The following is a 57,671-nucleotide window of genomic DNA, read 5'->3' on the forward strand; positions in this document are numbered from 1 at the left end:
CACAGGCATCTTGCCTGTGTGTGGCACAGGCATCTTGCCTGTGTGTGGCACAGGCATCTTGCCTGTGTGTGGCACAGGCATCTTGCCTGTGTGTGGCACAGTATGTGGAACAGGCATCTTGCCTGTATGTGGAACAGGCATCTTGCCTGTTAACCTAAAATGCCGCACTGGGGTTAATTAATACCGACCTAATTAATTGACAAAAATATAGGAAAATTTAGATAAGAGTTAAGTTAATTGGGAGAGTAAATCGTGATTATTTGGGTAAACGAGCAAATCGATCCGTCGGGCATTCTTTATTCTTGTATTGCTTGTTGCGATGAGACTCAAGCGAAGGATTGCCACGAATCTTTTGAGAAGAATTTGACGGCCGAGCAAAAACAGCAGGGCTGGGTTGCTACCTTGCGGACTGTTAGTTCTTGGGATGAGGTGCCTGTTAATGCTTTGAAATTGAATTAATGAGTGCAAGTCATCAGCAGCTTTAGTCTCGCCCTGTTTCCGTTCGCTTGAAACGGCAGGAAAACGTGGGCAATCTGTTCGTCCAAGGCAAGATAGCTCGATCGCACATTGGTCAAAATAACAGAAGTTTTGTGAATCTGAAGGCAAAAACCTGCCATCATTTGGCGCGGAGAATCTGAGGATTGTGCCCTGGAAGCTGCGGGAATTTGGGCGGAAATTTTCGGGCTGGCACTGCTGCGAACACGCTAGGACGAAAAAGCGTGCCAGTGCGATCCTTTTCGAGGGCTCCGCTAACGACAATTTGCATTTTTTAAACTGATTTTAGCATTACTATTAATAGATAGAGGCATTTCCAATTGTCTAGTTAAATTTTTATGATTGAAACCTTATTTCACGCTTATACGCCTCTAGTTATCTGGACGGGCTTGGGACTGCTGCTGTTTCGGTACATCCCAGTTAATTTTCCCAAGCTGCTGAGCTACTTTCTTTTCTGGATTGGGATACCGCTGCAAATTCTAGTTTTAGCCCGTCACAGCGAATTTTCGGGTGCTGTGGGATTCACGCCGGCGATCGCCATATTCGTGTTATTTCTGAGTACGAGTTTTGCTTGGCTGACTTGGGTATTATTGCGTAGGCTGAGTGCGGCCCACATCCAAAAGCCCTATTTTCAGGGCAAAAATTCTCTAGTAAATTTATTTTTAGTAAATTTTAATTCCCTGAAGCGATCGAGCGAAGGAAGTTTTATCCTAGCTGCGATGTTAGGGAATACGGGCTTTGTTGGATTAGCAATCACCCCGTCTATCATCAGCACCGATAACAACAACTGGGCTGTCTTGTACAGCGTCACTAACAACGTTATTGGCACTTATTGTTTCGGTGTATTTATTGCTAGCTATTTTGGGAACTCCGAGCAAAAAAATCACTGGTGGACTCAGATCCGGGACGTGCTGACAGTTCCCGCCCTGTGGGCATTTTTAATTGGTTTTTATACTAGAAACATCCCCCTGCCCGAAATAGTGGAATCGGGATTGCAGACGGCTGTTTGGGTGGTAATTGCCAGTGCTTTGCTGCTGGTTGGCATCCGGCTGAGGTCTATTAAGAAATGGGAAAGTTTTGAACTGGCCTTAATCCCGTCGCTGTTAAAAGTGGTAATTGTGCCGGTGCTAATCGGATTGGGTGCTAGTTATTTCGGATTGAGCGGCGATCCGAGGTTCGTGTTGGTGTTGATGTCGGGAACGCCCACAGCTCTTTCCGTGTTGATTTTAGCAGAAGTCTACGAGCTCGATCGCGATTTGTTAGCTAGCAGCATCGCCATCACTTCTGTCGGGTTGCTGTTGATGCTTCCGCTGTGGTTAGCTGGGTTTAGTTAATATTAGCTGGAGTCTACAATCGGCTGGAGCTAAAATTTCGCAGTACAATCAAACATAACTGCACGGAAAAGGCTATGAATGAGACAATAACTGCTACAGGTCTGCCTCCTGCATTCCCCGACCACACGCAATTGCCAGACGAAGACGGTACATTTGTGAAAAATTTTCACGAGCATCCCCAGAGCATCATTCTGGCAGATTGGATGTTTTGGGATTTGCTAGCCGTAATGGAAAGCAAGAGCGCGATTGTACTCCGTTGGCTGTAGTTAGCGACTGTGAGCAATGGAAATAGATCCCCATGCTGAGGATTGATATCAAATTCCCCAAACTCTCTCTGTAGCGCGAGCATCCCGCACCAGATATTTTACAATCACAAAAAACAAAGCTGATGGAAACTAAACCACCTCTACCGCCCTTTACGTTGGAAACGGCTAAAGCCAAAGTTCAAGCTGCTGAAGATGCCTGGAATACCCGCGATCCCGAACGAGTAGCCTTAGCTTATACGGAAGATTCTCAGTGGCGAAACCGTGCCGAATTCTTCAGCGGACGGGAAGAAATCAAGGCTTTTTTAAGACGAAAATGGGCAAAGGAATTAGATTACCGTTTAAAGAAAGAACTGTGGAGTTTTACAGACAATCGGATTTCTGTTCGCTTTGAGTATGAGTGGCACGATGATTCTGGCTACTGGTATCGCGCCTATGGTAATGAACAGTGGGAATTTGCCGAAAATGGGTTAATGCGAAGACGTGAAGCTAGCATTAATGATGTTCCCATTCAAGAGTCTGAACGGAAGTTTCGATAAGATTTATCTGTGAGTTGTTAGACGCATAAACCGGGTTTATTAGGAAAATATGCAGGTTGGTAAGCTGTCGCGCATTTAAATTATATATTCAGGGCGGGCGGGACACCCCACAAGACTGTAATTTTTTTTGACAGACAATTTATATCATGTCCAATCGATTGACCGCGATTAAAAGCCGGGGCGGGTTTACAGATTTTCCCGTTTCTATTTAATATATTGGCGAACCCGCCCCTACAGGAATCATGGTTAATTGACCGGACATGATATTAAATGTCGCAACAGCTTAGTAAGGACTTTAGTCATGATTGACTAAACGCCAGAAAGACAAATAAAGTCCTCACTACGAACGAAAGGTTTGCAGTAAGGACTTTAGTCATGATTGAATAAACGCCAGAGAGAGGAGTAAAGCCCTCACTACGAACGAAAGACGCGCAATTGCTCAACTCTCCTCAATCGGTAAGCAAACTCGGAGAAGTCAGCACAAAGACATCCCTGGTTCCCACTCCTTCAGATTCCGGTTTAATCGGTGTAGTAAAGTGGAAAAACTCGTGGTCGTTAACTAACAGCAATTCCCCTGGCTGCAGAATTTTATTAAAAACAGGCTTCTCTTTTTTAGCCAAGTACAAATGCGTTTCCCCGCCTACAATATTAGTTCTGTCAACCGAGAAAATCCCGATAAAGTCAGTACCGTCTTGGTGAATGCCTTCCGGTGCGGGGTTGCCGAAATTGTTTGGCGAACAAGTTGTCCTGATTTGATGGATGCCGATTTCAGCTTCGGGGTGAATTTTGCAGGAATCGAAAAAAGCAAAAATCATCTGTTTGAAATTATCGAGGGCGATTAGTCGATCGTCCAATTCGGCAAATTCCCGCCTGATATCACCCACTAGCGGATTGTATGTTTTGCTTTGATACAAATAGCCGTGAGGTAACTTAACTAACTCATTTCCGTTGACCGCAAACCGCGATAATCTTCTCGAACGATACTTACCTTTCACATACGGATCGACAGGCATATCGTCAAAAAAATCCTTGAAACCTTCTAGCTTAATCGAGTTTACTTTTTTGAAAGTAAACATGAAGGCATAATCCAAATGAATGGATTCTAATACGGTTTTCATAGATTTTACTCCCTGAAGCCTTGCTCCCCTCCCTAATTTTGCCTGTAGGAGGTGTATGCTTCTACTCTAGCGCAGGTTTTTTGTATGTGTCGTAAAAGGCACTACAAAAATTGCAAAGATATCGTAAAGCTTGCAAGATGAATCCGGGGGCTGGTTCTTCTTTTAATCCAAAATCCCCAATCTAAAATCCAAAATCCAAAATCTAAAATCGATTGACTGCTTTCACCAGCGACTGACAGGCGCGCAGGAAAACGGCAACATCGACCCCAAGTGCAACGTACTGAACGCCAGCATCAATCCACTGCTGGGCGATTTCGGGGTTTTCGGCAAAAGTACCGGCGGCTTTGCCTGCTTTGCGGATGGTTTGCACTGCCTCCTGCATCATGTCGATGACTCGGGGATCGCGGACTTGGCCGGGAATGCCGATCGACTGTGACAAATCGTAAGGCCCTAGAAAAATCACGTCAACCTCTGGCACAGTAACAATTTCTGCCAGGTTGTCGATGCCACCTTTGCCTTCGACATGAATCACAACTAAGGATTCTTCGTTGAGTTTGTCGGTGATATTTGTACCTGCGGCGGTGTACAGTCCGGCCCGCGTAGCGAAGGAAAGGCCTCGCGTGCCCAGAGGACTGTATTTAGCACTTTTGACAGCGGTTTCGGCATCGATTTTGCCTTCAATTTGAGGTACTTGAACCCCTGCACTGCCGATGTCGAGAGCTCGTTGAATTTGCGGCCCGTCGTTTTTGCTGACGCGAACGATCGGTGCAATTCCACTACAGTCGGCGGCGCGACACAAATCTTCAGCAGCAAGCGGGTGCAGGGGGCCGTGTTCCATGTCGATAACGGCAAAGTCGAATCCAGCGTGACCGCAGATTTCTATGAATGCGGGATAAGGGCAGTTCATAAATAAACCGAGGACTGTTTCGCCTTGTTTAATTTTTTGTTTCAGTTGGTTTTGACGCATGGGTAATCCCGGAAAGTTAATTTTTTTTAGCCGCAGATGAAGCCAGATTGTTTTTAACAATACAGCTAAAATATTGTCGCGGTCGATTACTTTATGTTAACAAAATAGACAAAAATTTTATAGCTGCTTTTGCTTCTATCTTAAAGGGAATCAAGCACAAAAGCCAGCCAAAAAGAAACATTCCTAAAATTGGTAAAAATATGGCTCCCACGGATGGTTCGACTAACCAAGCAAATAAAGAAAACATTCCAATACTGCCCGTTGTCCACAGCCAAAGAATCAGAAATCCTAGAACTATTTTATGTAAAGTCATCCTAATTTTTATATAACAACCAAACTTTTGAGTATGTATATCTCCTTCTATAATTGGGATCAATGACTTGCGACCGATGATGATGCGATTGATTTTGAATTTTTTGCCAGAGATTGTTCCTTCATAGGGTTTTGCAGGTGGCGGGCCAAAGGGTAGTGTTACTCTAAAAAGTTTGGGAGGAGTGACAACTTCCTCCAACCGGGACACAACTTCCGAAAAAGTTAAACTGGTAGTAATTGTTAAACTCTCAAACGGAATAAATAACCTAAAAAATTTGACTATTTTGAGCATAATGTTCATCCGGCTGTTCAATAGTTGTTGCTGGTATTAATGCCTCTTATCTAAAAAAGTTTTCCCTGACAACAGCGCGAAATACCAGTATACTGCAAAATAAACATTTAGATGGGATGAGTGTTTTTCGCGCTATGTCAAAATTAATTCCACAATCTCCGATGAAACTTCGACAGTATCTATTTGTGCTCAAAGGTCGATCGATCCTTAGCCTCACCCTCGGCATAATTTCCGCGATAGGGAGCATTTCGCCAGTATTTGCCGCACCGGGCAGCAATCCAGACAATGCAGAAACTTGCGACATTCTAGTAGCAGGCGGCGGGCTCGCAGGCGCTGCTACCGCTTACGAAGGTTTGCTGGCGGGGCGCACAGTTTGCCTCACTGAAATTACTGACTGGGTAGGCGGTCAAATTTCCTCCCAGGGAACTTCCGCACTCGATGAAAGAGATACTCAGCGATCGCTCTTATTTTACCCCCGTGGCTACCTAGAATTGCGGCGGCGGATCGAGCAACATTACGGCCGGCTAAATCCCGGAGGCTGTTGGGTTAGCTATTCGTGTTTCATGCCCTACGACGGTCACAAAATTCTCTTTAACATCTTGCAGGATGCCGCTAGAAAAGGCAAAGGCACGCTGAAATGGTTTCCCAATACAGTTATTAAAGAACTAGCAATTACTCCGGCTGTGGCGGGGAATACGGTTGGGGGTCAACAAATTAAAAGTGCGATCGCCATTCAACACAAACCAGCCGCCAACACCGGGCCAATCAACACCGAAACTCTTTCTCAGACTATCGAAGATGCCTATCGCTACGAAAATTCTCCGCGCTTTAACAAAACTATTATTCGGTTTATTCCTAAAGCATCTGGAACCCCCCCTAACCCCCCCTTGCCAAGGGGGGGGAATTCCACCAGTTCCCCCCCTTTACAAGGGGGGAATTCCACCAGTTCCCCCCCTTTACAAGGGGGGAATTCCACCAGTTCCCCCCCTTTACAAGGGGGAAATTCCACCAGTTCCCCCCCTTTACAAGGGGGGAATTCCACCAGTTCCCCCCCTTTACAAGGGGGGGCTAGGGGGGGTGCTGATTGGTATGTTGTAGATGCCACTGAAACAGGAGAATTGATCGGACTTGCCGATGTTCCCTACCGCCTCGGAATTGACCCGCGTTCCCCTCTGGAACCTTCCTCCGCCAGCCCCACCGGCGACCCTTACTGCACTCAAGGTTTTACCTACACCTTTGCGATGGAGGCAACGAAGGAACCGCAGCAGCATCAAGTGCCGTCTTTTTATCAACAATACGCTCCTTACTACAGCTACGAATTGCAGAGATTGGCTAGCTTTCCTTTAGTTTTCAGCTACCGCCAAATCAGGAGTATGAGACCAGATGAAAAGCGACCTTCAGACCCGAAGCAATTCCCAATTTATCCTGGGGATATATCGATGCAAAACTGGACTTGGGGCAATGACTATCGTCCCGGCAATTCTCAAGATAATTTAATTTACACTCGCGAGCAGTTGTCAGCATCAGGTCAACTGCAACCGGGGGGATGGATGGGCGGTTTGCGAACGGAAACTTTGCGAAAAGGAGAGGAAAATGCCAAAGGATTTTTCTACTGGTTGGTAACAGGAACTACTGACTCGCAGCTAGGAGATGGAGTGAAAAAGCCTTATCCAAACAATCGTTTTTTGAGCGGGTTGGATTCGCCGATGGGGACGGTGCACGGACTTTCTAAATATCCTTATATGCGGGAGGGCCGGCGCATTATTGGGCGGCCGAGTTTCAATCAGGCTCAAGGTTTTACGGTGTGGGAAGTTGATATGTCTCGCACTGACTTTAGGGCTGATTTTTACCGCCAGAATTTGTCGGAGGAAGAGTATCGGAATTTGTGGTTAGCTGTGGGTGGTTTGAATGCGCCGGCTTTGGCTGTGGGAAGTCAATCTGTTGAGGATACAAAATCGCGATCGCGCGCTACGATTTATCCTGATTCTGTGGGTATTGGTCATTATGCGATCGACTTTCACCCCTGCATGACCAACAGTCCGCCGGAAGCACCGGGAAATACCGAACGCGAAGGCACTCGCAAAGGTCAAGGGCAAGCTTATCCCTTCCAAATTCCGCTGCGGGCAATGATTCCTCAGAAAATTGACAATATGTTAGTGGCAGGTAAAAGTATTGCTGTTAGCCACACAGCGGCCGCTGCTTATCGAGTGCATTCTTTTGAATGGTCTGCCGGTGTGGCGGCGGGAGTTACGGCTGCTTTTTCCCTAGAAAAGGGGATTCTCCCTTATGAATTAGTGGACGAATTGCCATCCCGCGAACCGAACTTGGAAGTTTTGCAGTTGCGGTTGCAACAAAATGCTAATCCCATCGCCTTTCCGGGTACTTCTATTTTCAATAGTTCGTGGCAAAATTGGAAATAATCGCAGTTGGTAATCTGTAGGGAGGGCATCCGGCCCGCCCCACAAGAAAATTCACTCTTTGTGGAACAGGGTGGAACAGGCTTTCGAGCCTGTTCCTGACACCCCACAATTAACTCGTTACCAAGAAGAGCCTGCTAACCAGTATAAAATAACCAATAACTCAATATCCGATCAACAGCAATTTGTCATCTATCTTTCGATATAAGCAGTCAGACACTGCTTTAGTCCGATAATATCAATAATCTCAAAAATTGTCCCCCCTTCCCCTTCAAACTCCCCAAAGGTAACGGTCATGTCAACTGCACAGATAACAAGCCCTAATTCCAATAATGCTTATGCCAAACAGTTACTCAGAACCTTAGTAGCTGTCAAAAAAGGGGACTTTTCAGTTCGGATGCCCATAGATCAGACTGGTCTAGCGGGAAAAATTGCTGACGAACTTAACGACATTATCGATCTCAATGAGAGAATGGCGGCCGAACTCGATCGCATCGGCACAGTTGTCGGTAAAGAAGGCAAAATCGCCCAGCGGGCCACCATCGGCAACGCCGAGGGGTCATGGGCAGCTAGCGTAAATTCTGTCAATACCCTAATTACAGATTTAGTGCAACCAACCTCTGAAACCGCCAGAGTAATTCGGGCCGTAGCAAAAGGAGATTTATCGCAAACCATCGCCCTAGAAATAGAAGACAGACCCCTCAAAGGAGAATTCCTCCAAACAGCGCAAATTGTTAACACAATGGTAGACCAGTTGAGCTCCTTTGCGTCGGAAGTAACGCGGGTGGCTAGGGAAGTAGGAACCGAAGGGAAATTAGGCGTACAAGCAGAAGTTAAAGGAGTTGCCGGAACCTGGAAAGATTTAACGGATTCAGTTAACTCAATGGCAGGAAATCTTACCGCCCAAGTGCGGAACATTGCGGAAGTGACAACGGCTGTAGCAAATGGCGATTTGTCGAAGAAAATTACAGTAGATGTAAAAGGGGAAATTCTCGAACTGAAAAACACGATTAACATCATGGTGGATCAGTTGAGTTCCTTCGCATCTGAAGTAACCAGAGTTGCTAGGGAAGTAGGAACCGAAGGCAAATTAGGCGTGCAAGCTGAAGTGCGGGGAGTTGCCGGAACCTGGAAAGATTTAACGGATTCAGTTAACTCGATGGCTGGTAATCTTACCGCACAGGTGCGGAACATTGCCGACGTGACGACTGCTGTGGCAAATGGCGACTTATCCAAGAAAATTACAGTAGATGTTAAAGGTGAAATTCTGGAGTTAAAAAACACGATTAACATCATGGTGGATCAGTTAAATTCCTTCGCATCTGAAGTAACGCGGGTGGCGAGAGAAGTGGGTTCCGAAGGCAAACTCGGCGGTCAAGCAGAAGTTAAAGGAGTTGCGGGAACTTGGAAGGATTTAACTGATAGTGTTAACTTCATGGCAGGCAGTTTGACATCACAAGTCCGCAACATCGCTGAAGTGACAACCGCTGTGGCAAAGGGCGATTTATCCAAGAAAATTACCGTCGATGTGAAAGGGGAAATTCTTGAACTCAAAAACACCGTCAACACGATGGTTGACCAGTTAAATTCCTTCGCATCTGAAGTCACCAGGGTGGCTAGGGAAGTGGGAACCGAAGGGAAATTAGGCGTCCAAGCTGAAGTGCAAGAAGTAGCAGGAACTTGGAAAGATTTAACGGATTCTGTTAACTCAATGGCCGGGAATTTAACAGCCCAAGTTCGCAACATTGCTGAGGTGACGACGGCGGTTGCTAACGGTGACTTATCTAAAAAAATTACGGTACAGGTTAAAGGCGAAATTTTAGAACTGAAAAATACCATTAACGTGATGGTGGATCAGCTTAATTCCTTTGCATCTGAAGTAACCAGGGTTGCTAGAGAAGTGGGTTCCGAAGGTAAACTGGGCGGTCAAGCGGATGTCCGAGGCGTAGCAGGAACTTGGAAGGATTTAACGGATTCAGTTAATTTTATGGCGGGTAGTTTGACAGAGCAAGTACGGAATATTGCGGCTGTTACTACTGCTGTGGCAAATGGCGACTTATCTAAGAAAATTACTGTCGATGTGAAAGGTGAAATTCTGGAGTTAAAAAACACCGTCAACACGATGGTGGATCAATTGAATTCCTTTGCTTCGGAAGTAACCAGGGTGGCTAGGGAAGTGGGAACCGAAGGGAAATTAGGCGTGCAAGCTGAAGTTAAAGGAGTTGCCGGAACCTGGAAAGATTTAACGGATTCAGTTAACTCGATGGCGGGAAATCTTACCGCCCAAGTGCGGAACATTGCGGAAGTGACAACGGCTGTAGCAAATGGCGATTTGTCGAAGAAAATTACAGTAGATGTTAAAGGTGAAATTCTCGAACTGAAAAACACGATTAACATCATGGTGGATCAGTTGAGTTCCTTCGCATCTGAAGTAACCAGAGTTGCTAGGGAAGTAGGAACCGAAGGCAAATTAGGTGTGCAAGCTTACGTGCGGGGTGTAGGGGGAACTTGGAAAGATTTAACTGATAATGTTAACTTGATGGCGGGGAATTTGACGGCGCAGGTGCGGAATATTGCGGAAGTGACGAAAGCGGTGGCAAATGGCGATTTGTCTAAGAAAATTACCGTGGATGTCAAAGGCGAAATTCTTGAACTGAAAGACACTATTAACGTGATGGTGGATCAGCTTAATTCCTTCGCTTCTGAGGTGACGCGGGTGGCGCGGGAGGTGGGAACTGAGGGTAAATTGGGCGGCCAAGCTGAGGTGAAAGGAGTTGCGGGCACTTGGAAAGATTTAACCGACAATGTAAACTCGATGGCGGGGAATTTGACAGCGCAAGTGCGGGGTATTGCTAAGGTTGTGACGGCGGTGGCGAATGGCGATTTGAAGCGCAAATTAATGCTGGAAGCTAAGGGAGAAATTGCGACTCTGGCAGATACGATTAACGAGATGATTGATACGCTGGCGACGTTTGCAGATCAAGTTACTACGGTGGCGCGGGAGGTGGGAATTGAAGGAAAATTGGGTGGCCAAGCGAAGGTTCCGGGCGCGGCGGGGACGTGGCGAGATTTGACGGATAATGTGAATGAGTTGGCGGCGAATTTGACTACTCAACTGCGGGCGATCGCCGAAGTAGCAATTGCTGTTACCAGAGGCGATTTAACGAGGTCAATTTCCGTCGCCACTGAAGGAGAAGTTGCCATTGTTAAGGACAACATTAACCAGATGATCGCCAATCTCCGGGAGACGACGCAGAAGAATACTGAGCAAGATTGGCTGAAAACAAACCTTGCTAAGTTCACTCGAATGCTACAAGGTCAGCGGGATTTAGAAACTGTTTCTAAACTAATTCTCTCAGAATTGACGCCGCTGGTTTCGGCTCAGCATGGCGTCTTCTTTATGATGGAATCTGTCGAACACGATCCGTTTCTCAAACTGTTAAGTACCTACGCCTACCGGGAACGCAAACAGTTAGGAAATAGATTCCATTTAGGAGAAGGTTTGGTAGGACAGTGCGCCCTGGAAAAGGAACGAATACTGTTGACTGAAGTGCCGGAAAACTACGTTAAGATTGGATCGGGACTGGGAGAATCTACGCCGTTGAATGTGGTGGTTTTACCCGTACTATTTGAGGGACAAGTGACGGCAGTAATTGAGTTAGCTTCGTTCCGCCGCTTCAGTGAAATACACTTGACATTTCTAGATCAACTTACAGAAAGTATCGCCATTGTTTTAAATACAATTGCGGCGAGTATGCGGACGGAAGAGTTGCTAAAACAGTCACAGTCTTTGGCAGAAGAGTTGCAAACTCAGCAAAAGGAACTAACGGAAACTAACAAGCGTCTCGAACAACAAGCGCAGTCGCTCCGTGCATCGGAGGAACTGTTGAAGAGTCAGCAGGAAGAGTTGCAACAAACGAATGAAGAACTAGAAGAACAAGCTGAATTGCTAGCGCTGCAAAATAAGGAAGTTGAGCGGAAAAATCGAGATATCGAACAGGCGAGGGGGTTGTTGGAAGAAAGAGCCGAACAGTTGGCTCTAACTTCTAAGTATAAGTCGGAGTTTCTGGCAAATATGTCTCACGAGTTGCGAACTCCGCTGAATTCGCTGTTGATTCTGGCTCGATTGCTTTCTGACAATACTGAGGGTAATTTGACTCAGAAGCAAGTTGAATACACGCGCACAATTTACTCGGCGGGAAATGATTTGCTGGGGCTGATTAATGACATCTTGGATCTCGCTAAGATTGAATCAGGCACGATGTCGGTGGAAATTGAGCAAGTGTTGTTTGCGGATTTGCGAGATCATTTGGATCGGACTTTCCGCCAAATCGCCCAGGATAAGAAGTTGAATTTTCAAATAGAGCTTGAGGGTGGGTTGCCAAAAGGTCTTTATACAGATGCTAAACGCCTGCAACAAGTTTTGAAGAATCTTCTCTCTAATGCGTTTAAGTTTACAGAACGGGGTGAGGTGAAATTGCGTGTCGAAGTAGCGCGGGAAGGGTGGAGTTTAGAGATAGAAAGTTTAAGGAGTTCCCCTACTGTTTTGGCTTTCTCAGTTAGCGATACGGGGATTGGGATTTCTGCTGAAAAACACAGGGTTATTTTTGAGGCTTTCCAACAAGCTGATGGTAGCACTAGCCGCAAATACGGGGGCACGGGTTTGGGTTTGTCAATTAGTAGAGAAATCGCTAATCTGTTAGGCGGAGAAATTAAATTGACAAGTCGCCCTGGTGAGGGTAGTAGGTTCACGCTTTATCTGCCGCAAACTTACCAAGAATCGCGAATAATGAACGATCGGGAATCGGGAACGGGCAAGCAAGTGGCTCAATTGCCTGCTGCTATTTCTTCTGCTGTTCCTTCGCCGAATTTCAACTTGCCGATCGCTCCTTATCCATCACCGGTTATCGCTGACGATCGGGAAAATGTCGAACTCGACGATCGCGTGCTGTTGATTGTCGAGGATGATGTAAACTTCGCTCGGATTCTGTTGGATATGGCGCAGGAACAGGGTTTTAAAGGTTTGGTGGCTTTGCGGAGCGATATCGGTTTGGCGATGGCGCGAGAGTTCAAGCCAACGGCGATTATGCTGGATCTAAATTTGCCTGTGATGGATGGCTGGACAGTGCTCGATCGCTTGAAGCACGATCCAAGTACGCGCCACATTCCGGTTCACATTGTATCAGTTGAAGAAGGGCGGCAGCGCAGTTTGCAGTTAGGGGCGATCGCGTATCTACAAAAGCCTGTCAGTCGCGAAGCTTTGAGCAAAGCTTTGACTGATATTAAGGGGTTTGTGGAGCGGCCCGTGAAGAATTTGCTAGTCGTGGAAGACGACGAAACACAGCGTCTCAGTATTGTGGATTTAATTGGCAATCACGATGTTTCTACAACGGCTGTGGGGAGCGGTGCAGAGGCGCTAGCAACTTTGAAATTAGGGCATTTTGACTGCATCGTACTCGATTTGGGACTGCCAGATATGACGGGTTTTGAACTGATTGAGCAGATCAAGCAAGAGGCAAGTTTGAAAAGTCTGCCGATTATTATTTATACGGGCAAAGAGTTGACGAGAACCGAAGAAACTCAACTGAAGCGGATGGCGGAAACAATCATTGTTAAAGATGTGCGATCGCCAGAACGTTTGTTAGATGAAACAGCTTTGTTTTTGCACCGAGTTCAAGCAAATTTGCCGGAACCAAAGCGCCAAATGCTAGAGCAATTGTATCAAACAGATTCGACGCTGGCGGGCAAAACAGTCTTGATTGTTGACGATGATATGCGGAATATTTTCGCCCTCACAAGTATGCTGGAGCGCCATAAAATGGAAGTTGTGTATGCTGAGAATGGCAGAGAGGGCATTGCTAAATTGCAAAGTACGCCTGAGATAAATATTGTGTTGATGGACGTGATGATGCCAGAGATGGACGGTTACGAAACCATGCAAGCAATTCGTAATATGCCTCAATTTGCGTCCTTGCCAATGATTGCTCTGACTGCGAAAGCTATGAAGGGCGATCGGGAAAAATGTATCGAAGCTGGTGCGTCTGACTACATTACCAAACCTGTGGATACGGAACAGTTGCTCTCGCTGCTGCGTGTCTGGCTTTATCGATAGTCATTAGTCATTAGTCATTAGTCATTAGTAAGCAGTGAACAGTTGTAGGGTGCGTCGCTACCAACCATCCCAAACAAAAATCGACCATCGATGAGCGACGCACCTTACAGTTGACCTGTGACATTAACCAATTCCCAAGTCCCAATGCCCAATTCCCAATAACTAATTAAAAATGCCCGAAAGCCATGAACTTGAAACAATCGAAATTCAACTCCTACTAGAGGGAATGTTTCGCTATTACGGATTTGATTTTCGCAATTATGCTCTTGCCTCTCTCAAGCGCCGTATTTGGAACACTATTCGCTCGGAACGGCTCACCACTGTGTCTGCACTTCAGGAAAAGGTACTCCACAATCCTGCTTACCTAGACCGTTTACTGCTGGACATTTCTGTCAATGTAACGGCGATGTTTCGCGATCCCAGCTTTTACATTAGTTTCAGAAAAAAAGTTGTACCGCTGCTGCGTACTTATCCTTTTATTCGGATTTGGCACGCGGGATGTTCAACGGGAGAAGAAGTCTATTCTATGGCAATTTTGCTGCAAGAAGAAGGACTTTATGACCGTTGTCGGATTTACGCTACGGACATGAATGAATTAGTTTTGAAAACCGCAAAAAGTGGGATATTCCCGCTGAAACAGATGCAAGAATATACGCAACTTTACCACCAAGCGGGGGGCAAGAGAGCGTTTTCTGAGTATTACACTGCGGCCTATGAAAATGCAATTTTTCGCTCTTCACTTAAAGATAATATTGTCTTTGCTCACCACAACCTAGCAACGGATAATTCTTTTAATGAGTTTAATGTTATTTTATGCCGTAATGTGCTGATTTATTTCAATTCACACCTCCAAGAGCGGGTACACAAGCTTTTTTATGAGAGCCTGGTAATGTTTGGGGTTTTAGGCCTGGGTCATCAGGAGTCTCTGATTTTTACACCTTATGAAAAATATTATGAAGCACTTGAAAGTAGTGATAAACTCTACCGAAGAGTTAAATAAAAAAAATTTTGAAATAGTGGTTGTGGGCACGTCTTTGGGAGGGCTAGAGGCTCTGACTGTGCTGCTGGCAGATTTGCCAAAAAGCTTTCCTTTGCCTGTAGTTATTGTCCAACACCGCCATAAGAGTTCTCAGAATAGGCTGACAGATTTTTTACAACAGCACAGCTCTCTCCCAATCACAGAGGCCCAAGACAAAGAGCCGATCGCACCTGGACGAGTTTACTTGGCTCCTGCTGACTATCACTTGCTAATAGAATCGCCCTGTGAGGAGGAGTTTAGCCTGTATGAAAACAACTTGACAGAATGGGGGAGCGTGGCAGTGGAGTCAATCCATAATTCAAAATCCCCAATTCCCAATCGCGTTTCTCCTACATTTGCACTATCAACTGAGGCTCCTGTCTGCTATGCGCGGCCCTCAATCGATGTGCTGTTTGAGTCTGCTGCGGATGCCTTTGGGGAGAAAGTTATCGGCATAATTTTAACGGGAGCTAATTCGGATGGTAGTAAAGGGCTGGCAAAAATTAAAGCTGAGGGAGGATTGACATTCGTGGAGGAACCGGCTTCAGCTCTATGCCCAACCATGCCAGCATCGGCGATCGCAAATGTTGAAGTAGACTGGATTTTACCCCTCTCTAAAATTGCTCCCTGTTTAGTCAATTTGCTAAGAATTAAAGATTAAAAAAATTATGAATCAGCAGTCGCCCCATCGAGTAAATGTCCTTTTAGTTGACGATCGCCCAGAAAATTTGATAGCTCTAGAAGCTATCCTCAACAGCCCCTCTTATCATCTAGTACAAGCTAATTCGGGCGCGGAGGCTCTGAGATGTCTGCTTAATGAAGATTTTGCGGTAATTTTGCTTGATGTGCAGATGCCGGGAATGGATGGATTTGAGACAGCAACATTGATTCGCTCTAGAGATCGATCGCGATCGACTCCGATTATTTTTATCACAGCATTCAGCAGTAATGACACCCACGTGTTTAAAGGTTATTCTCTGGGTGCGGTGGATTACCTGTTCAAACCCTTGGAACCGGAAATATTGACCTCGAAGGTGGGGGTATTTGTGGAATTGTTCCAGAAAACAGTGGAGGTGAAACAGCAAGCAACACAGTTAGCTGCTGTTAATAGTGAACTAAGTAAAAGTGAAGAGCGGTTTCGCACTTTGTGTGCTTGTTCGCCGCTGGGAATTTACTTAGCTGACGTTGAAGGGCGCTGTACATACATTAATCCCCGTTGTCAAGCAATTTGCGGGTTAACACTGGAGGAAAGTTTAGCAGATATTTGGCAGCGGGAAGTTCATGAAGAAGATCGCGATCGCGTAGTAGCACATTGGTTAGCTTGGATTAAAGAAGGCAAGGAATATTCTAACGAGTTTCGATTAGCTGGTAGCGAAACTGTGCGTTGGATTAATGTGCAGTCGTCGCCAATGTTTTCGGATTTGGGAAAACTGATCGGTCATGTGGGTACGGTTAGAGATGTCACAGACCGCAAGCAAGCAGAGGAAGAACGCGGCCGACTAATCCGCGAACAAGTGGCGCGGCAAGAAGCGGAGAGAGCTAACCAGATGAAGGATGAATTTTTAGCTATTCTCTCTCACGAACTCCGTACTCCTTTAAATGCAATTCTCGGCTGGTCTAGGCTGCTTCGTACCAAAACATTTGACCAAGACACTATAGAGAAAGCCCTAGAAACAATAGAGCGCAATGCTAAATCTCAATCTCAACTCATCGAAGATATTTTAGATGTTTCGCGGATTCTGCGGGGGAAACTAAATTTAAATAAGCATCCGATTCGGTTGGAATCTGCGATCAAGCTGGCAATAGATTCTTTGCAGCCGCTGACTGAGGAAAAATCAATAGTCATAGAATTAACGTGCAGTCCCAATGTAGGTGAAGTTATCGGCGATTTCGATCGCTTGCAGCAAATTGTGTGGAATTTGCTGTCAAATGCGATTAAGTTTAGTCCGCAAGAGGGTAAAGTACAGGTGCGCTTAGAGTCGGTTGGAGATGAGGCTCAAATTCAGATAATTGATAGCGGCATTGGTATCGCTCCTGATTTTTTGCCTTATGTTTTCGATCGCTTCCGCCAAGCTGATAGCAGCACAACTAGGTCTTACGGGGGTTTGGGACTGGGATTGGCGATCGTCCGTCACTTGGTGGAACAGCACGGCGGTAAGGTGCAAGCAGAGAATAATCCGGGCGAGGGTGCGAAATTTACGGTGGCTTTACCTGTGGCACAGAGGAACGCCGTCGCTGCTGACGATGATTGGTCGGAGCTCAATGACAGGACAGAGACCCTTCCTACTCTAACTAATTTGCAATTGCTGGTGGTGGATGATGACGATGATACGCGGGAGTTTTTGATTGCTTTACTCGAGGACGAAGGAGCTATGGTGCGATCGGCGGCATCGGTGGCAGGGGCTCTAGCTGCACTGGAGAGTTATTGGCCGGATCTACTGCTGAGCGACATTGGAATGCCGGAAGCAGACGGCTATGAGTTGATCGCGCGCGTGAGAGAAATGGAAGTGATCAGGGGTGGAAAGATGCCTGCGATCGCCCTGACGGCCTACGCGAGAGAGGAAGAGCGCCAGCAAGCGCTGGAAGCGGGTTTCCAGATGCACTTATCTAAACCAGTTGACATAAATAAGTTAATTGCCGCAATTGCTAACCTCACAGGGATGCTCGGAAATCCCGATCCAACTCACATCTTGCACCATGCTCAATAACAGGCTTTTCGGCCTGTTCCACAAAGAGTAAATTTTCTTGTGGGGAGTAGGGGTTGGGCAGGAGAGCCCGTCCCTGAAGGCTGATTGACAATAGTGTTCTTCGGTGATTTCCAACGGACTCGGCGGTTAAAACCGCTTTGTTGACCCAAAGCATCCAGGATACCCGCCACGTGATTCATCCGTCCAGAAATAAAAAACCTGTATCCGATGAAACTTGCCGAACGTATTTATTCGTGGGCTCTATGCTTCAATCTAAAATCTAAAATCTAAAATCGATTGACCCCCAATCCCGTGCCGATTAGTGAGAAAAATATTAAGCTAGCTTAAAGGACACGCGATCGACAGTTCGGAACAAGACACCCGTTTTTCCACAAAAAACTGGATATTTGCCGTTTTTTTGCTTCAACCTGCCGTCAAAGTACAAAATTACTCGCCAATCAATTCATGAATATTTTTAGCAGTCTGCTTTCTAGCCCAACTCAAGCACCCCAAGTCAAAAAACAGCGTCGAGGCATTGAAATTAAGTCGGAACGCGAAATCGAAATTATGCGGCAGGCCGCGAAAATCGTTGCAACGGTACTCAAAGAAATTTCCCAAATGGTGAAACCGGGAATGACTACTGCTGATTTGGATGCTTATGCCGAAAAACGCATCCGTGCTATGGGGGCAACTCCGAGTTTTAAAGGCTATCACGGTTTTCCCGGATCGATTTGCTCTAGCATTAATAACGAAGTTGTTCACGGCATCCCCAGTCCCAAAAAGGTAATTCGGGCCGGAGATGTTCTTAAGGTAGATACGGGGGCATATTATCAAGGTTTTCACGGCGATTCTTGCATTACGATCGCAGTTGTGGAAGTGACTCCCGAATCGGCAAAATTAATCCGAGTCGCAGAAGAAGCTCTCTACAAAGGCATCGAACAAGTGAAGGCGGGAGCCTATTTGCTCGATCTGGCTGGTGCGATCGAAGATCATGTCAAAAGCAACGGTTTTAACATCGTTGAGGAGTTTACGGGCCACGGTGTCGGGCGAAATTTGCACGAGGAACCGTCGGTTTTCAATTTCCGCACGCGGGAAATGCCGAATGTGAAATTGCGAGCGGGCATGACATTGGCGATCGAACCAATTCTGAATGCCGGTTCTAAGTACACTCGGACGCTTTCTGACAAGTGGACTGCTGTAACCGTTGACAATGCTATGTCGGCTCAGTTTGAGCATACTGTGTTGGTAACGGAAACTGGCTATGAAATTTTGACCGATCGTTCCAAAGTTTAAGTGGAAGGGTTCAACAATAATTTTGAGTTTTGAGTTTCGAGTTTTGAATTAAAGATTTAAGAACTTTTTAATCGTTAGATCAAAACCTAACTCAAAACTCTTGAGTTGGACAACAAGTTTTTAACTTCCTTCGAGGGATGGAGTGACAATAAGAGTTAAATGCGGCTAAATTAAAAAATAGTGGTAAAGCGTAAGGGTAACAACTATGTCAGCACGATTATTATTGGTAGATGATGAACCGGGCTTGCGGGAAGCAGTACAAGCTTATTTGGAAGATAGCGATTTTGCGGTTGAGGTTGCCAGTAATGCTCGCGATGGGTGGGAACTCTTGCAGCAGACTAATCCAGATTTGGTGATTTCAGACATTATGATGCCCCAGGTGGACGGTTATCAATTTCTCAAGCAAGTGCGGGAAGATCCTCGCTATAAGGCTTTGCCGGTGGTGTTTTTGACGGCTAAGGGGATGACGAGCGATCGTATTCAAGGCTATCAAGCAGGCTGCGATGCTTATCTTTCTAAGCCCTTCGATCCCGACGAATTAGTAGCAATAGTAACCAATTTGCTAGCCCGCCGCGCGGCTGCTAAGGAGACAAGCGAAAATCCTGAAAGTCCAGATATTGCTGCTTTGACAAGCCAAATGGCGAGAATTGAGTCTTTGCTGAGTGGGCGGAGTTCGATCGCCCAAAGTCCTTCGCCGATTAAAATTGATTTGACTCCGCGAGAACAAAGTGTTTTGGATTTGGTTGCTCAAGGTTTGATGAATAAGGAAATTGCCCGCCGCTTGGAAACTAGCGTGCGTAATGTGGAAAAGTACGTCAGCCGTTTGTTTAGCAAGACGGGTACTAACAGCCGTACTGAGTTGGTTCGCTTCGCCCTCGAACACGGCTTGACGAAATAGGAGTCCTCTCGACTTGGCTGGAGGCTGTGGCTTGCCGAGCTGCGTTACCAGGCTCTTCCTGGTAACGAGAATTATGCAAAAAATTAGAAATGTTAAGATTTGACACTCCCCAGCCTAAAGGCGTGGGGATTCTTAATTCATCGACTGACCTTTAAGCACCATGTCCTTGCGGCAGTCCTTAAACCTTTCAACCGTACAATAGTACAAATTGACGAGTCTAATTCACTGTTACCCCAGAGGGTCTATCTCCAAAAGCGTACTAGGATACAAGCAAGCGAGTTTGGGTATGCCCTACCCTACTTAACAAATCAAGAAATTGTTTGTTGTTACTGGTTTAAGGATGCGTTGATCCTTTAGCTGTTTTAAGAGTTTTCGCCGCTCTGCGTCCCCCGGTTTATACCTAAAAGTGTGTCTTAACTGTTTCACGATGGTAAAGGAGTTTAACCTTGACTATTTTAGTATACTACAAATACCAGCAATTCCTGATTTTTAGGAAGGGATTTAAGAAATTAAAGCCGCCCTAGAAGGACGGGTTTTAAACCCAATTTCCTGATAAGTATTGACAGGTATCCGGCGGCTGTGGTATGTCACATCAGCTTGCTGGTGGCAGCGCGGGAGTGCGAAAACTGGTGTGCGAAAACTGGTGTGCGATCGAACTTCTCACCCACTTTGCTTTGAGTCTGAGATAAACACTCGCAAACACCGGGGAATTACTTAGCGGGAAAACCTGACTGTTTAAGAGTTTTCACGTAGTAAATAGAAAAGCAAACACTTGACCGGATATGCTCCGTTAAGCAAACTTGCCACGAAAAGTCACAGATAAGGTTATATCCTGTGGAAAAACAAGCCACTATTAATTACAGTTCTGGACGCACTCCTACAAAGAAACCGGGTTTTTTACCTAATTTACGGTGTGTAACAAAGTATTTCGTAAAAAAAAACCGTTTCTGGGCCCCCAGGCTAAAATTTTACACCCTAGTTCAAGCTCTCAGATTCATCTGTGGAGTAAATCTAAAATCTAAAATCTAAAATCGACTGACAGCGAAGGAAAGTAGCCGCAGATGTTGAATGTATAGTAGTACCAAAGTTTAGTTTATATCAGGAGGATACCATGAGGAAAATCACGGCGCGACAAACAATAAGTGCCATAGTAGCACTGCCGATCGTACTAATAGCCAATACAACTCAAGCTTTAGCGACTGATACCGCTCAAAAAATAGAGCCCATTAAGAAAGTTTCGGATTTTGGCGATGAGCTAGATTTTGATATTGGGCCACCAACAACCATCAGCATTGAAGAAAGCGAGGATTGGGATGAACCTGATTTTACAGCTACTTTAGATATGGAGATTAGTAAATTTATGACAAAAAATCTTCAAGCTGTATTTGATGAGCCGCCGCCGATAGTTTATCTCAGTGCTGCAAGGGGTCAGTCAAGCAAGGAATGCCGGATTTCAGCGATATGCGAATAACTGAATCGGATTTGTGCGATTTTGGCGATGGCTGGGACTCCCGCAAACAAAGACTCATTTGCTGGGTAGAATTTGAGCAATTATCAAGATTTCAGTAAACTCCGGTTGATTTTGCTGGGAATATGCGAATAACAGAGTATGTATTTTTTTGGGTATGCTTTAATTGCGATCGGCTAAAATAATAAGTATGCAGGCTGAAAAAAACTTAACTAATTGATAGTTAGTCCGTAGGGTGCGGATCTGCTTCATATTTGATAAAGATTGCAGATTGACGGGTGTATCCGCACCTTACTCGCGTCTCTCTTCTTGTGTGTACCACATATACATGGAATATGCTGTAAGTATGCAGGCTGAAATAAACTTAACTAATTGATAGTTCCCAGTGATAGGAAATCGCCAAAAAGGGCAGAAATAAAATTAATCATGTGATTGTTCGCTGTGATTGGCAAACGTAAAAACGGGTAAAAGTAAACTTAGTTAGAGCAACCGCCCAAAAGGTGAGGACGTTCTTAATTGCAGTTCCCCCCTGCGGTCTATTCTTTCCATCCGTTACATCCGTTACATCCGTTACATCCGTTAAATAATCCGTTGCCGAACTTCCATCCGTTACATCCGTTACATCCGTTAAATAATCCGTTGCCGAACTTATTTTTTTCGGCAGTTGACAGCACCTATCCTGAGAATTTTTTTCAAATATTAATTATGATTAATTCGCACTACCAGCAAGAAACCGCAGCACAGCAAAACCAAAGTTCGCTGCAAACTCTCTCCCGGACTCTGAGAATGTCTCACGGGCAATTTTCGCTCATTTTGGTACGGTGCAATTACAGCGCTATGAGAGAGGAAATTGTAAGGCAATTGCGGGCAGAGTCTGGGATCGAGATTCGAGAAATTGTCCTCCCGCCATCTGTTAAAACTCTTTACACGACGATAGAAACCAAACTTTCCTGCACCCATCCGGCAGCTTTAATGGTGTTTGGATTGGAATCGGTAAGTGCGATCGATCGCCTGCTGACTTCTACCAACTACGTGAGGGAAGAATTTCGGAATAATTTTCCTTTCCCGGTGGTGCTGTGGGTGACAGACAAAATATTAAAAAAACTGATTCGGTTAGTAACAGATATCGAAACTTGGACGACAAGTGTTGAATTTGTGATGGGCCCGGACGACTTGGTAGATTTTTTGGGCAAAAGTGCCGATCGCATTTTTTCCAACATTTTAGAAAGTGGCAATTGGCGTTTAACTAATTCTGCCATTCTCGGAGCCAATTCTTTGAGTGAACTAGAGTCGGCTAGCCAAGACTTGCAAACTTGCAATATCAGATTAGAACCAGCTATTGAAGCAAGTTTGCAATTTATTCGCGGTAGGCACGAATATGCTTGTCACCGCATCTCTGCGGCTATTGAATTATATCAAAAAAGTCTCAGTTTTTGGAAGTATCAAGTAGCATTTATTGGACAAAAAACAGAATTTAGCGATTTGTTATTTACCGTTCACCCTGCACCGGTGTTAGAGGGAATTCTGCTATTCCACATCGGTCTTTGCTACCGCTTCCAAGCAGAAAAACACCGCAGCGGCAACCGTCCTTACTGGACGGAAGCTAAGAATTATTTTCAGGAATGTATAGATGTTTTAGAACGCGTGGGGCGGCCGGATGCCGTGAGTATATTCATCAATCAACTTGAGGAAGTATTGCAGCATTTAGAAGATTGGGATGCACTCTGGAATTTAGCCATAAAAGCTCGGAGGTTACATGAAAATATGGAAAATTCAGCAGTTAATTTGGCTCAAGATTACGGCTTTTTGGCTAGAGTAGCCTTAGAGCAAAAGAACTGGCAAGGGGCGAAAGAATGGGCTTTAGTGGCTCTAGACGTTCTCAACTCAAATTTAGAAGCGACGGGACAGGGAACCCCTGTAAAGTCGCAGCATTTAGGCTTGTATCTGTTAATTTTAGCAGAGGCCCAGAGTCATTTGGGTGAGGTGCAAGAGGCGATCGCGCATTTAGAACTTGCTCGCTCGGAAACCGAACCTTGCTACAACCCGCAACTGTATTTGCGGGTTTTAGAAATGCTGCGATCGCTCTATTTTCAGCGGGGAGAATATCTCGAAGCATTTCAAATTAAGCAAGATTATCGAGCGGTGGAACACACGTATCGGTTCCGAGCTTTTATTGGGGCCGGAAAGTTGCAGCCGCACAGAGAAGCGGTTAATTCCGTCGCCGAAACTCTTGCCGGCGCTGCTACTATTGCTGACGAGATTACAGCTTCCGGCAGAGAGGAAGACCTCAACCGCTTGATATATAGAATGAACAATACCCCCGACAAACTGACAGTAATTTACGGTCAGTCTGGAGTTGGCAAAAGTTCAATAGTCACGGGAGGATTAGTACCAGCTCTCAAACAAAAAAAAATAGAAATGCGGACTGTTTTGCCGGTAGTGTTGCAAGTTTACAACAACTGGCCGCGGGAATTGACCAGACAGTTATCTGCTGGAAAAGCTGAAATATTCGATTCGGAAAATTCCGAAGCAGTACCAGAAACTGCTCCGGTAGATTTGACCGTAGAAGCAGGTGCAGTCAAGGGAAATCTTATTTCGGGATTGCACGGTGGCTCGGCTGCGAAAAATGAGGAGCAAAGGGAGCAGTCACAGCCAGTAGAATTTATCATACAACAACAGGCGATCGAATACGAAAACATTATCAATGAGCTGCAAAGAAATTCAGAACATTTAGTTACTGTTCTGATATTTGACCAATTTGAAGAATTCTTTTTTGTATGGAAAGAGCCAGCGGAAAGACAAATATTTTTTGATTTTTTGCGGGAATGCTTGAAAATCAAATATTTAAAAGTCGTCCTGTGTTTGCGGGAAGATTACCTGCACTATGTGCTGGAATTTACTCGACCAAAAAACCAGACAGGATTCGTTAACAATGATATTTTAGATGACATTCTCAGCAAAAATATTCTGTTTTATTTGGGAAATTTTTCGCCGATCGATGCGCGAGCGGTAATTCGCACTTTAACTGAGCGAGCGCAGTTTTACTTAGAACCGGAGCTGATCGAAGAATTAGTCAATGATTTAGCTGGAGAATTAGGAGAAGTTCGCCCGATCGAACTACAACTTGTCGGCGCTCAACTACAACAAGAGAACATTAGAACTTTAACTCAATATCAGGAACTTGGCAACAATCCGCAACAAAAATTAGTCGAAAGGTTTCTCGAAGAAGTTATCAAAGATTGCGGCCCAGAGAATGAAGTAGCGGCGCGCCGAGTTTTGTATTTGCTCACAGATGAAGAACAGATTCGTCCCCTAAAAACCCGCGCAGAATTAGCTTCAAGTTTAGCGACATTTGCTGAAGCTGACAAATTAGATTTAGTCTTAGAATTGTTAGTAAAGTCTGGTTTAGTCTTTCGATGGATGGAACTGCCTGCTGAGCTTTATCAGCTCGTTCACGATTATTTAGTTAGCTTCATTCGCCAGCAGCAAGAATTAGATAAAAAGGCAGAATTTGAGGAACTGCGAAAGCAAAACCAAATTAACCGAGATGAAATTGAACAAATTCGCAAAGACAGAGAGCAAGATGCTTTGCTGTCGGAAGCTAGAGACAAACAGTACCAAGCAGAAGCTCAACTTTACCACACTCGGAGATGGCAATTGCAGGCGGCGGTTCTAGGAGTGCTTGTACTCGGAGGAGTTTCGGGGATGGCTTTCGAGCAAGCAAAATTAGCAGAAAGCGCACGGCAAGAAGCAGAAACCAGTCGGACTGATGCCCTAAATTCGGCGTCGGAAGCTTTGGTGCTTTCTAATGAAAAAAATCAATTAGGAGTGTTGGGAAATAGTATCAAAATTGGTCGTGATTCTCTGAAAAGTACGGCGCTGCCTGTGGACACTAAAAATCAAATTGCTGAAAGACTAAGACAAGCAGTTTCCGGGGTGCAAGAACGCAACCGTTTCGAGCAGCACAGCAAGTTTGTTTTGGATGTAAGTGTTAGTCCCGACGGCAATTCAGTTGCTTCAGCAAGTGCAGATCAAACTGTTAAATTGTGGAGCAAAGAAGGTAAGTTATTAAAAACTTTCAATCACCCAGATAGCGTGACGAGTGTTAGTTTTAGTCCTGATGGGAAAACGATCGCTACTGGTTGTGCCGATCGCACAATTAGAATTTGGCAAGTAGATAACGACAAAAGTGCGATTGGCATTTTATCCGGCCACCGCGATATCGTCACCAGCGTCAGTTTCAGTCCAGACGGCAAAACCCTAGCTTCCGCCAGTCACGACAACACCGTCAAAATCTGGAACCTTGCGAACAAAAAATTGCTGCAAACCTTAACCGGACACAAAGACTGGGTGCTCGGCGTCAGTTTCAGTCCCGACGGCCAAACAATTGCCTCAGCAAGTGTTGACAAAACTGTCAAACTTTGGAACCGAGAAAGTAAAACGCAGAAATTTAGAATTAATCCCAAAACATTAACCAAACATTCTGACATTGTTTACAGCATTAAGTTCAGTCCAAACAGTCGAGAACTCGTCTCAGCAAGTGCCGACACCACAGCCAAAATTTGGAACCGAAACGGTGAGGAAATCAGAACTCTCAAAGGACACAACGATGAAGTTGTCAGCGCGACTTTCAGTCGCGACGGCGAAAAAATTGTCACCGGCAGTGCAGACGATACGGTGAAAGTTTGGAGTCGCAGCGGCACTTTGCTCAACACTTTTCGAGGACATCAAGACGACGTGAGGGCTGTAAGTTTCAGCGGCGACGGCACTATTGCTTCCGCAAGTAAGGACAAAATAGTGAAAATTTGGAAACCAGACAGCACTCCGCTGAATAAGATTTTATCAGGACACGAAGACTGGGTTTACAAAGTCAGTTTTAGCGCTGACGGCAAAACAATTGCTTCTGCTAGCGGGGACAAAACAGTGAGACTTTGGCGTGCTGACGGCAGTTTATTCAAAACCTTAGAAAGTCACAAGGATTCTGTTACCTGGGTTAGCATTTCGCCTGATGATAAAACTGTTGCTTCCGCGAGCGATGACAAAACCGTGAAAGTCTGGAGTTTAAACGGCAAACTGTTAAATACTCTCAGCCACAGCGGCATTGTTAGAAGCGTGAGTTTTAGTCCAGATGGAAAGATAATTGCTGCCGCAAGTGCCGATCGCAAATTGTACCTCTGGCGCTGGAACGGTGCTAAAGCAACTTTGTTGGCAAAACTCGATCACAGCAATCCAGTAATTAGCGTTAGCTTCAGTCCCGACGGCAAAACTATTGCTACTGCTACCGCTGCTGAGGACAAGCCAAGCGGGAAGAAAAAGGCTTTTGAAATTACCGGAGAAAAGAGAGTTTACCTATGGGAATTTAACGGTTCGTCGGCGAAAATCCTGAAAACTCTCGACCACCAAGACAGCGTTAAAAATGTTAGTTTTAGTCCAGACGGCAAGACTATTGCTGCTGCTTGCGCTGACAAAAAAGTTTACTTGTGGGGGTTTGATGGAAAGGTGGCGAATTTAACTGAAAAACTCGACCACAGCGATACTGTAGAAAGCGTGAGTTTTAGTCCCAACGGCAAGTTGATTGCGGCGGCGAGTGGGGGAAATACTGTTAAGCTGTGGGATTTTGACGGCAAGAAGGCGCTGCTATCGAAGACTTTGGAATCGAGCGATCGCGTGTTGAGTGTTACTTTTAGTTCTGATAGCAAAACTCTGGGTTTTGCTAGTAGGGATAGGAATGTAATTCTGTTGCCTGTGGAGAATTTGGAACTGAATAATATTATTGCTCGCAGTTGCGAGTGGTTAGGAGATTATTTGCAGAATGACCCGAATGTTGCTGAGGGCGATCGACTGCTGTGTCTTGGGTTTGGGAAACAGGCGTTAAATAAGGGGAAGCGGTGAAATTGACAGGGGTAAGTTGCGGGCTGCGCCCCCTACATAATTATATTTTGCTAATTCTCATCTACATAATTTTATGGAAAAATTCTGTATATGTCTCGGCGGTGCGCTACTCGCTGACAAATTAAAGTTTTTGTCGGTGCATCAACTGTGAGTCCAATACGGTAGTCACCAAGACGAATCTTATATTTATCTGGATAACCTTTCATTTTTTCCAGATATCCTAATGCAAAGGGATTGTCTGATTCTAAGAATTGAAAAACTATAGGTTCTATCCTACTTCTAATTTCAGCAGGTAAACCAGCTAGTTCTTTGAGGAACCGATTTGTATATTCAACTTGCCACATTATTTTGTTTAATTGAGTTATAATACTTTAGTGCTTGTTCTTTTGATAATCTCTCATCACCTTCAGTTTCTTCTATAAGTTTAGCCAGACCATAGTTTTCCAAAATCTCCTCGATTTTCTCAAATTGTTCAAGGGGGATTTGAACAGCAATCGGCTGCTGATTTTCGTCGATTACATAACTTTTATGTAGTTCTAGCATTTTGTAGTGTTTATATCTGAGTATATGAATTATTATAATAGATACATTTTTTTTGTCAAGAGGCGATCGCGTCTGCCTGTCGAGTTACTCAACCGATAGGTTAAACAAATCTATCTACTGGCTAATTGTGGTCGCAGTAAACTTGCGCTAAAATTCGACTGATAAGCTTAAGCTTTTTGGCAATTCCCCACAGAATTAACCAGCAATCAAAACCCGAGGTAAACCACATGGATGTCAACTCCCAAAATGTCCAACCAATCCCGCCATTCAACGAGACAAACGAGGAAACACCAGAGATAGGTGGCGGTTTGCCCGTAATAGAATATTGGGCAGAACATACATTGTCCCCGGAAGGGCCGAAACTTTGGAAAACTTTGCTGCACAAAAGTGCTTGTTTGTCGTGTTCTTGGGGCACGGGCGGACAGAAAGGAGGTTTTACAAATGAAGAGGGCGAAAAACTTCAGCGGTGCATGAAAAGCGTCGAAGCAATCTCCGCTGAAATCAAGCCGGCTATCTCAACTCAATTTTTTGAACAGCAGAGTATTGCACAACTTCAGCAATTAACTTCAATGGAAGCCGATAGGCTGGGAAGGCTGAGTTTTCCGATGATTTTGCGGGCTGGTTCCTCTCATTACGATCGCATTTCTTGGCAAGAAGTTTATCAAATTGCCGAAGCTGCTTTTCGCAAAACCCCCGAACGAGTGGCATCTTACAGTTCCGGTCGTTCTTCCAACGAAGCGGCTTTTCTGCTGCAATTGATGATGCGGGCGATGGGTTCCAATAACTTAGCAGATTGTTCCGATCTCTGCCACGCTCCCTCGACAACCGGCTTAAGCGAAATGTTTGCCACCCGCACCTCGGTAGTGAGTCTAGAAAACTTGAAGGAAGCAGATTGCGTCGTGCTCGCGGGCAGCAATTCTTCCTACAACCATCCCCGCTTGATGAACGAATTGATTAAAATTCGCGACAAAGGCGGTAAAATAATTGTCATCAATCCGGTGATGGAAATCGGGTTAGTCAAGTTTGGTTCTCCCGCATTTCCTGTCAAATCGCTCATCCCCGGTTCCGATATTTCCTCCCTATACTTGCAACCAATTCCCGGCAGCGATACGGCGCTATTTGTAGGGATTCAAAAGTCTATAATCGAACAAGGATTGCTGGACGAAAGCTATTTGCAAGCTCATACAGAAGGCTGGGAAGCAGCAGTCCAGCACGCCCGCGAAACTTCTTGGGAAACTATTACTGAAACCTGCGGAGTTTCCCGCGCAGAAATTGAGGCAGCAGCCAGAATTATTGGCACGTCCCAGCGAGTTGTCTTCGGTTGGGCGATGGGAATTACCCAACACGATAACGGTGTAGATAACGTTTTCAGCATCGCTAATACTGCCTTAATGACAGGAAATGTCGGCAAAGAAGGGGCGGGATTAATGCCCGTGAGAGGACACTCAAACGTGCAAGGATTCGGCTCTATGGGCGTCACTGTGAAGCTGAAAAAAGAAATTCAACAAGCTTTAGAAAAGTTATTGAATCGTCCCCTGAGTCCTGTTAAGGGCTACGACACTCGATCGCTCATTGAAGCAGCAGAAGCAGGCAAAGTTGATACCCTGATCTGTCTGGGCGGCAACTTGTATGGGGCAAATCCAGATTTAACTCAGGCAAAACGCGCTTTAGCCAATGTTGAAACCGTTATCTACCTCGCAACCAAACCGAATTTAGGGCATTTTCACGGATTGGCAAAGCACAATACAATTGTGATCCCCGTGCTGAATCGCTTTGAAAACCCCCACAAAACAACCGTGGAATCTGGCAATAACTTTGTGCGTTTAAATGATGAGGGCGAAACTCATCTCCAGAATTCGGATTTGATTCCTGAAGTGCATTTTTTGACGGAATTAGCCAGCAGAATCCACGGCGATTTTCCGGTTGATTGGCGCCGACTTCAAGACACAAAATACGTGCGCCAATTGATTGCTAAAACTATTCCGGGCTATGAAAAAATAGCGACAATTGATGAAACACAAGAGGAATTTACCATCAGCGGCCGCATTTTTACAGAACCTAAATTTCCTACAGAGTCTGGGAAAGCGAAGATGTTTGTCACGCCTTTACCTAAGCTGAAATTACCGGAAGCGAAAGAGTTTGGACTATCGGAATCAACACAGGGTATTGTTGTAGCCTTAATGACGGGACGCAGCTATTCTCAGCATAATACTGTGGTTTACAAAATTGATGACAAGTACCGGGGAATGCCGCACCGCAACTGCATTTTGATGAATCGCGCGGATGCAGAAAGCACGGGTTTGCATGAACATCAACGGGTTACGGTGCAGGGAAATGTGGGGAAAATGGAAAATGTCGAGGTGATTTACGGGGCGGTTCGTGAGGGTGCTGCTTTGATGTTTTATCCTGAAGTTAATGTGATTTTTCACCCGGAGATTGAAAGGCGATCGGGCACGCCTGCTTACAAGCGCGTACCTGCTTTTGTATACGCCTAAGTTCGGCAAAGGATTCTGTAACGGATGTAACGGATGTTATGATTAGCTCTGCCTTCTGTCTTCTATAACTCACATTTTAGATGATTTTTAAGAACAGGCAAGATGCCTGTTCCACAAGGAGTTAATTTTTTGTGGGGAGTATGGGTTGGGCATCTTGCCTGCCCATATGCAAGTCTTAATTAACTCTTAATTTGCAAAGTTCTACCGCGCCAAGTCCACCCCCAACCGGTTTCAGTTTGAATCGCAGAACCGATCGCAATTGCGGCCACTAAGGATCGCGAATTAAATAACTTACAATTTTAATTGTTATTGTGGAAGTTATTTAATTCTCATTCCTAACGCACCTCCGAAACCTCCAAACCACCAGTATTTCGTCGGACATTCAGAAATCTCGGCACCCAAGGGGCGCAAAGTGTAATGCTGCCAAATTACGATTACGGATAAACAAATAGTTAACCAGGTAATTGGTTGGTTGGTCGCGGCTGACAAGCGAATTTCTTCATGTGGTATCCGCCACGTGATTTATCCGTGGAATTGATCCAAAATCTAAAATCGAAAATCCTCAAGAAAGAGCATTTATCTCGCGCAAGTCAATTTTTTAATCTAAAATCTAAAATCTAAAATCGCGCAATCGATTGACCTGCTAATATTTTAAGCCGGGAGTCGTTGAGATGCTGTTGCAGGGTTGGCCCGATCGCCTTGGTGTCGTCTGTCGAGCGATCGTCTACAATTAAAACCTCTAAGTTGTCCACAGACAGCGGTGTACTCTCCCTCATGGCGATCGCGCAATCCCGAATATTCTCTGCCTCGTTGTATTGTAAAACTTCATTAAGTTTATAAGCATTAGTGGACAAAAGTAGTATCCTGTGGTCAGGAAGACCAAATGATACTACCTGACTAGGCCAAGGCAATAGGCATCACTCTACACAACCGCATGGCGAGTCGTGGAAAGCAAAATTAAGGAACCCAGACTCAACCATGCAACTAGCAGAAAGGCACATTATTAAGCATACAGAACACCGTTTTGCCGAACTCGATAACGCTTCGTGGCAATCCAAAAATCTCTACAACGCTGCTAACTACGTCCTTCGCCAAAACTTCCTCTACGGCTGGGGATATCTCACTTACAATCAGATGGCTAATTTGATGAAATCCCATCCAGCATATCAGGCACTACCTGCCAAAGTCAGCCAACAAATTTTGATGATATTGGACAAAAACTGGCAAGCTTTTTTCGAGGCTCTCAAAGCTTACAACAAAGAACCGACAAAATTTACAGGACGCCCAAAAATACCGAAGTACAAAGATAAAGTTAAGGGGCGAAATATTCTCGTTTATACAGTGCAAGCAATTAGCAGCAAACAATTAAAAAAAGGAATTATCAAACTTTCAGGGACAGAAATATCGATTCAAACAACTGTCAAGCCCGATCGAATTTGTCAAGTAAGAGTAGTTCCCAAATGCAATTGTTACGTAATCGAGGTAATTTACCATGAACAGGAGCCCGCCCGATATCGAGAGAACTCTGCATCGGTAGCCAGTATCGATCTCGGACTGAATAACTTAGTAGCGCTAACATCAAATCAACCAGGCTTTATCCCCCTACTGATTAACGGGCGACCGCTAAAATCCATCAATCAGTTCTACAACAAGCGCAAATCCCAATTACAATCTCAATTGAAAGGCAATCTTAAAACCTCATCAAGAATTGTGCGCCTCACTCGCTGTCGCAATCAAAAAGTCGATAACTACTTACACCATACTAGCAGGCTGATTATCGATATTTTGAGCGAGCGTCAGATTGGGACATTAGTAATTGGGAAAAATGTGCAGTGGAAAAACTGCATTAACTTAGGCAAGCAGAACAATCAAAACTTGGTCAGCATTCCGCACGCTCGATTAATTCAGATGTTGGAATACAAAGCTGTTTTGGCTGGGATTGAAGTAATAATACAGGAAGAATCCTATACTTCAGCCTCCAACTTCCTTTCTTTAGATCCGATTCCTGTTTACGGCGATAGCGATGCCAACAGCGTGGAATTTACTGGCAAACGCATCCACAGAGGTTTGTACAAAACGGCAGAGGGTTTGTTAATTAATGCTGATGTTAATGGGTCTTACAATATCATGCGAAAAGCACTCCCAAAAGCGTTGAGCAATGGGATAGGGAGCTGCGTAGTTCAGCCCAGGCGGGTTAATCCGCTCAAAGTAAAAGCGAAAGGGGAGGGGCACGATGCCTCCCATGTCATGTAATAGATGACTATACTTTTACCAGCTATGCTGGTACGATTACCGAAACTTTAGGAAACTACGCGGCGGGTTCCGGTGAGGGCCTCGCGGAACTTCTGTCGGTTTGAGGCGCATTTTTGACCGATCGGCGCAAATTCTTAGTGTAAGCTCTACTTACAATCAGAGAAAAAATTAGCAGGGTTAACAATATCAAAGCGAACTGACCTCAAAATTTCAGTACACGATTTGTCTCCCTAAATATTAAAAAATATTAAAACAAAAAGCTAGTCGATCGCCCGAAAAGTTATTTTGACCGAAACCATCCAGGATACAAGCCCCCGGATTCATCTCGCGCAAGTCAATGCTTCAATCTAAAATCTAAAATCTAAAATCGCGCAATCGATTGACCGCCTCTTTTGCTATAATTTGTGAGCATCTTTCGGCTCGCCCGCACCGAGGGGCAAGACCCCTCACCCAGACAGCGACCGAAAAGCCGAGGATAGATATCAGTTTTCAGAGGATATTGCAATGGGCGAATTTTTTACAGTCGATGTGTTTGCGAACACGATAGCGGTACTCGGCGCTTTGGGTTTTTTCTTTTTGGGATATCAAGCTTTGCAGATGTTGAAAAAATAAAGTATGTCAGAACTGAGATGTTGCACCATTGTCAAGAACGGGCAAGATGCCCGTTCCACAAAGAATGATTTTTCTCGTGGAACAGGCATCTTGCCTGTTCCTAAACAAGTAATTGAGAATGGTGCAATATCTCAGTCAGAAGTCAGAAGTCAGAAGTCAGAAGGAAAGAAGGAAGAGGGAAGAAGGAAGAGGGAAGAAGGAAGAAGGAAAGAAAAAAGAAGGAAAGAAAGAAGAAGGAAAGAAACAACTATTCCGAATACCCAATGCCCTGTTTTGCCAATGCCCAATGTCCTGTTTTGCCAATGCCCTGTTTTGCCAATGCCCAATGCCCTGTTTTGCCAATGCCCAGGAACACCTAATTTACCTGAAAAAGGCTATACAACTGACTCAACATTGCCACTGTTTCTTGCGAAAATCAACCAAAAAAAGGCTGCGTTATTATCATGGTGAGCCAACTTTTAGATGGACGCTATCAAATCATTGAAGTCATAGAAACAGGAGAATTTGGGCAAACCTATCTGGCCAAAGATATTCGCCGTCCCGGAGAACCGCAGTGCTTTGTCAAGCACCTGCGTCCCGGTACTACCGAACCGAAATTAATTAATACTACGCGCCGTCTTTTTCAAAAAGAAGCAGAAGTTCTAGAAAAACTCGGTCAACACGACCAAATTCCTCAGCTATTCGCTTATTTTGAAGAAAATGAAGAATTTTTCTTAGTAGAATCCTTCGTTGCCGGTCACTCGCTATCAACCGAGATTGTACCGGGCAAGCCTCTAACTGAAGAAAAAATGATTCCTTTGCTGAAGGAACTGTTAGAAATTTTAGTATTTGTACACGGACAGGGCGTAATTCACCGAGATATTAAACCGGCAAATTTAATCCGCCGCTATTCAGATAACAAGTTAGTTTTGATTGACTTTGGCTCGGTGAAAGAAATTCACATCGCTCAAAGACAAGCGCCGGTAACTGTGCGGATTGGCACTTTGGAATATATGCCGATCGAACAATTTCAATACAACCCGCAACTCAACAGCGATATCTACGCTTTGGGAATGATTGGCATCCAAGCAATGACGGGTTTGCCGGCTTACGATTTGCCGAAACTGCGGGATTTGAAAAATTCTAATAAAGGCGAAATTGTTTGGCGGCATTTAGCCACGTGTTCCCAAGCGCTGGCTGATGTTTTGGACAATATGGTGCGCTACGATTTTCGGGAGAGGTACCAGTCGGCGGCGGAAGCTTTAGCCGATTTGAGGAAAATTGGCGATCGCTCGCGGGCGCGGATTCCCAAGCTAACAATATATCGCGAAGAAGTCGATCGGCGCAGCAGCAGCCGGGGTGATATTACAGTCGTCGGTCGAAGAATATTAGATGAACTGCGCGTCAGTTTGGAATTGCTGCCAGAAGAAGCAGAGGCGATCGAAGATGAGGTATTGAACCCTTACCGGAAATACAGGGAAAAAGGCGAACGCTACGAACAATCACTGCAAGAAGCAATGCAGCAAGAATATCCCTTTTCTCTGGAAACTCGCGACGAATTAAAACGCTTGCAGCAAGTTTTAGGGCTTACCGACGAAGATGCCGCGAAAATCGAAGAATTAGTCATTCCTAAATCTTTATTTGCTAAATTGTACAAGGCGATATCCACAGTTTTGGAGGGACATCGCAACCCCAATCTGCCACCAGCGAGTAGCGCCCCTCACCTCGTCGAATTGCAGGCAAGTCCGGCGGTATCCCCGCAGGTAAATCTGAACGGAAAAACCGATTTGTCGAACTCCAGCCCAGCAGCACTTGTCCCCAAAGAAACTCGCAAATTCAACCCTTATCTTGCCGGGGCAACAATTGCGGCTATCTTAGCTGCGATCGGCGGAATTTACGGATATCTCAAATGGCAAGAATGGCAGCAGCTAGCCCAGAAAGAATCCCAACAGCTCAATCAAATTGAAGCTCTTTATACAGCCAGCAATTATGAAGGCTGCATCAGCCAAATACCAACAATTGCCGACACTTCCAGCACCTATTCGTCCGCTCAGGAGTTACAAGAACAGTGCCAAGCAGGTTTGCGGTGGAAGAACGCCAAAGTCAAAAATTTCGCTCAGCATTTAGATGCAGTTGGGTCTGTTGCTTTCAGTCCAGACGGCTTAATGTTAGCCAGCGGTTCTAAAGACAAAACCATCCAAATTTGGGATTTAGCTACAGGCAAGTCGATTCGCACTTTTCCAGGAGATTCCTCCACTATTTGGTCGGTTGCTTTTGACTCAAACGGTACGAAACTGGCGACGGGAACCGGTTTTTGGCGAGTCATGTTGTGGGATTTGAAAACAGGGCAAGTGATTCGCAGTCTCGACCACACTGCTTCTGTTTGGTCTGTCGCTCTTAGCCCCGACGGACAGCTTGTGGCTAGTGCCAGCGGAGACAAAACCACAAAGATTTCGGATGCAACAACTGGCCGTTTGATTCAGAGTTTTCCAGACCATACAGATTTTGTTTATTCTGTTGCTTTCACTCCAGATGGACAAAGTTTGGTTAGCGCTTCTAAGGATAAAAAAATTACAGTTGTGGATGTCGCAACAGGGGCGTTGCTCAAAACAATTGAGGGACATGGCGACGCGGTGAGGTCGGTTGCTGTTAGCCCGGACGGCAAGACAATTGTTAGCGGTTCCTACGATGAAAGTATTAAAATTTGGAATATCGAAACAGGAGATTTAATTCGCTCTATCAAGGGACATTCTGACGATATTGTCTCGGTTGCTATCAGCCCGGACGGGAAGTTTATTGCCAGCGGGAGCAAGGATAAAACTATTAAAGTTTGGGATTTTGCTACTGGAGAATTGCTGAATACTTTGACGGGACATTCCGATGAGGTTTATGTGGTAACTTTTAGTCCCGATGGCAAAACTATTGCTAGCGGTTCTAAAGACAATACTATTAAGTTGTGGTTGAGGTAATACGATTTTAGATTTTAGATTTTAGATTTTAGATGGGAATGACTTACTGCATAATGGTTGGGAATTTCCCTACAGTTGCATCCTTTTGAGGAACTGGTGTACTATCAATTCCGGTCGATTACCCCTAATATCATGTCCGAGCCATTGACCGTGATTAAACGCCGGGGCGGGTTTACAGATTTTCCCGTTTCTATTCAATATCTTGGTGAACCCGCCCCTACAGGAATCAGGGTTAATTGACCGGACATAATATAATACGGTAGGGGCGGGTTCACCCAAAATATATGCCAATAATTGACAATCTCAAAAACCCGCCCTTTTAATCGCTCGATCGTAAATGATATCATTAGTCATTGGTCATTTAATTGGTATAATTCAGCTCATTTTTGAAGGTTTGGGGAAAGTGCCAATAAGGCGTTTCTAATTCGTCCTCAGTTGGAGAATTTTCAGTTGAGTTCTCTCGGATTTGAAAAAAGTGGTAGAGGTTAGCGACAGTTAAATCGGATATTTCTTGCCAATTCGAGGCAGCTAAACCTTGATAGCCAGTAGCGATCGCCTGCTGGCTGACATAAACTTCGGATCTCCGGCGGATTTCCGGCGACACAGCGAAGGTTAGCTGGTCGCGCAAGGATAGAAAGTGAGACTTTTGCTTTAAACTTTCATAAAGTGAAGGTTCCGCAGCTAATACCGTGAATGTAGTGTACACGCTGCTTTTTAAACTCTCGCCGCTGAGTTTATCTAAACTAGCTAACTGGTGCTGCTCTTTTGGAGACAAAGTTTCCATCCAATCAACCTCATTGTGCCAAAATTCTATTACACTTAAATCATGACCGAGAATCCTAGTAACTTCGGGAAATAAAAAATCTAGTTCGGGTTCGGATTGACATCCTTTAACAACAGTTAGAAGATTTTGACGAATTTTTGATTGCAGTTCCCGGAGGCGATCGCTCACCATATAGTAGGCCCGCTGCAAGTGAAACGTGACCCCGATCGCCTGCTCGATCGCCCAAACACATTCCATTTGCCTGAGCTTTCCTGCAGAAGACAGCCCCTCCAACAAACTAGGATTATCATAAATTTTTAAAGCCTCAAACAGCATATCCCGCCCGCTATTAATTTCGGAATTCCGAAGTTTAATATCTGGCACTGTTAGGGCTGACTGACAGCGTTTGATAGCTTTAGAAAAAATCTCATAACCGTTAACCAGTTTCTGGCGGTGCATTTCAAAACTTGAGTCGTGAGCCACCTTAAAAATCTGCTGGATCACTTCTACTCCCCTATCTTTGAGGATGTGTCTGAGATCGATAAATCCGTCTTTAATTTTTAGCTTCTGGTGCTTTGCCTCTTCTCGGATTTTTAATACTTGGTTGAGGTTTACTGCTGACAAAACTGTGTTCGATACAGCGCCAATACCAATGACAGCAGCAGTCGCTTGCATCACTGCCAAATTAATTTTCAGACAGTTAAGCATTCTGTATATTTTTTGAAACCCCTGATGAGTTTGAGCAACCTGCAACGGCGCCACAGTGACGTACAGGGGAGCTACCAGCGGCTGTATGGGGCCACCTCCGGCTAACTGTGCGAGCAATCCTATAACTCCCCGCGAGGAAAGAGTTTCACTTCTTGATTGATAAAAAATTTTTGCGAGCTCCACAAACTCCCCTGTCACCGGATCTCTAGCTGCGGGGAGCAATTTTCCTGTTTTGGTAGCAGGCTGTACAAGGTTGCCACTATTGAGTCGCGCCTGAGTTGCAGGGGTGAATATATAATCCATGTTGTGGCTCAGTTTCCATTCAAAAAGGCAGATGTTTTGTATTGTATGCTGTTTATGGAAACGAGAGATGAAAGGAAATGAATGAGTATCTCAAGGCATTCCAGGCTATTAACCTGTTTAGCGATCGATTGTTGGCAGACGAATATCAATCCGTGGAGATTAAACAGTCAGCTACCCAACTCAATTTAGATGTGGAACCTTGTATTGACGAAATTAAGCAATCTGCCATCAGGCTCAAAGAGCTACTTCAGGTATGTTTCAAAGATGTATCTCAGGCTGAGGATGTCTGGAATAGCAAGCCGAGAATTGCGGGAGCATCTCCTGTTGATGTCTGGGAGCAAATTGGCGAACTAAGCGGATGCGATGTGAGAATTCGCACTTTAGGAAAACAGGGCAAATATGATGCTGTTGCTAAAGTTCGCAAATCTTGGAGCGACAAGGCAACCAAGTTAAAAAATCATTGGTTTTTGTGGGATAAAAACTCTCAAGTCTTTCAAAGAGATACTATTGGTTTTTTTGAAAAAGATAATTTGCACAAAGAGTTGCGGAATGAAGTTGATTCCCAGGCAGAGCGAGTGATTTTAATTATGGAAAATGAATTAAATTTAATTTTTAAAGAATTACAATCTATTGATATAGAAAAAATTGAACTTTGTATTGAATGCTTTGACCTAAACAGTCAGTCTAAATTTAGAGAGCGACTACAATCAATAGGCGGGGAGATTGTATCGAAGTTTACGGAGCCTCTGAAATATTTGCCGGATTCTTATATGAAGAGTTTTAAAGAAACGCTGAAAGAACCTGTAGAAACTCTGGTTCATAAAAGCAAGATGGGAATCAGTTCGATCGATTTTGAAGAGTGCTGTAAAGTGATTGGCTTAATCCTAGAAAATGTGATTTTAGCAATTTTTGAGGAGCGTCTGAAACTGGGAATTGAAACAGTTGAAAAAGCGATTAAATTCTACAATAATTTTTTAGAGAAGCAGGCGCGGTATCAGAAAGAAACGCCCCAACAGCGAGCGGCGGAAAAAGATTGGATTGAAGGCCAGCGGCAGCAACTCAGGGAAATTCAGCAGTATATTGATGCAGTCATTAGTCATTAGTGGTTAGTTATTAGTAATTGGCAATTTGTAATTAGGAGTTAGTAATTAGTGTTTTAACTACTAATTACTGACCCCTAACTGTTGAATTCACCCAAACAGGACTTACACAGAAGCTAATTAATTATTTACGGCTCCATGCACACCGCACCTTAGCGCTATAATTAGCGCGTCAAACCACTTTTTGCGTAAGTCCTGCTAAAAATAGATACAAGCCCCGGAATTAAGTCAGGGAAATAAAAAAATTAGACTTTAGTTCAACTTCCCACTCAAGGCTGGGGAGTTAATCTAAAATCTAAAATCTAAAATCTAAAATCTAAAATCGAATGATTATTGATATTGACCGCTGATTTCGTAAACGATCGCGCCCAAAGACGCTAAGCTAGCTAAAATTAGCATTCCGGCCGGCATGAATTTTTGAGTTTTAACAAGGCGCACAATAAAGACTATTACTAAAACAGCGGAGATGGCTGCTGCTAATGTTAAACCCCAACTTTGTCCCATAAGCTGGGCGGTGCCGGCAAAAATTAGCAGCGAACCGCTAATCAAGCCCGAAATGAGCGAGGCTTGGCTTTTGGCCTTGATATAACCCATGATGCCGCCAACCAGTGTTAAAATGCCGTAGCCGATCGCCGCTGCTGTACCTAAATTCATTTTTAATCCTCCCGATTTCACTGTTTGCATCTAAATTTATACAGCGCGGCCTGCAATTAGTGTCACGAATTGTTAGAAAATTTATTAAAGCCAGTCAGGATATGTAACTGTTATACAATTGCCATTATGTCAGCCCTAACTTCTGGTGCGATCGCCCAAATCCGTTACCTCCAGCGCCTCGCAGCATCCCTGCTGCTGTATCAATCGGTTCTCAAAAGCCCCGCCGGCCAAGCCTTTCTCGATTTGCTGCAAGCCCTTCACCACAGCGAAGTCAGCGGTTTGGAATGTCAGGTAGCTTACGGGAACTGGTTCAAACTTCAGGCTGCTAAAAATTTAAGCTGGAAAGATTCTTTGATTTGGGAAATTCTCAAAAACGAAAACCCCTTTTCACGCCGAGCACAGCAAACAGATTTTGCAAGTTTGCCCCCCGCTTTGGTGGAGGCCGCCCGACATGATTTAGAAGTGCTGCAAAATATTTACGAATGCAGCAGCGAACAGTTGAGCAAGTGGGTGCGGGTAGCGGGTCAACTTGACGCAGTGCCTCCGATTTGGCATTCAGAAAGTGTAGCAGAACAGGGAGATTTGCCGCTGCACGGAAAACTGGAAAAATGGTCGAGCGCTACGGAATCTTTGGCAGCTTATTACCGACAGTTTGGCACGGGTTTGTTTGCCGAATATCGCGCTTTTGCGTGGCGGGGAGGGCAGTTGGCGAGTATTTCCCATCCCGATCGCATAACTTTAAAAGAGTTGGTTTGCTGCGATTGGCAGCGGGATGCTTTGGTGAAAAATACGGAGTTTTTGCTGGCAGGTTATCCGGCTTTGCACGTCTTGCTATACGGCAGCCGCGGTTCGGGCAAGTCTTCTTTGGTGAAGTCGCTGTTAAATGAATTTGGATCTCGCAATCTGCGCTTGATTGAAGTATCTAAATCGGATTTGCAAGATTTGCCGCTAATTGTCGAGCAGTTGCGGGGAGTTCCTCAAAAGTTTATTATTTTTGTGGATGACCTGTCTTTTGAGGAAGATGATGATGCTTTTAAAGCTCTGAAAGTTGTGTTGGAGGGGAATGTGACTGCCCGCTCTCAAAATGTGGTAGTTTACGCCACATCTAACCGCAGGCATTTAATTCGAGAGTTTTTTGACGACAGGCCTCGCCCCCGCGACGGAGATGAAGTTCACGCTTGGGATACTGTGCAGGAAAAACTTTCATTTAGCGATCGATTTGGCTTGACTTTAACTTTTGAACCGGCCGATCAAAACACTTATTTAACAATTGTCCGACATCTGGCAGAACTTGCTGGAATCAAACTCGCTGCTGAGGATTTGGAACACCGCGCTAAAGAATGGGCAACTCGTCGCAACGGGCGATCGGGCAGAACTGCGCGGCAGTTTGTTGATTTTCTGAAAGCAGATTTAGCCCTTTTTGACAAATAGATGGTCTGCGCTGTAATGGCGGGTTTTAACTGAGATGTTACATCCTTCTCAATAAGTTTTTTATGAACAGGCTTTTCGGCCTGTTCCACAATAAAATTCACTCTTTGTGGAACAGGCCGAAAAGCCTGTTGCTTACAAGGGTGCAAGATGCCTGTTTTAGCCGATATATGGGAAGGCAATTCAGGATCTGAATAAACCCGCCGTTGCAGCGCCGAAGGGCGAAATAAAAATTCTTAATTTTTTCATAATTTTATTGATAATAAATAACTAACCAAATTTGATATAATTATCAAAATCTCCCAAGAAACCTCCAGAGCCAGAACCCATCCTGACTCCATAAATCCACCACTAAATAATGAGGAAAATATCATGGGTTTATTTGATAAAGTATCGAAGACTCGCCAAGAAACGGAAGTAACTTTAGGGCCGGCCGAATCATTTGCGGCGATCGCGCTAATTGCCGTAGCAGCCGACGGTTACATCAATGACAGCGAAAGTAAAGCGATTAGCATGACGCTATCTCGGATGCAACTGTTCCGCAGTTATCCTGATGACGTGATGAGAAAAATGCTCGATCGCCTGCTGATGATTATGCAACGGCAAGGAGTGGAGGTACTGTTTAATGCCGCTTTGGCAATGCTTCCCGACGAACTTAAAGAAACAGTTTTTGCTGTGACAACTGATATCGCTTTAGCAGATGGCGAGGTTTCAGAAGAAGAAGAACAACTTTTGAACGATCTTTACAGTGCATTGGGGATTTCCGAAGATATTGCCCTCAAGATTATAGACGTGATGTTGATTAAGAACAAAGGTTAAGAAATCAGGGGAAGGAGTGAGGAGGGCGAATTTTACAATCTAAAAAATTAGTGCCTACTTACTTAGCTGACAACTTCTCCAAAAGTGCGGGTTTACCGATATGATGGTTGGTAAAATTGCGATCGAATTTGCGATCGCCGTTACTACCTCAAATGCCTTTCACTTACACCCGCACTGTTCGCTTTCAAGATACCGATGCTGCTGGAGTCGTTTACTTTGCTAACGTTTTGGCGATGTGCCACGAAGCTTACGAGGCATCTCTAGCAGCATCGGGAATCAATCTCAAAGCATTTTTCAGCAATTCCGAGGTTGCCTTTCCCATAATTCATGCTAGTGTAGATTTTTATCGCCCAATGTTTGCGGGCGATCGGCTGATGATTCAATTGACGCCCAAACAACTTACGGGCGATGAATTTGAAATTGCCTATCAAGTATTTTCTCAGGAAGTTGCAGGAAGAAGCGCGGCTAAAGCTATGACTAAGCACGTCTGCATCGATGCAGTTAGCCGAACTCGAAAACAGCTATCTGAAGACTTGATGCAGTGGATGAGGAAAATTGAGAGTTGAGATTTCAGATTATACTAATTCTCAAAAGTCATGCAACAGTAGCGCTCCGGGTGCGTCGCCACCTGCCAATCCTAAAAAAGAGTGACAATCTCAAAGCGACGCACCTTACCTCATAGTTCAGGAAACAAACCCAACACTCATGATTGTTGCTTTCTGGAGGCGAGAATTGGCATTAGTTCTATCTTTAAATAGTAGCAGGGAATGACAATCAAATTTCTGTTTTGTTGATAATTATTTCTGAATAGTTGATAGTATGTCAAATCGCAATTATGCCATTGTGGGCACGGGAGCTTTAGGCGGATTCTACGGTGCTAGACTGCAACAAGCAGGTTTAGAAGTCAATTTTTTGCTTCGTAGTGATTACGAACACGTCAAAAAACACGGTTTGATTGTCGAGTCTCCCGAAGGCAACTTCACCCTCCCTCACGTCCGCGCCTACCACGACGCGCACAAAATGCCTCAGTGCGACGTAGTAATTGTAGCGCTGAAAACAACTCAAAATCACTTGTTGCCCAAAATATTGCCTCCTTTATTAAAGGATAACGGCGCGGTTTTAGTATTGCAAAATGGATTGAATACAGAACCGGAAGTCGCTAAAATTGTCGGTGCAGAACGAGTGGTTGGCGGGCTGTGTTTTCTCTGCTCTTATAAAGTTGGGCCCGGTCATATCTGCCACCTAGATTACGGCACTATCACCCTGGGAGAATATGCCCAGGACTACAAAGCAATCGGTATTACTGATAGATTGCACCAAATTGCTAAGGACTTTAAACGTGCTCATATTCCCATTAAAATGAGCGAAGATTTGCTATTGTCAAGGTGGAAAAAGCTGGTTTGGAATATTCCTTATAACGGGCTGTCTGTAGTGTTGGATGCGAGAACTGACGAACTGATGGCTAATCCCGATACTCTGATTTTAGTTGAGGAAATCATGGGGGAAGTGGTAGCGGCAGCCAAAAGTTGCGATCGCATTATTCCCGATGACTTTATCCCACAAATGCTCGAATATACTCAGAAAATGAAGCCTTACCGCACCAGCATGAAAATCGATTATGATGAATCGCGGCCCCTGGAAGTTGAGGCGATTTTTGGTAATCCGATACGGGTGGCGCAGCAAGCAGGTATTAGGTTGCGGCAAATAGAGGTACTTTACCGAATGTTGAAGTTTGTGGATTTTCAAAGACAAGAAGCGGAGAGGACGAGAAGGCTATTAGGTTTGTCCTAATTGGCAATTGGCAATTGGGCGGGGCGGGTTTGTGAGATTTCTCGCTGGTGTTGTAGATATTGGTGAACCCGCCCCTACAGGAATTACTGTCAAATCCGGTTAATTCTATCGATTCACCGGCGATGACACATCGCAATTTCTTGCAATTGTTCTCGATTGACTTTGCCTTGAGAATTGCGCGGCAATTGTTCGACAATTACCCAATATTTCGGCCGCTTAAACTTGCTCAACTTATCTTCTATTGCTGCGTGCAGATTTTTGACCGTAACTTCGGAATTAGCGGGAACGTAGATAGCCGTAACGACTTGACCCCAATCTTTGTCTGGCAAGCCAATTACAGCAATATCCGCAACTAAATTAGTCGATCGCACAACGGCTTCAACTTCCGCCGGAAAAACATTTTCTCCGCCTGTGATAATTTTGTCGCTGCTGCGTCCGACGATATTTAAGTAGTTATTTTTATCGAAAAATCCCAAATCATCTAGTTGGAAGTATTGGCGATCGCCAATATTTTTAGGATAATAACCCAACGCCAAAGATTTAGCATTTACCACAATATTTCCGATTTGATTTTCGCACAAAATATCACCATTTGCACTCCGAATAGTTATTTTAGCATGGGGTAAAGTTTGACCGGAACTGTTATTGCCCGCGAGAAAATCTTCGGGTTTTAGTGTAGCAATTTGCGAGGCGGTTTCGGTCATGCCATAACTGGGCGCTAATTTGATTTGATAGTTTCTAGCTGTTTCTAAAAGTTCCGGCCAAGCGGGAGCACCGCCCAAAAGTACGGCACGAAAGCGTCCAAGCCAATTAGCTGTATCGGGATTTTGCAGCAGCCGTTGCAGTTGAGTTGGAACTAAAGAAATGAAAAATTCTTCGGGTTCGATATCGCATATTTTACCATTTTCTAATTCTTTAAATGGCTGAATTGCCAGTTGTCCGCCGCTAGTAAAAGAACGCATGAATTGCATTAAACCGCTGACGTGGTATAAGGGCAAAATGCAGAAAGAGTTGATTTTGTCAACTTGAAAATATTGTTGAAAACCTTGTACTGATGCGGTTAGTGTTTCCCAAGTGTGGATGGCAAAACGGATTTTTCCTGAAGAACCGCCGGTGGGAATCATGATTGTATCAAAACCGCTTTTTGTCGGCGAATGGAATTCGCGGCTATACAAACGAAGTTCGCCTTCGCAGACTGGGATATGGGGAGTGGTGGGAAGCGGGCATTGTCCCCAAATTAAGTCGGGTTGAACTAAATCAAAGACTTGTTGCCATTCTTGTTTTACCCAGTTGGGATTGCAGAGAAAAATCGGGCATTTGGCGGCGCGGGCGGCGGTGAAACTGGCAAGAAATTGCACTGGTTCTGCTTCGGCGATGCAAATTTTTGGGGGTGTTTTTTGTGCGGGATTTTGGGTGATTTCTTGAAATAGCCGATCGACAATTCGGGCAAATTCGCGACTGTCACAACCGATCAGCCAATTATCGGGCAAGCCACACGCGATATCCAGGATATTTACTGTTAGATTTGTTGCCATAGATGCTTTCACCAAGTTTCTCGCTTCAAAACAATTACAGGAGTTACTCACTCCGACAAAGAAATCGGGTTTTTTACCGAATTTGTCGGCTGCAACGCGTCTTTTCGTAAAAAACCCGGTTTCTGAGCCCCAGGAGTAATTTAAAATCTAAAATCTAAAATCTAAAATCGAATGATTGTCGTCGAACCAGCAATCGGTGCCGAAGCCGAGTGCTCTCTTATTTAAAGACAATTGTTTTGCTATATTTAAGGCTGCTTGTCTGCCGATTTCGGTTTCAAATACTGATGAGAAAACAGCGTCTATATTGTGAGTTTGACAAAATTTTCGCAGTTGGGATGGGGAACCGCATATCGCAGGTTTAATGACGAAAATGCCCCGCCAGCCTTGGCTGTAGCACTCTTGGATGCGATCGAGGTTGGCGGCAGATTCGTCAAGGGCGATCGGAGTTGTATAAATAGCATTCAATTCTACCATTTCCTGAAACTGTGTTACTGGCAGCGGCTGTTCCAAAAATTCAATGTCTGCGGAAAAGTCGGGAGTTGCTTTTACCTTGTCGCAAGCTTCCAGCCATGTTTTAGCCTGCGAGTAACTGAGTCCCCCGTTGGCATCTAAGCGCAAAAATCCTTTTTCGCGATCGCACAAATTGTGCATTACTTGGATTAGCTGCTGAAAAATCTTTAATTCTTCCTCAATTGCAGCAACACCAATTTTCCATTTAAACGTGCGATATCCCTCTAACCAAAGTATTGGTAAAGCCTGCAAAGCTGTTTCTCCTGCTGGCAATAAACCGCTGAACCGATTTTGCATTTTCTCCCCCTTTTGGGAAAGGTAAGTTAAATTTTCGCTTTTCTCCCCCCCTTGGCAAGGGGGGGCTGGGGGGGGCGAATTTTTCTTGTTTGATAGTGCCGACTCAAAGCCAAATTGACAAGCCGGCAATTCAGCGGAAATAGCAAAAATCATCTCTGATGAAAGATTAGCTGGCAACTGGTGACAAAAATCTAAAGCTTGCTCAAAACTTTCGGAACCAAACCAACTCAAAGGGGCAATTTCTCCCCAACCAATTCGATTATTTTCGTCCACAAGTCGCAGGATAATTCCTTCGCGAATATCCCAGATGCCGTGACTTGTTTGCAAGGGGCGCTTAAATTTTCGCTGATAAGTGCGAAACTCGAATTGATAAAGCATTAGTTTTTTAGTTAATCATAAAATTGTCTCACAACTGATCCAAACTTATCAATATTTTCAAAATGGATATTGTGACCAGCTTTGGGTACAATTTCCAGAGTAGCCGCCGGACACAAGCTGGCCATTTCGGTATTTATATTTATAAATTTATCATCATATTCTCCCGCTAGCAAGATGATGGGGATTTGATTTTGTGCGAGTTTTTCCCAGAGAGATGGCTGGTTGCCGGTTCCCATGTTGCGGAGGGATTTGGCTAATTCTAAGGGATTGTTTGCTAAGCGGCTTTCTATGAGTTTGTCGAAGTTAGGAGAGTTTTTTAAAGATTTGAATAAAGGGATATCGTACCAGTTGAATAAAAAATCTTTAATGTTGCTATTTTCCAGCTTTTGTGCTAGCTGTAAATCGGCTTGTCGGCGGTGCGATCGCTCTTTTTCTGTCTTCAATCCCGGCGAGGCAGACTCCAGCACTACTTTCTCAAATCTTTCTGGAAAATGTAATGTCATGTAAAGTGCCAATCGCCCGCCCATTGAATAGCCCAATAACAAACATTTGTCTATTTGTAAATCATTTAATAACTGGATCAATGCTTGGGCTGTATTTGATATATTGTAGCAACTTTCGTCGCCGCTGACTCTAGTTTCTCCGTGACCTGGAAGGTCAACTGCTAAGCAGCAATAACTGTTAAAAAGTAAGGGAATGACGCTGCTAAAGTCTTGACTGCTGCCCGTGAATCCATGCAAAAATAAAATTGTCGGCTGATTCTTGTTGCCAGTTAAGGAATAGTGAAATTGATAATGTTTAAAGTCCATCTACAATTATTAGTATAATTGCCGTATTTACTGAAATCTAATTTCCGCATCGCCAACAGAGATAACTGCCTGAAAACGAGTGAGAAAGTCCATACCAAGAAGACCATCTATACGAACATTTGGCGGTATATCGTGGGCAAATACGTCAAAATTTTCTATTAGTTGACCCACGCAATTAAACCAAGATACATTAATTACAGGAACATAGATTCTTCCTTGACCTGTAAAGATTTCTTGCCTGCGTAGAGGATTGCGCGTATCGTAACCCAAATCCTCTAATGTTTTAACTGGCAATATTGTGTAGCTGGCTCCCGTATCCACCAATAAACGCACCCGATACTCAGTAGCCTCACCATTATTTCCACCAATGGTTGCTTGCACCGCGAGCAAATTTCGTCCGTGACGCAATAAGCGATAAGCTTTTTGATAATCTGGCATTTTTGTTACAACATAGCTGCTAAGTCTTCAGGGATAGGGCCGGTGTATTCTATTGCCACCGATTTTCCCTTCCTTGACAAAGCATTATTGTAAAGCAAATCGCGCTCCGGTGAGTGTGCTAAAACTTCACCTCGAATTACATTCAAATCCTCATCCAGCTCAGTGTAAGCAATTAGCACCCACTCGCTAGGATATAAGTGGATGATTTCTTCTAGGCTCATGATTTTGTCAATTTCTGTTTGCGTACTCATGCTTTGATTCTCCTTTTGACCATTCAATGTGAGGTACGGATTGCTGAATTAAAGAAGATTTTGAGAAGTCGCCCAACTCTGCCAACTCGCCCAACTCCCTCAGCTTAGCAAACCATACCTCCAGTTTACCCGAATTCTCGATCGCCCGATCTACAAACCAAAGCCCAACGCCAGCAGCAATCCGCTCGAAAAATGCAGCGTAACTGCGATAAACTTAGAGTTGCTCACCTTTGCAGGTTGGTCGTGATAGTCTGTGACATGGCGGCAAAGGTCGATCGCAAATGGCAAACTTCCAAAAATCAACAGCGTCCAAATTGGGAACATTCCCAAAGCCACAAATAGCACAGTCAAAGTATAAACGCTGCCGCATAACCACTGCAACAACTGAGCACCTTTTTTCGTACCGAGTCGCACAATCGGCGATTTTTTTCCCGCCGCCAAATCATCCGCAATTTGATGAAAGTGGGAACAAAATAAGATGATACTCGTAGTAATTCCCACGATTACCGAAGCCGCAAAATTAGTTGCAGACCAAGTTTGAGTCTGACTGTAATAAGCAGCGGCGAAGGCTAGCGGCCCAAAGGTAAAAAAGCAAATTATTTCCCCCAAACCTTGATAGCCAAGACGAAATGGAGGCCCTTGGTAAGTGTAGCCGAGAGCACAGCACAAAACTACTAGCAAAATTACTGTTGGGTCTTTTTGCCACCAGCTTATGGCACAGATTCCCGACACTCCCACTGCTAAAAATAGATTTGCCAGCCCGAAAATTAAAGCTTTATTTCCGGTTAAATTAACTAGGGAATGCGCTTTATTTTTATCGATGCCTGTTTCTGAGTCAAATACATCATTGCTGAGATTCAGCCATGCTATAATCAAAATGGCTGACATTAAAAATGTCGAAAAAATTGACGAATTAATCGTTTGAGTTTCGGCAAAAGCAACTGCTGTTCCTACTGAAATAGGAATTACCGCAACGCTGTACATGGGCGGCTTGATTGCCGCCAGCCACAATTTACTATTTGGACGTTCAATTAACTTTGTTGTCATTACACAAACTTGATGCAATTGATAGCAGCGTAGTAATTTTACAATTTTATTGGTGAAGAAACTCTACTCTGCATCGGGTTTAGTGCGCGGGGGGTATCCGTTGACAGGCTTTGCGGGCGATCGCGCGCCCGGTAATGCCCGTCTGCAAACCTCTGTGGGGGCGATCGTATGAGAGTCGAGATTGAGTCGCTCAATCTTAAAGTTTTATGTCTAAATGTTTCGATCGATCGCGGGTTGGCGTTAGCTTTCGCGATCCGAAGGAAAGCCCTCGAAGAAGATCGTCTGTTTTTTGCCCCCCGCCGATCCCAAACTTTCCGGGAAACTCGAAAGGTCATGTTTTGCGATCGCCCTCCCGTGCTTAGATCGAAATAGGGGTTCTAGCGGGACAAAACCGCACTCTTTCTGACAAATCTGCTATTCTCGCTTTCATGACAGTAATACCGCACCGCGCTAATCTTTTACAAGACCGCAATCAACTGCATCAGTTTCTGTTAGATTGCCAGCAGTCTTTAACCGAAAAAGATCAAACCAAGATAGTTAGTATTTCTCAGGAGATTGCCCCCGTCGATCCGCTAGTTGTACTTCAAGAGATTTCCGAACCTTGCCAGCGGCACTTTTACTTTGAAAAAAGAGACCCGATTTCCGGCAACAGTTTTGCGATCGCCGCCCTAGATTCGGCCATCCATTTAACAGTAGCCGGAAGCGATCGATTTACCCTAGCTCAAAATTTTATTCAATCTTGTCTTGCCCGAACAATTACCATCGGTACAGAACGCTTGCCCTTCAGCGGGCCCCACTTTTTTTGTAGCTTTGCTTTTTTCGATGAGAATGTCGCGACCAATTCTTACTTCCCCCCTGGCACCGTATTTTTACCAAAATGGCAGATTACTCGCCTGAAAGATAGCTGCACAATTGTTGCCAATGCAATTATAAACCGAGATATAAATGTTAAAATTATCACGGATAATATTTGGGAAAATTTTGATAAAATTTCGTGTTCACCTTACAAAAAAATCACGTCTATTAGAAACAGCTCGATATTTTTCAAACAAATTCCTGTGAATGATGCCACTCAATTTAAAACATCCGTCAAGTCCGCTTTAGACTTGATCCACTCTCAATATTTCAGTAAGATTGTTTTGTCCCAAGCAATAAATGTCATTTCCCAAACCCCTTTCAGTTTAATAGATTCGTTAAATAACTTGCGCCTTACTTATCCCGGTTGCTACGTATTTTCCACCAGTAACGGCAAAGGTCAAAATTTCATCGGTGCCAGTCCAGAACGCTTAATCAGCATTCACAAAAATGAGTTAGTAACAGATGCCTTAGCAGGTTCCGCACCGAGGGGGAAAAATGAAGCGGAAGATGCGAATTTAGGCAAAGGTTTACTCAACAGCGAAAAGGATATTCGAGAACATCGAGTTGTAATTGATTTTATAGTCGATCGCCTGTCGAGTCTCGGTATCAATCCCGACTTTTCCCCGGTTCCCAGGCTACTGCAACTGTCAAACATTCAGCATTTGTGGACACCCATAAGGGCTAGAATTCCCCGTGATATTCATTTATTAAAGATTTTATCCCAACTGCATCCAACGCCAGCGGTGGCGGGCGTACCGAGAGACATTGCCCTACAGCAAATTCGCGGCTGCGAAAGCTGCGATCGCTCGTTGTATGCAGCGCCCCTCGGCTGGATAGATCGCACCGGCAACGGCGAATTTGCCGTGGGCATTCGATCGGCATTAATCGATGGCGATCGGGCTATACTTTATGCTGGTGCTGGTATTGTTGCCGGTTCGGAACCCGAAAAAGAACTAGCAGAAATTCAGCTCAAATTACAACCACTTTTAAATGCTTTAGTTTAGCAATATATTATAAAAATGATTGATTTTCGCAATACCAACACTCTCTGGTCTTCAATATTAGCAGAGACATTGCAACGACTGGGATTAACTACCGCCGTGATTTGTCCCGGTTCGCGATCGGCACCATTAACAATAGCCTTTGCTCAAAACAAAAAAATAGAAACTATTCCCATACTAGATGAACGTTCAGCCAGCTTTTTCGCATTAGGAATTGCCAAAAAATCCGGTTTTCCAACCGCACTAATTTGCACATCGGGAACCGCTGCAGCCAACTTTTATCCTGCGATAATAGAAGCCAGAGAAAGTCGAATTGCGCTGCTAATATTCACCGCCGATAGACCTCCAGAACTGCGGGACTGTCACGCCGGACAAGCGATCGACCAAGTGAAAATATACGGCAATTATCCCAACTGGCAAGCCGAATTAGCGATACCTTCTGCGTCCAGAGGAATGCTAGACTATCTGCGGCAGACGGTAATGTATGCTTGGGAGCGATCGCAATTTCCAACACCCGGCCCCGTCCACCTCAACATCCCCTTTCGCGACCCACTTGTACCCGTTCCAGACATAGCCGTAGAAGCTTTAGAAACACAATTCAATCCCGAAGAATTCTTTGCAGGATTAGAACCCATTTTCGCAGGAGAAAGCTCTACCCCCCCCAGCCCCCCCTTGTTAAGGGGGGGAGAAGAAAATACAATGCACCAATGGCACAAGTGCAGCAAAGGCATTATTATTGCAGGCGTTGCACAGCCCCAATTTGCCGAAAAATACTGTAGTGCGATCGGCCAAATTTCCAAATCCTTAAACTGGCCAATTTTAGCAGAAGGACTATCCCCAGTCAGAAACCACGCCCAACTAAACCCCCATCTAATTTCCACCTACGATTTAATCCTGCGAAACCGCGAACTAGCAGATAAATTAACTCCAGAAATCGCCATTCAAATCGGAGACTTACCCACAAGCAAAGAACTGCGAAACTGGCTAAACAAAACCCAACCAAAACGCTACATAATCGACCCCAGCCACCACAACTTCGATCCCCTACACGGCCAAACAATTCACCTGCGAACCTCCGTAGAGCATCTAGCCACTGCTATTTCCCCTCAAATCCCCCCCCTTAACAAGGGCAAATCAACTCCAGTCCCCCCCCTTAGCAAGGGGGGGTTAGGGGGGGTTCTAACCACTGCTACCACTAATATCCCCCCTCAAATCCCCCCCCTAAACAAGGGCGAATCAACTCAAATCCCCCCCCTAAACAAGGGCGAATCAACTCAAATCCCCCCCCTTAGCAAGGAGGAATCAACTCAAATCCCCCCCCTAAACAAGGACGAATCAACTCTTGTCCCCCCCCTTAACAAGGGGGGGTTAGGGGGGGTTCAAACCTCTCCCTCAAACGAATACCTCCAACTTTGGCGCAACACCGAAATCCAAGTCAGACAAACAATAGACCAAAAAATAGCAACAATTAACAACATAATCGAGCCCAAAGTTTCCTGGCTGCTTTCCCAAATTTTGCCGCCTGGAACACCGATATTTATTGCCAACAGTATGCCCGTCAGAGATGTAGAGTTTTTCTGGAAGCCAAACAACTTAGAAATAAAACCGTTTTTCAATCGCGGCGCTAACGGTATAGACGGCACATTATCAACAGCTTTGGGAGTTGCTCACCGCAATCTAAGCAGCATCCTGCTAACAGGCGATTTAACACTTTTGCACGATACAAACGGTTTTTTAATTAAAAATAAATTTGTCGGTCATCTGACAATATTATTAATTAATAACAACGGCGGCGGAATTTTTGAAATGTTGCCCGTTGCCAAATTTGACCCGCCCTTTGAAGAGTTTTTTGCCACGCCGCAGCAGATGAATTTTGCTCATTTGTGTGCAACTTATGGCGTGGAACACGAGGTAATTGAGGATTGGGAACAGTTCAAACAAAAATTAAATTTGCTGCCAAATAGCGGGATTCGCGTCTTAGAATTGCAAACAGACAGGCGATCGGATGCTAAATGGCGGCAAGATAATTTAGGTAAATTTGCCAAAGGTTCGTAGTAAGGACTTTTGTCAATAAGCCTTTCGCGGGCGGGCTCTTCGGCCCAACCCCTACACCCCACAAGCAGAAAATTCACTCTTTGTGGAACAGGCCCAAAAGCCTGTTCTTGGGAATGCTGCAATATCTCAGTTTAAACTGCTGGTTGAGCTAGCAGCGAATCTAACTCTCCTTCTGCATCGAGTTTGTGAATGTCATCGCAGCCGCCTACGTGTTGCTTATTAATGAAAATTTGGGGTACGCTGCGGCGTCCGTTAGCGCGATCGGCCATTGCTTTTCTAGCGGCTTCGTCGCCATCAATTTTGTATTCCGTAAAATTTACGCCTTTCCACCACAGCAAAGTTTTGGCGCGGATGCAGTAGGGACAGGTTTGCCAAGTATAGATTTCCACATTGGCTTTGATGCGATCGGGCTTGCGGCCCAAGATGGGATTGAGAAAATCAAGCATTTTCAGTACGGGGGTAAGGGTGGAACTCATTTAGAAATCATACCCAATGTATAAATTCCGCTGGTATGGGCGCATCTGCCAGAGGTGGGTTTTAAGCTGTCGGGCGATCGCCCTGTGACCCAAGTCACAACTTGACTCTACTCGGATCACTTGCTTTCACCCCTGACAATCACCTTCGCGGCCTCATTAATATCACTGAGCTTTTGAGGAAACCAGAAGATGATAAATATATCGAATTCAACCGCACTGCCATGCACCCCGTACAACTCCTCCCCGGCGCTATCTCTGAAATCCTCGCTTCTGTAACCGATACAGGCGTTTTGACTCTGGCGGATCGCTACGGTTTGATGGCCGCCACCTTCGACGACTCTCTGAATGATGAAGACAGAGGCTGTGTCAACCGGTTGCTGCGGGCGGTGCTCAGAGGCCGAGTCCAAGTAGTCAACGAACTTTCAGCAGCATTCTAATCGGGATTTGAAGTTTTGTTCTGAAGGCAAGGTGAGTCAGCGGTAGATGAAAATAGTGGAAACTCAGGCAGGAGTTGAAACAGCAGTAATTTGAATTCGATTTAAAGTTTTCTCCTCTAACTCAACAACGGTTTTTTTGTCAAAGCAGCCTTTACCGGCTGCTTTTTTTTTGATTTAATCGCGGGTTGTCAGAAACCGGGTTTTTACCAAAATACTGGATTCAAACCCTTAATCTCGGAAAAAACCCGGTTTCTTAAGTCTCTGTGTGTTTTTCGGTACTTCCAAGTCCTCTAATCGCGGATTTCGATGTTGTACTGGCGGCAGAGGGCGATCAGTTCTTGTTGGAAGCGATCGCGCACATTCTGGGGCGAGACAATCACGCAGTCTTTGCCGTACCGAAACACCTCTCGGAACAGCCAGAATCGGCTGGATACCCGCTTCACTACATGGCGCACGTCTCCCACCATTTCATTTGCCACATCGTCCTCCTCTTTGGCTTCATAGTTTCCAGCCAATCCCCTTAAAAAGTGTAAGTGTACTTCCAGATAGTCTATGGTTTCGCGCCAATTTTCACTGGCAGGTAGCAAGTTAACAATCTTGTCCAAACGCAAACACCGATTGTGAGCTAATTCCGGGATTTCTCTGGAGTCAGCATCGTCGCACCAGATTTCTAGGTACAGGCGCTTGTCGTAGAGGCGAATTTTGGCACTGCGGGCAGTAAATTCGCTCACTTTGTCTTTGCCGGACTGGTAAAACAGTCTGAACGGTTGGCGATCGTCAATCAGTTGATTGAGTCGAATCCGCCACGCTTCGGCAGTTTGGTTGACTTGTTCGAGCAACTTTTGCCGGAAAGGGGTTTCCAGATTGGCTTTGTCCAAAAGTAATGCCATGACGATCTGGGCGGCTTCGACTTCGCCAGAGTCGTTGAGGAATTTGACGGCTTTGTTCAAGGATTGTACCTGCACTGAATTGAGGGTAAAGGGTTCGCCCACTTCGATTTTTTGTTGGGCGATTGCGACCAGTAACCCAGACACACTGGGACTTTTGCCCCATAAGATACCGAGGCGAAGGGCGATCGCCTCTAGCTGTTCCTTGGTTCCGGTCGGAATTGAAAGTGTAATTGTCTCTTTTTTGCGGGGCATCAAACAAATTGTACTTGCACACTTGACAGATTGGGTTTTCAATGTAAATATAATTTTAGTGCAAGTACAAACATCCCAGAGATAACGAAGGCTATAAATTTCAGTCCTGGACGCATGGTAGTCAGAAACCGGGTTTTTTTACGAAAAGACGCGTTCTACCCGACAGTTCGAGTATAAAAACCCGGTTTCTTTGGTTTTATGCGTTCAGGACTGAATTTGAGAAACGTCGCCTGAGCCGGCAGTAGCACGAAACCGATTGTTGCTGAACGTCAATAATAGGGTGTAAGGCTATTTTGTCAGGGGATTGGAGGGAATTTTTCTCCTTCTACCCCTGTAAAGATAGAGTGCTAGAGACAATTTATTATGACTAGAAAAATTTATCTGTCCTAGTCGTCGAATTTGTTTACCCTACAAAAGTTAACCATGCTCCAAATTTCCCCAACACTGACTGAACTTCAGGAAATTGCTTCACAACTTCCCGAACAAATTCCTTACCTCAAAATGCTAATCCTCTTTGGTTCTCGTGCCAGAGGTGATACTCACCCAAAAAGTGATTGGGATTTTGCCGCACTTTACGATGAAAAGCTTAGGGAAGAATATTGCCAAGACCGGGGATTTTCTTGGTTTGAAGTTCCAGGAATTTTGGGTCAACTTTTTAGAATAAATAGTGACGATATTGATGTGGTGGAATTACATCGCTGTTCGTCGCTAATTGCTCATTTTGTAGCGCGAGACGGAATTTTACTGTACGAAACAGAATTAGGTAAATTTGAAGCTTTTAAACAACAATGTTTCATGACTGATGCAGAATTAGAAGTGCTGCGTCAGAATCTGCGACAAAAAATCGAGGTTGCGTTGCAAAGGAGGGGAGTATGAAGGAGATTGAGCCTGCCATCGTCCTAGCTAAGCTGGATTTTATGACAGACTATCTAGAGAGTTTAAGTTGTTTTGAGTCAATTTCTTTAGAAGAATATCTCACAAATCGAGGAAACCAGTTAATTGTAGAACGATTGTTGCAACTAATTATTCAAGTTGCACTTGATGTCAATAGATATTTGCTCAAGCGCTTAGAAGTCCAGCAACCGAATAGCAACTTTGATGTTTTTATAGAAGTTAGCAACTGTGGCATTATAACAGCGGAGTTAGCTAGCATCTTATCTCAATCAGGTGTTTTGCGTAACCGTCTGGTACATCTGTATGACGAAATCGATCCTGTCAAAGTGCATCAAGCCATCGATCTTGTATTGCAGAAATACCCGATTTATCAACGGCAAGTCACTACTTATCTAGATTCTCTTCGAGACAATAATAGATCAGGAATAGATTAAAAATGGCAAATTATTCTATAACTCTTAAACCCGTGTACTCATGTCCCGCCCAAACGCTTCCATCAGGCATTACCTTACCTCCGGGCTGGGACGGGCTCTCGCGGCATCAAGTCGAAACCTACGAAGCACTGCAAGACCCAAGCATTGATGTTGTCTTCAATACAGCAATGACAGGGGACGGTAAAAGTTTAGCAGCTTTTCTGGCAGCCGTGACCAATCGCACGTACACTTTAGCAATGTACCCCACAAACGAACTGGCGCGCGATCAGGAAAAACAGGTAAGAGGCTACAAAGCACTGTTTAAACCGGAAAACGACCCGCAAATTTATCGTTTGAATGCAGCGATTCTTGAGGATTTTATTGCAACAAATAAACTTTCTTCAAAATTAGCAGGATTGTGCGATCGCGCGGACAACTCAGAGATTTTACTGACAAATCCCGATATATTCCACTACATCCACGATTTCCGCTATTTGCGGCGAAACAAAGAAGGTAAAGGAGATAACCCCGATCGCCTGTTTGCCAAGATTGACGACAACTACAAACTATTTATCTTTGACGAATTCCACATTTTCTCATCTCCCCAAATTGCCAGCGTCATCAATGCCATCCTGTTAATTAAACATACATTTCCCGGCAAAAAGTTTTTATTCCTCTCTGCTACACCGAACGATTTGTTAGAGGAGTTTTTATCCAAAGCTGGATTAAAGCATCGCATCATCGATCCAGTCAAGCACGGAGGTTATCGGTTTGCAGCCGGCGACAACTGGCGGCAGATTAGTTATCCGATTAACTTGACTTTTCCGCAAAAGTTAGAACCAAACCTACGTTCCAGTTATAACTGGATTGTCGAAAATGCCGAAATAACGATTTTGAAATTTTTTCAAGATCATCCTGGGAGTAAAGGTGCAATTATCCTGAACTCGATCGCCGCTGTAAAAACCTTAGTCCCCAAATTCAAGGCGATTTTTGAACCGCTGGGATTGAAAGTCCGAGAAAATACTGGATTGACTGGTGAGACAGAGAAGTCTAAATCTGTTGAAGACGCTGACTTACTTTTGGGAACATCGACAATTGATGTGGGAGTTGACTTTCGGATTAATTTTTTAGTATTTGAAGCGGCGGATGCAGGGAATTTTATTCAGCGTTTCGGCAGGTTGGGGAGACATAAAGGGTTTGATATTTATCAAGCTTATGCTTTGCTACCTAACTTTATTATAGAAAGGCTGTTTGAGGCTGAAAATCACCCGCTGCAAGATGGCGAAACGCGCGATCGTATTAGTTTGTCCGAAGCCATCCGCCAGCATTACGGCTATGTCAATGAGTTTAAGCAATATCCCAAACGCTGGGGAGGAATTCAGTCAGCTTGCGTGCATTTAGAGTTGGAAAAAAATTATCAGATGAAAACCAAGTATCCCGAAGCAGCGGATAATTTTGCAGCCGATATTGAGCAAGCTTTGGGAGTTACGATTAAACAGATGCGAGGGCAGCTTTTCCGCTGTATGGAAAAGGAGAAAAAGAAAATTATTGAGGAGGCTCGAAGTTTTCGGGGTATCAGCCAGCTAGATTGTGGGATTTATGACACGA

At 44.7% G+C, this 57,671-nt stretch carries 45 protein-coding genes and 1 pseudogene (1 of these 46 running past the window's edge); 29 read left to right on the forward strand and 17 right to left on the reverse strand.

Features of this window, described 5'->3' with window-relative positions:
• Positions 1-181, forward strand: a 181-nt coding sequence (locus QT973_RS04905; protein WP_333390759.1) for a hypothetical protein, incomplete at its 5' end; no start/stop codon positions are given.
• A 71-nt stretch (positions 182-252) separates the two neighbouring features.
• Positions 253-459 carry a glycogen debranching protein gene (locus QT973_RS04910; protein WP_333038077.1) on the forward strand — a complete coding sequence of 69 codons (207 nt, stop codon included), beginning with the start codon at positions 253-255 and terminating at the stop codon, positions 457-459.
• Here QT973_RS04910 and QT973_RS04915 read toward each other — a convergent pair.
• Positions 456-620 (reverse strand): hypothetical protein, encoded by a 165-nt coding sequence (locus tag QT973_RS04915; RefSeq protein WP_333233364.1) that lies wholly within the window; start codon positions 618-620, stop codon positions 456-458. The two genes, QT973_RS04910 and QT973_RS04915, sit on opposite strands and share 4 nt — an antisense overlap.
• A gap of 213 nt (positions 621-833) precedes the next feature.
• On the opposite strand from QT973_RS04915, the gene QT973_RS04920 reads away from it, so the two are divergent.
• The 3 genes and pseudogenes from QT973_RS04920 to QT973_RS04930 all read left to right on the forward strand — a co-directional run bounded on the left by QT973_RS04920 (position 834) and on the right by QT973_RS04930 (position 2,631).
• Positions 834-1,829 (forward strand): AEC family transporter, encoded by a 996-nt coding sequence (locus tag QT973_RS04920; RefSeq protein ID WP_333052562.1) that lies wholly within the window; start codon positions 834-836, stop codon positions 1,827-1,829.
• A 74-nt stretch (positions 1,830-1,903) separates the two neighbouring features.
• Positions 1,904-2,029, forward strand: a pseudogene (locus QT973_RS04925) (Uma2 family endonuclease); the annotation flags it as partial.
• 188 nt (positions 2,030-2,217) lie between these two features.
• Positions 2,218-2,631: a nuclear transport factor 2 family protein gene (locus tag QT973_RS04930; protein ID WP_190657739.1), complete on the forward strand. Its 414-nt coding sequence runs from the start codon at positions 2,218-2,220 to the stop codon at positions 2,629-2,631.
• A gap of 449 nt (positions 2,632-3,080) precedes the next feature.
• Here the strand turns inward: QT973_RS04930 and QT973_RS04935 are convergent, their stop codons facing one another.
• The 3 genes from QT973_RS04935 to QT973_RS04945 form a co-directional block, all read right to left on the reverse strand.
• Entirely contained in the window at positions 3,081-3,749 is a 669-nt protein-coding gene (locus QT973_RS04935) for a 2OG-Fe dioxygenase family protein (protein ID WP_333052564.1), read from the reverse strand.
• A 202-nt stretch (positions 3,750-3,951) separates the two neighbouring features.
• Entirely contained in the window at positions 3,952-4,716 is a 765-nt protein-coding gene (locus tag QT973_RS04940) for an aldolase/citrate lyase family protein (protein WP_333052567.1), read from the reverse strand.
• A 91-nt stretch (positions 4,717-4,807) separates the two neighbouring features.
• Entirely contained in the window at positions 4,808-5,236 is a 429-nt protein-coding gene (locus QT973_RS04945) for a hypothetical protein (RefSeq protein ID WP_333052693.1), read from the reverse strand.
• A 245-nt stretch (positions 5,237-5,481) separates the two neighbouring features.
• Here QT973_RS04945 and QT973_RS04950 point away from each other — a divergent pair, with 245 nt between their 5' ends.
• From QT973_RS04950 to QT973_RS04990, 9 genes are all read left to right on the forward strand, one after another.
• Positions 5,482-7,740, forward strand: a complete 2,259-nt coding sequence (locus tag QT973_RS04950; protein ID WP_333390762.1) for an FAD-dependent oxidoreductase — start codon at positions 5,482-5,484, stop codon at positions 7,738-7,740.
• A 292-nt stretch (positions 7,741-8,032) separates the two neighbouring features.
• On the forward strand, positions 8,033-13,849 hold the full coding sequence (locus QT973_RS04955; RefSeq protein WP_333313021.1) for a HAMP domain-containing protein: 5,817 nt from the start codon (positions 8,033-8,035) through the stop codon (positions 13,847-13,849).
• A 172-nt stretch (positions 13,850-14,021) separates the two neighbouring features.
• A complete protein-coding gene (locus QT973_RS04960) occupies positions 14,022-14,849 on the forward strand; it encodes a protein-glutamate O-methyltransferase CheR (RefSeq protein ID WP_333052577.1) in 828 nt (275 codons plus the stop codon).
• Positions 14,803-15,528 carry a chemotaxis protein CheB gene (locus QT973_RS04965; RefSeq protein ID WP_333052580.1) on the forward strand — a complete coding sequence of 242 codons (726 nt, stop codon included), beginning with the start codon at positions 14,803-14,805 and terminating at the stop codon, positions 15,526-15,528. Before QT973_RS04960 ends, QT973_RS04965 begins: the two co-directional genes overlap by 47 nt.
• A 7-nt stretch (positions 15,529-15,535) precedes the next feature.
• Entirely contained in the window at positions 15,536-17,575 is a 2,040-nt protein-coding gene (locus QT973_RS04970) for a response regulator (RefSeq protein WP_333373031.1), read from the forward strand.
• A gap of 444 nt (positions 17,576-18,019) precedes the next feature.
• Positions 18,020-18,847, forward strand: coding sequence for a type I methionyl aminopeptidase (gene map / locus QT973_RS04975; RefSeq protein WP_333052584.1), 828 nt, complete (start codon positions 18,020-18,022; stop codon positions 18,845-18,847).
• Positions 18,848-19,052: 205 nt separating this feature from the next.
• Positions 19,053-19,745 carry a response regulator transcription factor gene (locus tag QT973_RS04980; RefSeq protein WP_333052586.1) on the forward strand — a complete coding sequence of 231 codons (693 nt, stop codon included), beginning with the start codon at positions 19,053-19,055 and terminating at the stop codon, positions 19,743-19,745.
• A gap of 1,111 nt (positions 19,746-20,856) precedes the next feature.
• Complete coding sequence (locus tag QT973_RS04985; RefSeq protein ID WP_333052588.1) at positions 20,857-21,216, forward strand: hypothetical protein; 360 nt, start codon at positions 20,857-20,859, stop codon at positions 21,214-21,216.
• Positions 21,217-21,918: 702 nt separating this feature from the next.
• A complete protein-coding gene (locus QT973_RS04990) occupies positions 21,919-27,105 on the forward strand; it encodes an nSTAND1 domain-containing NTPase (RefSeq protein WP_333313019.1) in 5,187 nt (1,728 codons plus the stop codon).
• A 71-nt stretch (positions 27,106-27,176) separates the two neighbouring features.
• Here QT973_RS04990 and QT973_RS04995 read toward each other — a convergent pair whose 3' ends face one another.
• Together QT973_RS04995 and QT973_RS05000 are read right to left on the reverse strand one after the other, a co-directional pair.
• Positions 27,177-27,449 (reverse strand): type II toxin-antitoxin system RelE/ParE family toxin, encoded by a 273-nt coding sequence (locus QT973_RS04995; protein WP_333052593.1) that lies wholly within the window; start codon positions 27,447-27,449, stop codon positions 27,177-27,179.
• Positions 27,436-27,648, reverse strand: coding sequence for a hypothetical protein (locus tag QT973_RS05000; RefSeq protein ID WP_333052595.1), 213 nt, complete (start codon positions 27,646-27,648; stop codon positions 27,436-27,438). Before QT973_RS05000 ends, QT973_RS04995 begins: the two co-directional genes overlap by 14 nt.
• Positions 27,649-27,875: 227 nt before the next feature.
• Here QT973_RS05000 and QT973_RS05005 point away from each other — a divergent pair, with 227 nt between their 5' ends.
• On the forward strand, positions 27,876-30,143 hold the full coding sequence (locus tag QT973_RS05005) for an FdhF/YdeP family oxidoreductase (RefSeq protein WP_333052598.1): 2,268 nt from the start codon (positions 27,876-27,878) through the stop codon (positions 30,141-30,143).
• Between the two features lie 617 nt (positions 30,144-30,760).
• Here QT973_RS05005 and QT973_RS05010 read toward each other — a convergent pair.
• Complete coding sequence (locus QT973_RS05010) at positions 30,761-30,997, reverse strand: glycosyltransferase (protein ID WP_333052601.1); 237 nt, start codon at positions 30,995-30,997, stop codon at positions 30,761-30,763.
• Positions 30,998-31,121: 124 nt separating this feature from the next.
• Between QT973_RS05010 and QT973_RS05015 the strand changes: the two genes are divergently transcribed.
• The 3 genes from QT973_RS05015 to QT973_RS05025 all read left to right on the forward strand — a co-directional run bounded on the left by QT973_RS05015 (position 31,122) and on the right by QT973_RS05025 (position 35,956).
• The gene (locus QT973_RS05015; protein WP_333052604.1) at positions 31,122-32,396 is read left to right on the forward strand and encodes a transposase; all 1,275 of its coding nucleotides are present in this window, start codon (positions 31,122-31,124) and stop codon (positions 32,394-32,396) included.
• Between the two features lie 615 nt (positions 32,397-33,011).
• Positions 33,012-33,458, forward strand: a complete 447-nt coding sequence (locus QT973_RS05020; RefSeq protein WP_333052606.1) for a hypothetical protein — start codon at positions 33,012-33,014, stop codon at positions 33,456-33,458.
• Positions 33,452-35,956 carry a protein kinase domain-containing protein gene (locus QT973_RS05025; protein ID WP_333390765.1) on the forward strand — a complete coding sequence of 835 codons (2,505 nt, stop codon included), beginning with the start codon at positions 33,452-33,454 and terminating at the stop codon, positions 35,954-35,956. The genes QT973_RS05020 and QT973_RS05025 overlap by 7 nt, the downstream gene beginning before the upstream one ends.
• A gap of 361 nt (positions 35,957-36,317) precedes the next feature.
• Here the strand turns inward: QT973_RS05025 and QT973_RS05030 are convergent, their stop codons facing one another.
• Positions 36,318-37,730: a hypothetical protein gene (locus tag QT973_RS05030; protein ID WP_333208402.1), complete on the reverse strand. Its 1,413-nt coding sequence runs from the start codon at positions 37,728-37,730 to the stop codon at positions 36,318-36,320.
• A 77-nt stretch (positions 37,731-37,807) separates the two neighbouring features.
• On the opposite strand from QT973_RS05030, the gene QT973_RS05035 reads away from it, so the two are divergent.
• The gene (locus QT973_RS05035) at positions 37,808-38,833 is read left to right on the forward strand and encodes a hypothetical protein (RefSeq protein ID WP_333052613.1); all 1,026 of its coding nucleotides are present in this window, start codon (positions 37,808-37,810) and stop codon (positions 38,831-38,833) included.
• Between the two features lie 327 nt (positions 38,834-39,160).
• Here the strand turns inward: QT973_RS05035 and QT973_RS05040 are convergent, their stop codons facing one another.
• Positions 39,161-39,484, reverse strand: coding sequence for a TMEM14 family protein (locus tag QT973_RS05040; protein ID WP_190735279.1), 324 nt, complete (start codon positions 39,482-39,484; stop codon positions 39,161-39,163).
• Positions 39,485-39,610: 126 nt separating this feature from the next.
• Here QT973_RS05040 and QT973_RS05045 point away from each other — a divergent pair, with 126 nt between their 5' ends.
• The 4 genes from QT973_RS05045 (at position 39,611) to QT973_RS05060 (ending at position 43,522) form a co-directional block, all read left to right on the forward strand.
• A complete protein-coding gene (locus QT973_RS05045; protein ID WP_333052616.1) occupies positions 39,611-40,915 on the forward strand; it encodes an ATP-binding protein in 1,305 nt (434 codons plus the stop codon).
• A gap of 369 nt (positions 40,916-41,284) precedes the next feature.
• Positions 41,285-41,731 (forward strand): tellurite resistance TerB family protein, encoded by a 447-nt coding sequence (locus tag QT973_RS05050; protein WP_333052618.1) that lies wholly within the window; start codon positions 41,285-41,287, stop codon positions 41,729-41,731.
• 107 nt (positions 41,732-41,838) lie between these two features.
• Positions 41,839-42,297: an acyl-CoA thioesterase gene (locus tag QT973_RS05055; protein WP_445305686.1), complete on the forward strand. Its 459-nt coding sequence runs from the start codon at positions 41,839-41,841 to the stop codon at positions 42,295-42,297.
• Between the two features lie 253 nt (positions 42,298-42,550).
• Positions 42,551-43,522, forward strand: coding sequence for a putative 2-dehydropantoate 2-reductase (locus QT973_RS05060; protein ID WP_333208401.1), 972 nt, complete (start codon positions 42,551-42,553; stop codon positions 43,520-43,522).
• A 113-nt stretch (positions 43,523-43,635) separates the two neighbouring features.
• Here the strand turns inward: QT973_RS05060 and QT973_RS05065 are convergent, their stop codons facing one another.
• The 6 genes from QT973_RS05065 to menA all read right to left on the reverse strand — a co-directional run bounded on the left by QT973_RS05065 (position 43,636) and on the right by menA (position 48,787).
• Complete coding sequence (locus QT973_RS05065) at positions 43,636-45,057, reverse strand: 2-succinylbenzoate--CoA ligase (RefSeq protein ID WP_333232840.1); 1,422 nt, start codon at positions 45,055-45,057, stop codon at positions 43,636-43,638.
• Positions 45,058-45,204: 147 nt separating this feature from the next.
• Positions 45,205-46,242, reverse strand: a complete 1,038-nt coding sequence (locus QT973_RS05070; protein ID WP_333232837.1) for an o-succinylbenzoate synthase — start codon at positions 46,240-46,242, stop codon at positions 45,205-45,207.
• A gap of 11 nt (positions 46,243-46,253) precedes the next feature.
• Entirely contained in the window at positions 46,254-47,051 is a 798-nt protein-coding gene (menH, locus tag QT973_RS05075) for a 2-succinyl-6-hydroxy-2,4-cyclohexadiene-1-carboxylate synthase (RefSeq protein ID WP_333208398.1), read from the reverse strand.
• A gap of 27 nt (positions 47,052-47,078) precedes the next feature.
• Positions 47,079-47,489, reverse strand: a complete 411-nt coding sequence (locus QT973_RS05080) for a retropepsin-like aspartic protease (protein WP_333052630.1) — start codon at positions 47,487-47,489, stop codon at positions 47,079-47,081.
• A 5-nt stretch (positions 47,490-47,494) separates the two neighbouring features.
• Positions 47,495-47,740, reverse strand: a complete 246-nt coding sequence (locus tag QT973_RS05085) for a hypothetical protein (protein WP_333052632.1) — start codon at positions 47,738-47,740, stop codon at positions 47,495-47,497.
• Positions 47,741-47,890: 150 nt separating this feature from the next.
• Complete coding sequence (gene menA / locus QT973_RS05090; RefSeq protein WP_333052635.1) at positions 47,891-48,787, reverse strand: 2-carboxy-1,4-naphthoquinone phytyltransferase; 897 nt, start codon at positions 48,785-48,787, stop codon at positions 47,891-47,893.
• A gap of 428 nt (positions 48,788-49,215) precedes the next feature.
• Between menA and QT973_RS05095 the strand changes: the two genes are divergently transcribed.
• The gene (locus QT973_RS05095) at positions 49,216-50,649 is read left to right on the forward strand and encodes an isochorismate synthase (protein ID WP_333052637.1); all 1,434 of its coding nucleotides are present in this window, start codon (positions 49,216-49,218) and stop codon (positions 50,647-50,649) included.
• Positions 50,650-50,664: 15 nt separating this feature from the next.
• Positions 50,665-52,701: a 2-succinyl-5-enolpyruvyl-6-hydroxy-3-cyclohexene-1-carboxylic-acid synthase gene (gene menD / locus QT973_RS05100; protein WP_333052640.1), complete on the forward strand. Its 2,037-nt coding sequence runs from the start codon at positions 50,665-50,667 to the stop codon at positions 52,699-52,701.
• A 131-nt stretch (positions 52,702-52,832) separates the two neighbouring features.
• On the opposite strand, the gene grxC is transcribed toward menD, so the two are convergent.
• Positions 52,833-53,147 carry a glutaredoxin 3 gene (grxC, locus tag QT973_RS05105; protein ID WP_333269824.1) on the reverse strand — a complete coding sequence of 105 codons (315 nt, stop codon included), beginning with the start codon at positions 53,145-53,147 and terminating at the stop codon, positions 52,833-52,835.
• 251 nt (positions 53,148-53,398) lie between these two features.
• Between grxC and QT973_RS05110 the strand changes: the two genes are divergently transcribed.
• Entirely contained in the window at positions 53,399-53,614 is a 216-nt protein-coding gene (locus QT973_RS05110; RefSeq protein ID WP_172188518.1) for a hypothetical protein, read from the forward strand.
• A gap of 290 nt (positions 53,615-53,904) precedes the next feature.
• On the opposite strand, the gene QT973_RS05115 is transcribed toward QT973_RS05110, so the two are convergent.
• Positions 53,905-54,756 (reverse strand): WYL domain-containing protein, encoded by an 852-nt coding sequence (locus QT973_RS05115; RefSeq protein ID WP_333052642.1) that lies wholly within the window; start codon positions 54,754-54,756, stop codon positions 53,905-53,907.
• Positions 54,757-55,179: 423 nt separating this feature from the next.
• On the opposite strand from QT973_RS05115, the gene mntA reads away from it, so the two are divergent.
• The 3 genes in view from mntA to cas3 are tightly spaced (at most 2 nt apart) and all read left to right on the forward strand, a layout consistent with a single transcriptional unit that may run on beyond the window.
• The gene (gene mntA, locus QT973_RS05120; RefSeq protein ID WP_333052644.1) at positions 55,180-55,632 is read left to right on the forward strand and encodes a type VII toxin-antitoxin system MntA family adenylyltransferase antitoxin; all 453 of its coding nucleotides are present in this window, start codon (positions 55,180-55,182) and stop codon (positions 55,630-55,632) included.
• Entirely contained in the window at positions 55,629-56,084 is a 456-nt protein-coding gene (gene hepT / locus QT973_RS05125) for a type VII toxin-antitoxin system HepT family RNase toxin (RefSeq protein WP_333390771.1), read from the forward strand. The genes mntA and hepT overlap by 4 nt, the downstream gene beginning before the upstream one ends.
• 2 nt (positions 56,085-56,086) lie before the next feature.
• Positions 56,087-57,671: the 5' portion of a type I-D CRISPR-associated helicase Cas3' gene (cas3, locus tag QT973_RS05130; RefSeq protein WP_333390774.1), read on the forward strand. 521 nt of this gene lie beyond the right edge of the window; only the first 1,585 of its 2,106 coding nucleotides appear in the window; its start codon is at positions 56,087-56,089; the stop codon falls past the right edge of the window.

This window comes from Microcoleus sp. Z1_A1, from assembly GCF_036700305.1.
Taxonomy (GTDB): domain Bacteria; phylum Cyanobacteriota; class Cyanobacteriia; order Cyanobacteriales; family Microcoleaceae; genus Microcoleus.

Bases quoted from the DNA above. Each gene is read 5' to 3' on its own strand.
- QT973_RS04915 (WP_333233364.1), bottom strand. From the start codon at position 620: ATGATGGCAGGTTTTTGCCTTCAGATTCACAAAACTTCTGTTATTTTG.
- menA (WP_333052635.1), bottom strand. From the start codon at position 48,787: ATGACAACAAAGTTAATTGAACGTCCAAATAGTAAATTGTGGCTGGCG.
- QT973_RS04920 (WP_333052562.1), top strand. From the start codon at position 834: ATGATTGAAACCTTATTTCACGCTTATACGCCTCTAGTTATCTGGACG.
- QT973_RS05115 (WP_333052642.1), bottom strand. From the start codon at position 54,756: ATGCCCCGCAAAAAAGAGACAATTACACTTTCAATTCCGACCGGAACC.
- menH (WP_333208398.1), bottom strand. From the start codon at position 47,051: ATGGACTTTAAACATTATCAATTTCACTATTCCTTAACTGGCAACAAG.
- QT973_RS05045 (WP_333052616.1), top strand. From the start codon at position 39,611: ATGTCAGCCCTAACTTCTGGTGCGATCGCCCAAATCCGTTACCTCCAG.
- QT973_RS05025 (WP_333390765.1), top strand. From the start codon at position 33,452: ATGGTGAGCCAACTTTTAGATGGACGCTATCAAATCATTGAAGTCATA.
- QT973_RS05005 (WP_333052598.1), top strand. From the start codon at position 27,876: ATGGATGTCAACTCCCAAAATGTCCAACCAATCCCGCCATTCAACGAG.
- QT973_RS05085 (WP_333052632.1), bottom strand. From the start codon at position 47,740: ATGAGTACGCAAACAGAAATTGACAAAATCATGAGCCTAGAAGAAATC.
- QT973_RS05070 (WP_333232837.1), bottom strand. From the start codon at position 46,242: ATGCTTTATCAATTCGAGTTTCGCACTTATCAGCGAAAATTTAAGCGC.
- QT973_RS04955 (WP_333313021.1), top strand. From the start codon at position 8,033: ATGTCAACTGCACAGATAACAAGCCCTAATTCCAATAATGCTTATGCC.
- QT973_RS04930 (WP_190657739.1), top strand. From the start codon at position 2,218: ATGGAAACTAAACCACCTCTACCGCCCTTTACGTTGGAAACGGCTAAA.
- menD (WP_333052640.1), top strand. From the start codon at position 50,665: ATGATTGATTTTCGCAATACCAACACTCTCTGGTCTTCAATATTAGCA.
- QT973_RS05065 (WP_333232840.1), bottom strand. From the start codon at position 45,057: ATGGCAACAAATCTAACAGTAAATATCCTGGATATCGCGTGTGGCTTG.
- QT973_RS04995 (WP_333052593.1), bottom strand. From the start codon at position 27,449: ATGTGGCAAGTTGAATATACAAATCGGTTCCTCAAAGAACTAGCTGGT.
- QT973_RS04970 (WP_333373031.1), top strand. From the start codon at position 15,536: ATGAATCAGCAGTCGCCCCATCGAGTAAATGTCCTTTTAGTTGACGAT.
- map (WP_333052584.1), top strand. From the start codon at position 18,020: ATGAATATTTTTAGCAGTCTGCTTTCTAGCCCAACTCAAGCACCCCAA.
- QT973_RS05000 (WP_333052595.1), bottom strand. From the start codon at position 27,648: ATGCTAGAACTACATAAAAGTTATGTAATCGACGAAAATCAGCAGCCG.
- QT973_RS05030 (WP_333208402.1), bottom strand. From the start codon at position 37,730: ATGGATTATATATTCACCCCTGCAACTCAGGCGCGACTCAATAGTGGC.
- QT973_RS05040 (WP_190735279.1), bottom strand. From the start codon at position 39,484: ATGAATTTAGGTACAGCAGCGGCGATCGGCTACGGCATTTTAACACTG.
- QT973_RS04980 (WP_333052586.1), top strand. From the start codon at position 19,053: ATGTCAGCACGATTATTATTGGTAGATGATGAACCGGGCTTGCGGGAA.
- QT973_RS05035 (WP_333052613.1), top strand. From the start codon at position 37,808: ATGAATGAGTATCTCAAGGCATTCCAGGCTATTAACCTGTTTAGCGAT.
- QT973_RS05015 (WP_333052604.1), top strand. From the start codon at position 31,122: ATGCAACTAGCAGAAAGGCACATTATTAAGCATACAGAACACCGTTTT.
- QT973_RS04950 (WP_333390762.1), top strand. From the start codon at position 5,482: ATGAAACTTCGACAGTATCTATTTGTGCTCAAAGGTCGATCGATCCTT.
- QT973_RS05095 (WP_333052637.1), top strand. From the start codon at position 49,216: ATGACAGTAATACCGCACCGCGCTAATCTTTTACAAGACCGCAATCAA.
- grxC (WP_333269824.1), bottom strand. From the start codon at position 53,147: ATGCTTGATTTTCTCAATCCCATCTTGGGCCGCAAGCCCGATCGCATC.
- QT973_RS05020 (WP_333052606.1), top strand. From the start codon at position 33,012: ATGTCAGAACTGAGATGTTGCACCATTGTCAAGAACGGGCAAGATGCC.
- QT973_RS04940 (WP_333052567.1), bottom strand. From the start codon at position 4,716: ATGCGTCAAAACCAACTGAAACAAAAAATTAAACAAGGCGAAACAGTC.
- QT973_RS04990 (WP_333313019.1), top strand. From the start codon at position 21,919: ATGATTAATTCGCACTACCAGCAAGAAACCGCAGCACAGCAAAACCAA.
- QT973_RS05050 (WP_333052618.1), top strand. From the start codon at position 41,285: ATGGGTTTATTTGATAAAGTATCGAAGACTCGCCAAGAAACGGAAGTA.
- QT973_RS04985 (WP_333052588.1), top strand. From the start codon at position 20,857: ATGAGGAAAATCACGGCGCGACAAACAATAAGTGCCATAGTAGCACTG.
- QT973_RS05110 (WP_172188518.1), top strand. From the start codon at position 53,399: ATGCACCCCGTACAACTCCTCCCCGGCGCTATCTCTGAAATCCTCGCT.
- QT973_RS05080 (WP_333052630.1), bottom strand. From the start codon at position 47,489: ATGCCAGATTATCAAAAAGCTTATCGCTTATTGCGTCACGGACGAAAT.
- QT973_RS04960 (WP_333052577.1), top strand. From the start codon at position 14,022: ATGCCCGAAAGCCATGAACTTGAAACAATCGAAATTCAACTCCTACTA.
- QT973_RS04965 (WP_333052580.1), top strand. From the start codon at position 14,803: ATGAAGCACTTGAAAGTAGTGATAAACTCTACCGAAGAGTTAAATAAA.
- hepT (WP_333390771.1), top strand. From the start codon at position 55,629: ATGAAGGAGATTGAGCCTGCCATCGTCCTAGCTAAGCTGGATTTTATG.
- QT973_RS05060 (WP_333208401.1), top strand. From the start codon at position 42,551: ATGTCAAATCGCAATTATGCCATTGTGGGCACGGGAGCTTTAGGCGGA.
- QT973_RS04935 (WP_333052564.1), bottom strand. From the start codon at position 3,749: ATGAAAACCGTATTAGAATCCATTCATTTGGATTATGCCTTCATGTTT.
- mntA (WP_333052644.1), top strand. From the start codon at position 55,180: ATGCTCCAAATTTCCCCAACACTGACTGAACTTCAGGAAATTGCTTCA.